The sequence below is a fragment of the Methylosinus sp. sav-2 genome (assembly GCF_004366495.1).
In the GTDB taxonomy this organism is placed as follows: domain Bacteria; phylum Pseudomonadota; class Alphaproteobacteria; order Rhizobiales; family Beijerinckiaceae; genus Methylosinus.
The window spans coordinates 1-56,224 of the sequence record NZ_SOEJ01000009.1 but is presented as its reverse complement, the minus strand read 5'-3'; the positions used below and the strand labels follow the sequence as shown (position 1 = coordinate 56,224).

Sequence of the window (56,224 nt, the reverse complement as noted above, 5' to 3'; positions counted from 1 at the left end):
GATGCGGACGGCGCGCTGGTGAAGGGCGGCGCGCGTCACCCGATCATAGAGGACGATGTGGTGATCTACGCCGGCGCCACAGTGCTCGGCCGCATCACCATCGGCCGCGGCTCGGTGATCGGCGGCAATGTCTGGCTGACGCATGGCGTGCCGGCGGGCAGCAATGTCACGCAGGCGAAGCCGCTGAGCGAATCCTTCACCTTCGGCGCCGGCATCTGATCGTCACGGTCGAGCGTCACGGCGCCAGCTCGGGGGCGCTCGCCGCCGGCTCCTCCTTCGCTTCTATGTCGCCCGTCGGCGCGCTATGCGCGGACAGCGCCGAGCACAGCGCCGCCGCATTGTCCCATGTGCAGGTGGTCGCGCCGATTCCGCGCGTGCATGTGCATCGGTAGAGCACGCCCGCCACGCATCGCGTGGCGCCGGAGTCGTTCGTCGATCGACAATCCTGGGCGGCGGCGGCGCTCGCGGCGATCACAATGGCGGCCGTGAGGCTTCGCATCGGATAAATCATGACGGATGCTCCGAAGATGTCTGCGGATCGACCCCGGGCTATCTATCGCGTCGTCGAAGGGGTTCAATACGCGTCGACTCGTCGCGCCCGCGACCGCGCGAATCGCGTTCCCCGGCCGCGAGAGAGGAGACGCCATGATTCGCGATTATGTCAGCCACGCCGCCAATGAGCGGACGTTTCTCGCATGGGTTCGCACCGGCATTGCGATCATGGCGCTCGGCTTCGTGATCGAAAAATTCGACCTTTTCGTGCATACGATCAGCATCACGCTACCGGAGGTAGAGCGCGGTCCGATCTTGCAGCGTTTCGAAAAATTGTCGGGACCATTGACGAGCGGTGGAGGCGGCGGCCTGCTGGTGCTCGGAGGAGTCGCGCTGATCGTCGTCGCAACCGTGCGTTTCATCCGCACGCGGCGTCTCATCGCCGACGAGGCGCAGCATGGTTTCGACGCTGGCGTGTTCGAGCTTGTCGTTCTCGCCGCTCTGCTGCTGCTCGGCTCGGGATTCGTCGTCTATCTCGCGATCGGCTGACGCGGCGCGACGATCGCGCTTGTCGCGACCGCTTCACCGACCATGCGTGCCCGTCGCGGGGAGGTCTTCCTCGAGCGGCTCGATCGGCGCCGGCGCCTCGTGCTGCGGCGCGCGCCGCGGCCCGCCTTCCTGTTCGGCGCGGCGGAATTCCTCATATCCCTCGTAGATCGGCGCGAGCAGGCCGTTGCATTCCGAGCGCGACAATTTCGTCTTGTGCATGAGAATCTCGACGGTGCGCTCCAGCTCCTTTTGCAAATGCCGCAGCCGCATCGCTGTGACCGATTGCAGCTCCTCGAAGATGGAGAAGCTCAGCCGCTGCTTCTCCTCTTCTGAGAGCGAGGCGGTGTAATGCGTCTTGTGCATGAAGGACTGCGCCAGACGAAAGGCGGTGTTCATATTGCGGTCATCGACGCCGTCCTGCGGCGGCGCGCCGAGGAAAATGTGCTCGGCGATTCGCGGCGCGAGCGCGCGCATCGCATGCAGCGCATCCTTGTCGGCCGGCGTCGCGAGATCATTGATGAAATGGGCGACGCCTTTCTCCTGCTCGAATTGCACATCGGCGAGCCAGAGATCGGAGCCGGCGCGTCCAGAGCCGCGAAACAGCGAGACGCTGTGTGTGCGCAAGCCGCCGGTCGCCGAGATCAGCATGATGCCGGCGGCGCGCGTCGCCGTGCGGCGCCGTCCCGATGTGTCTGGATCGGTGGGGGCCATGCGCTTGCTCACGGCGCGGCGCATAGCGCGCGCGGCCTTCTCGGCGCGCAGGCGCTCGGCCTCTATGCGCTGCTGCTCGCGCAGCGCGGCGAGCGCCTGCTCGCGCGCCGCCATCGCCTCCGCATCGATCGTCGACGTCTCCGCCTTGCTCGGCTTCGTCTTGCGTCGCGTATGCGCGATATAGGTGCCCACGCCGCTCCTCCGCAGAGCGCTCGGCTCATCGATCGCGATCTCATGAAATGTCGCGAGCGTCCGAGGCGCAGGAGAAACGCTAGCGCCGAAGACGACGGCTTCGCGATTGTGGAGATTCCCCCTGTGGCGAACACGCAAGCCTGCGTGGGGAGGGGGCGGCCGGCGCGGCGGCGCTCGGCGTCCATCGCCCTGCGAAGGCGGGGAAAAGCGGATATATTCCTATTTACCTAGTCGTGTTTATCAATTAAATTTCGCGGCGATTTTTTCCTGATTTCGCCGTGGGCGGAACCGCCGCCGCGGCCATTCAGCGCGAGGCGGAGCGTCACGAATGTCGATCTTGCTCTTTCTGCACCGATGGGTGGGCGTCGTATTGGCGCTGTTCATGCTCGTCTGGTTCTCGACCGGATTTTCCATCGCCTTCATCGGCTCGCCGACAATCGATCGCGCGCAGCGGCTGGCGCATGCGCCGGCGCTTCTTCCGCAGGACGGCTGGCTCTCGCTGGGCGAGGCGCTGAGCGCCAGCGCTGCGGCCCGCGCGCAGGCCGTCAAGGCCGGTGGCGAGGCTGCCGGCGGCGGAATGGGGCATGGCGGTGGAACGGGAGGCGGAGGCCGTCACGCGCATGGCGGCGGCGCCAAGGCCGAGAGTGGCCTCGCCGACGCGCGGCTGCTGCGGCTGGGCGAGGAGCCGATCTGGCTCATCGAGGACGGCGCCGGCCGGCGCTTCGCCCTGTCGGCGACGAATGGCGCGCTGGTCGAGGTCGACCTGCAGGCGGCGGAACGAATCGCCCGCGACTGGCTCGGCGCGCCCTCGCTGCTCTATCTCGACACGGTGGATGCGGCCGTCGGCGTGCGCAACGCCGAGTCGCTGAAGCCGTTGCATCGATTCGCGACGGGCGACGCCGCGGGCACGCAGATCATCGTCTCGGCGCGCACGGGCGAGGTCGCGCAAGTATCGACGCGAGTCGAGCGCGCTTTCATCTACGCCGGCAATTGGCTGCATCTCTTCCGCTGGCTGGATGTGCTCGGCGCCGGCGATTATCGCCGCGACGCGCTCACCTATGTCGGATTTTTCGCCGCCATCGGCGCCTTCAGCGGCATCGTCATCGGCTGGATCAAATGGAAGCCGGGATTTTTCGGCCGTCCGACCTATGCGCGTGGACGCACGCAGCCCTATCGCGAGACTTGGCTGAAATATCATTTCTGGGCCGGACTCATCGGCGGGACTTTCGCTTTCTTCTGGGCGGCGAGCGGCTTTCTCTCCACCAATCCCGGGCAGATCTTCTCGCAGGCGACCGCGAGCCGCGAGGAGCTGGCGCGCTATCGCGGCGCCGCGCTTCCGCCGGCTTTCGTCGATTGGCGGCCTACAGCCGCGCTCGGTCTCGCCGCCGATATCGTCGAGCTGTCCTGGAGCCGCCTCGGCGAGGAGGCGCTGCTGCTCGCGCAATCGCGTGACGGCGCGCGCCGCGCCGTCGCTGTTCCGGGCGCCGTCGCCGGCCTCGGCGAGCAATCGCTTCTCGCCGCCGCGACTCGGCTGAAGGAGGGCGTCGCCATTGCCGGCGCCGAGACGCTCGCTGATTACGATTCCTATTATTTCGCCAATCATCGGCAGACGGCGCTCGACAAGCCCTTGCCCGTGCTGCGCGTCGATTTCGCCGACGCCGAGCATACGTCTCTCTATGTCGATCCGACAGACGGCCGCCTGCTCGCGAAATTCGACACGAGCCGGCGCGTCTATCGCTGGGTCTATTCGGCCGTGCATCATTGGGATTTCGGCTGGTTCCGCAATCATTGGCTCTGGTGGGGCTGGATGGGCGTCTGGGTCTCCTTCGGCGTCGCGCTGAGCGCCAGCGCCGTGGTGCTGGCATGGCGGCGCCTGCGGCGCTCCATTCCCGTCCTCCAGGCGGCGAGCGGCGAAAGGCGCGCCAGACGCGCTACGCAAACCGCCTGACAGGCGTCCGCTCCGGCCGGAACTCTCTATTTTCATCATAGGGTTGAGAGAAAAATACCCCGTCTCCGTGAGGAGGCGGGGCATTTTTTTTGCGCGCGCGCAATCTCCCTGTTGCAGTGGCGCCACAGGCGATGCGCGAAAGGCCGCCGCTCGCCGGGAAGGGTGAGCGAAGCTGTTGACGTCCCCTACGAAATCTACGTAGTCTATAGATATTATACGTAAGCGCGCCATGGGGGAGCGCTGCGTAGACCGTCGCCGCGGCTCCGCAAGGGGCCGCGTGCGACGGGACATGGGGAAACTGTGGTGATGTCGAGAGCGAGTGGAGCAAAGAGAGAGTCGCGTGCGAATTTGTTGCGCAGCGTCGGTTTCGCCTCATTGGCCGCGGCGGGCGTTCTGGCCTACGGAGTGGTTTTGGCCGGCCCTGCGGCCGCGCAATCGGCGCCTGCGCCGGCCGCCGACGCTGCGGTCGCCCAGGCCGACGCCGCCGCAGCCGCCAATGCGCAGGTCGACGATGTGACCGTCACCGCGCGACTGCGCGAGGAGAAAGCCCAGGACGTGCCGCTGCCGGTCAGCGTCGTCGGCAGAAAGACCGCCGAGCGCGAGCATATCGAGCGTCTGGGCGATTTCGCGCAGAAGGTGCCGAATTTCGTTCCTTATGTCACCAATCCGCGCACCTCCGCCATGGCGATCCGCGGCATTTCGGGCATTTCCGGCGGCGCCGACGGCTCGGAATCGGCGGTCGGCCTCATCGTCGACAATGTGTTCTACACGCATGTCGGCTTCCAATGGGCCGATTTCGTCGATCTGCAGAGCCTCGAGGTGGCGCGCGGCCCGCAGGGCACGCTGCTCGGCAAGAACACGACGGTCGGCGCCGTCGTCATTCACACACAGCTGCCGTCCTTCACGCCGGAGGCGAGCTTCGAGACCTCCTTCGCCAATCGCAGCCGCATCATCGAGAAGACGAATATCAGCGGGCCGATCATCGACGATAAGCTCGCCTATCGCGTCACCTTCTTCCTGGACAAGGGCGACGGCGCGATCAATGACGCGCTCACCGGCGCCGATCTGCTCAACAATAATCGTTGGGGCGTGCGCGGCCAGCTCTATTATGTCGGCGATAATTTCACCGATCGCCTGATCTTCGATCGCCTGCGCTCGGACGAGTACAACAATTACAGCGGCGTCATCGGCAATAGTTTCCCCGTATGGGCCAATGGCGCGGTCAACACGACCTATGCGCAAAATCTCGCGTCGCGTCTGCATTATCCGATGCTCGTCAATAGCCCTTATTCGCCGGTCATGTCGCGCCTAGGCAATCTCGACCAGCGCACGACGGGCGTCTCCAACGAGATCAATGTGCAGCTCGGCGAGCACACGCTCACGGCGATCTCCGCCTGGCGCGAGTTCATCCTGCATCCGCGCAACTCGCTCGGCAATAATTACACCCAGATCAGCGGCAACGCCTATGACGTGAAGGTCGATCAATATTCGCAGGAGGTTCGCCTCGCCTCGCCCAAGGATCAGACGCTCGAATGGCAAGTGGGCGTCTATAGTCTATACGAGACGGTGTCGTCCTATCAGCACACCGACTATGGCTATCAAGCGTCGCAATGGCTGCTCAATAATTTCAACGCGAATCCGGCGCTGCTCAACGGCACGTCGGAGCATACGGACGGCAAGGCGCGCACCTTCAGCCTCGCGGAATTCGGTCAGGCGACCTGGCACATAGATGAGCAATGGTCGCTGACCGCGGGTCTGCGCGACACGTTCGAGATCAGGGGCGGCTCGGATTTCGGCTGGGCGAGCGGCGTCTACACGGCGGCGCAGGCGGCGGCGATGCAGACCGCTTATGGCGCGACCTTCTTCGACACCGGCGGACAGAAGGCGACGCGCAACTCGCTTTCGGGCCTCATCAATCCGTCCTACAAATATAGCGAGAACATTCTCGTCTACGGCTCCGCCGCGCGTGGCGAGAAGTCGGGCGCCATCAATACCGGCGCGCTGCCGATCACCGACAGCAAGGGTAATTTCAAGGAATGGCAGCCGGTCGTCACCAAGCCGGAGGTGTCATGGGACTATGAGCTCGGAATCAAGACCAATTGGTTCGACAACAAGCTCACCTTGAACGGCAATCTCTATTGGAACGACATCTACGACTTCCAGTCGATCCTGGTGAACACCAGCATCGTCGATGTGACCGGCGTCCCGCTGCGCAAGACCTATCTCGGCAATATCGGCCATGTGCGTCTGCGCGGCTTCGAGTTCGACGGCCGTTGGAGTCCGGTCGAGCGGCTGTCGATCACTCTGTCCGGCGCGCTGACGGAAGCTCGCTATATCAACTATAAGAACGCCGCTCCGGCGCCGGATTGGACTTGGCCGACATCCGCCAACGTCAATGGCGTGTCAGCGCCGCTCTCCGTCGATCTCTCCGGACAGCGCATCACCGGCGGCGTCTCCGGCAACAGCCCCGTCGCGCCTTATTCGTTCAACATAGGCGCGAATTACGAACATCCGCTCGGCCGGATCTTCGAAGGGCTCGGCGGCGTCGCGGATGTCCCCGTCACCGCATTCGTCTATGGAAACCTCGCCTGGAAATACAAGACGCAGCTCTCGCAGCCGGGCTCGCTCTATTCGGTGTTCCAGCCTTCCTATTCCGTCGTCAATTTCGGCATCGGCCTGCGGACCGACGACGATCGCTACAGCCTGCATTTCTGGGCGAAGAATCTCTTCGACCAGCGATATGTCGTCGCGCAGACCATCGGCACGAGCACGGCGGCGCAGACGGTGACGTTCGGCGACAACGCCTTCCGCGCTTACGGGGCGACTTTGAAAGTCAAGCTCTACTGACAAGCAGAACGTATGAGGAGTTGGATTATGTCGAATTGGACGAAAAGCTTCCGCGCGATCGTCGCCCTCGCGGCGGCGATCACGGCGGGCGGGGCCGCTGCGGCGGACCTCCCGTCGACCAAGGCCGCGCCGGCCCCGCCGCCGGCGCCGGTCTTCAGCTGGCAGGGCGCCTATATCGGCGCCTATGCCGGCGCCCTTCTGGGCGAGGGGACCTTCACCTATTTCCGCGACACGCCTCAGCGCGGCTCGGGCTTCGTCGGCGGCGGCACGCTCGGCTATAATTGGCAATGGTCGCCGACCATCGTCCTCGGCCTCGAGGCCGATTTCGGCTATCGCGGCGCGATCAACGCCGAGACGGGCGGCTGGAACACGCCGAGCCCGACCGATACGGGCGTGTTCGGCACATTCCGCGGCCGCGTCGGCTACGCCTTCACGCCGAAATGGCTCGTTTATGGAACGGCGGGCTTCGCCTACGGGACGGATTTCGCGCCGACCGGCTTCACCTCTATCCTTCCGCTGACCGTCGGCCAGCTGAGCACGGGAACGACGGTGCGCGCCGGCTGGACCGCGGGCGCCGGCTTCGAATACGCTTGGTCGGACAAGATCTCGGTGAAGGGCGAATATCTCTACACGGAACTCGCCGATTCGGGCGTCAGCTATTCCACCAATTTCGGCGCCGTGCCGATCAATGTGAAGAGCGCCGGCCATATCGTGCGCGGCGGCCTCAATTATCACTTCACGACGCCGGCCGCTCCCACGGCCGCGCCGATCGTGACCAAATAAGTCCGCTCTCGCCGAGCCCGCGGCCTTTCTGGCCGTGGGCGCGTCAGCGAGAGGCTGCGGCGCCGCTCCATTCGGCGCCGAGCATGGCCAGCACAGACATGAGCAGCAGAACGCCGGCGAGACGCGAGAGATTGCGGCTCGCCGACGGCTCTGGCGTCCAGCGCCGGGCGCCAGAGCTCGCTGCATGGGCGAGCGCGGAATAGAGCGTCAGGCACAGAAAGCTCGTCGTCCAGCCATAGACGAGCGCATGCCGCCAGAACGGCCCGTCGGCGGCGTCGAAAAACTGCGGCAGGATCGCGAAATAGAACAAGAGCCCCTTGGGATTGAGCAGGCTGGTGCCGACGCCGGCCGAGAAGGCCGCCCAATCCGTGCGTCCGGGGCCGCGGCTCAGCGCCTCGAAGCCGCCGTCCGAGCGGATGAGCCGAAAGGCCAGCCAGGAGAGATAGGCGACGCCGATATATTTGAGGGCGAGAAACAGCGCCGGAAAGGCCGCGAAGACGAGCTGAAAGCCGGCCGCCACCAATAGAGTGAGCAGCGCATAGCCGAAGGCTATGCCGGCGGCGGAGAAGCGTCCCGCTCGCGCTCCCGAGGCCAGGGCGCGGCCGAGCACATAGAGCATGTCCGGCCCCGGAACTGCGATGAGGCTGACCACCGTCGCCACGAAAACCAGATAACGGCCGCTCACGTCCTCACGCGCCTCCTCAGAGTTCCCTGCATGAGCCCCGCCGCTGGCGCTCGCGTCAAGGGACGACGCCGGCGCGACGCTTCCGGCGGTTGACAAAATTTCCTAAGGGCCGTTTGTGGACAAGAGCGGCGTGCTGGGTCACTGATCCTCGAGGCGGCGGCAAGCGCGCAATTTGTCGCAGCGACGCGAAGGCCGCTTGCGGTCTCACGCCAAACTGCTCAAAACAAGCGCGCCCTTTGCGGATGGATTTGTTTCTATTCGCGTTGCCGAGGCAGGGGTCAGGGTCGAACTCGCGAGAGAGGTTCCAGAAAGTGAGCAATGCGACAAAGGCGGAGCCGAGCCGCCGGGATATTTTGTTCCTCGCCACAGGAGCGGCGGCGACGGTCGCAGCGGGCGCCGCCGTATGGCCGTTGATCGCGCAGATGAATCCGGATGCTTCGACGCTGGCGTTGGCCTCGACGGAGCTCGACATCTCGGCCATTCCCGAGGGGCAGATCGTCACCGTCAAATGGCGCGGCAAGCCGGTCTTCGTGCGGCACCGCACCAAGCAGGAGATCGAGGCCGCGCAGAACGTCCCGCTCGCCGAGCTCCCCGATCCGCAGGCCGATTCGGCGCGCGTGCAGAAGGCGGAGTGGCTGGTCGTCGTCGGCGTCTGCACCCATTTGGGCTGCATCCCCACCGGCCATGAGGGCGAGTTCCACGGATGGTTCTGCCCCTGCCACGGCTCCACCTACGACACCTCCGGCCGCATTCGCAGCGGTCCGGCTCCGAGCAATCTCGAAGTGCCCGATTACGCCTTCCTGAGCGACACCAAGATCAAGATCGGCTGATCGCGGCCCCGTCGCCGTCCCAACCTCCGAGACGACATTCATGACCGGACATTCGACTTACACGCCGAAGAGCGGCTTTGCGCGCTGGCTCGAGCGGCGCCTGCCGATCCTCGGCTTCATCCACGAATCCTTCGTCGCCTATCCCGTTCCGAAGAATCTCAACTATCTTTGGACCTTCGGCGCGATCCTTTCGTTCATGCTGGTCGCGCAGATCGTGACCGGCATCGTTCTGGCGATGCATTATACGCCGGAGACGACGCTCGCCTTCGATTCGATCGAGCACATCATGCGCGATGTGAATTGGGGCTGGGCGCTGCGCTATGCGCACGCCAATGGCGCCTCCATGTTCTTCCTCGCCGTCTATATCCACATCTTTCGCGGCATGTATTACGGCTCCTACAAGGAGCCGCGCGAGGTGCTGTGGATTCTCGGCGTCGTGATCTTCATGCTGATGATGGCGACCGGCTTCCTGGGCTATGTGCTGCCCTGGGGCCAGATGTCCTTCTGGGCGGCGACGGTGATCACCAATCTCTTCACCGCCATTCCCTATGTGGGCAATACCATCACCATCTGGCTGCTCGGCGGCTATTCGGTCGACAACGCCACGCTCAACCGCTTCTTCGCGCTGCATTATCTCCTGCCCTTCGTCATCGTGGCCATCGTCGGCCTGCATGTCTGGGCGCTGCATGTGACGGGGCAGAACAATCCGACCGGCGTCGAGGTGAAGGACATAAAGAAGGAGACCGTGCCCTTCACGCCCTATGCGACGCTGAAGGACGCCGTCGGCCTCGTGGTCTTCGTCGGGCTCTTCGCTTGGCTCACCTTCTTCGTGCCGAATTATACGGGCCATCCCGATAATTACATCGAGGCCAATCCGCTGGTGACGCCGCCGCATATCGTGCCGGAATGGTATTTCCTGCCCTTCTACGCGATCCTGCGCGCCATCCCCAACAAGCTCGTCGGCGTCATCGCGCTCTTCGCCTCTATCCTCATCGTGGCGGCGCTGCCCTGGCTCGACACTTCCAAAGTGCGCTCGGGCGTCTATCGTCCGGCCTTCAAGAAGTTCTACTGGGTCTTCGTCTTCGTGTCGGTCGGCCTCGGCTATCTCGGCGCGCAGCCGGCGGAGGGCGTCTATCTCATCGCCGCCCGCATATTGATGGCCTATTACTTCCTGCACTTCCTCGTCGTGCTGCCGCTGCTCGGCAAATATGAGCAGACCCTGCCGGAGCCGCGGTCGATCGCCGCCTCGCTCGGCGAGGCCGCTACGGAGGAGAAGCCCCATGCGTGACGCGCGACAGAGAGCATCGATCATGAAATCGATCATCATGGCGGCGGCCCTCGCCGGCGCGGCGAGCGCCGCTCTGGCCGAGGAGGGCGGCGCGCATTCGCAGCCCAAGCCGCCGCGGCAGGAATGGAGCTTCGCCGGCGCCTTCGGCCATTACGAAAATGCGCAGCTGCGCCGCGGCTACAAGGTCTATAAGGAGGTCTGCGCGAGCTGCCACTCGATCTCGCGGCTCGCCTTCCGCAATTTCGCCGAGAAGGGCGGGCCGGAGATCTCCGAGGCGGAGGCCAAGGCGCTGGCCGAGAGCTATAAGATCAAGGACGGCCCCAACGACGCCGGCGATTATTACGAGCGCCCCGGCCGGCTCAGCGACCGCGTCCCGCCGCCTTTCCCCAATGAGCAGGCGGCGCGGGCGGCGCTCAACGGCGCCTATCCGCCGGACATGTCGGTTCTCGCCAAGGCGCGCGGCTATTCGCGCGGCTTCCCGCTGTTCCTCGCCGACGCTTTGCCCGGCTTCTCCTATCAGGAGCATGGCGTCGATTATATCGTCGCTCTGCTCACCGGCTATGTGGATGCGCCGCAGGGCGTCGAGCTGGCGCCCGGCCAATATTACAACCTCTACATGCCCGGCCGCCGCACCGGCATGCCGCCGCCACTCTCGGACGGCGCCGTGACCTATGACGATGGAACGCCGCAGACGACGGCCCAATATGCGAAGGATGTCAGCGCTTTCCTGATGTGGGCCGCCGAGCCCCATCTCGAGGAGCGCAAGTCGATCGGCCTGAAGGTGGTCGGCTTCCTGATCGTCCTGTCCTTCCTGGTGTATTTCACCAAGCGCAAGATCTGGGCGAACGTCCACCATTGACGCGACACGGCGACGCGATCCCGAGAGATCGCGTCGCCGCTCACCCCTGCAGAAACGCCCGCGCGCCATCGGCGACGAATTGCACGGCGAGGGCGGCGAGCAGAACGCCCAGCAATCGCGTCAGCACGACATTGGCCGCCGTGCCGAAGAATTGCGCCACCTCTCCCGCGATCAGGCAGAAGACCAGACAAATCGCCATTATGGCGGCGATCACTGCGATCAGGCTCGCGATGAGCGTCACGCTGCCATGCGCGTCGCTGGCCAGCAGCACAGTCGCGGTGATGGCGCCGGGGCCGGCCATCAGCGGAATGGCCAGCGGATAGGCGGCGATATTGTGCACATGCTCGGCGAGCGCTTTTTCCGCCGCCTTGGAGTCGCGCTGTATGCGCACGCCGAAGACCATTTCGGAGGCGATCGAAAACAAAAGAAATCCGCCGGCGATGCGGAAGGCCGGAATGGAAATGCCCATGGCCCCGAGCAGCCGCTGGCCGATCAGCGCCGAGCCCGCCAGAATCGCGAGCGCATAAACACTGGCGCGAAAGGCGATTGCGCGTTTGGTCCGCGCTTCGAGGCCGGAGGTCGCGGCGACGAAGACGGGCGCGAGGCCGAGCGGCTCGACGACGACGAGCAGCGTCACAAAGGCCGAGACGAGATAGTCGAGATCCATCCCGGCCTCCGGTGGGCGAGCGTCGCGGAGGCAGATAGCGCCCCGCGGGCGAAGCGCCAGCCGCGCGTCACCGCTCGCGCCTGCCGAGGCCGCTCAGCCGATGCTCACCGCCATCTCCGCCGGCGGATCGAGAATGCTGCAGAGCTGGAGCAGCTGCTCTCTCGTCCAAGTCGTTTCGCCTTCGGTGCATCGGTAGAATTGGTTCACATGCGCGCCGCTGTAACCGAAGCAATAGCGCTCTTGATTTAAGTTTATGTAGCGTCGTCCGCCGGGCTGACTGCCGACATCGACGGTTCCGATGACGTTCTGCAACAGCAGGCCGACACTTTGTAGCGTGGCTCCCTCGTCGAAGAACCCAGTGCGCTCGGCGAGCGGCGCCTCCTTGTATTTTTTCGGGTCGAAACAAGCGTAGGTGTGGCGCGTCATAAAGTGGTGGAGGGCGTAGGTCCTGAAGCGCGGATGAAATCCATTGGGAAACTGCTTGCCATCATTGGCGGTCGATAGAGTCTCGAATTTGAACTTTTTCAGAAACGTCCAGGGCCAGCTCGTCTGATATTTGACGGCCCAAACGGCGAACTCGCTGTTGCGGGCGATGAATTTCGGAAGCTCGCTCTCGCTCCAATGATCCGCCATGAACTGAAAGACCTGCAGCGGCGCAACGCCCACGCCGTTCGATTGGCACCTCGAGACGATGCCGATGATTTTCTCGACCTTGAGCCGGTGCAGATTTTCCCAGAACGGCTCGCAGGCCGTCAATATCGTGGAAGCCGGAATAGTCGTCTGCTTGAACAGCACGTCCAAATGGGCGGAGGGAATCTTGACGAGCTTCGCCGCTTTGTCGGCCTCGCAGCACCAGAGCTTCGCATAGGCTTTGCGCTTGGCGGTGTCTTCCAACATCTTCCATTTCGGCAGCATAGCGAGCCAATGATCCGCATAGGCCCTGCAGGCGAGCGCATCGACGCCGGTCGTTCGATAGGAGAAGAAGCTGTCGACCGCGAGGAGGAAGCTCGATGCGTTGAACGGCTCCGCATGCGCGGCGTTGAAAAGAGCGATCTGATGGGTTTTCGTCTGCGGCAGCGCCGCCGGAAACAGGGCGACGGCGTTTTTCTCGAGGATGCGGCGCTGGACGCGCTGCTCGAGCGTTTTGAAATAGGTTTCGACGTCCTTTTCCGCTCTCACCGCCGCCTTCGCGGCGCGGCTTCTCTCGCCGATTTTCTTGTCGGCCGCATTTGTCACGGCCTCATTCGCCTCCTGATGCAGCTGCTGCAGCATTCCCACGAGCTGCTTCTCTAAGGCGGTCAGCTCGGCGATCGGGATCTGCCGCGCCGTGCAAGCCATGACCCCGCTGACGCCGAGGCTCTGCTGGCGCTGCGCGACCTGGTGGCTGCGGAAGGCGCGCTGTATCGTCACCGCCGCCTGTTCTCGCTTCGCCTTTTCCTGCTGCAGATCATTCAGCAGAGCGCTGTAGATCGTGCCGGAGGAATGCTTGGCGAATAGGGCGACCAGCCCTTCCGCGCCGTCCAATAGCTCGATCGCCGCATTCAGCTCCACGAGGCCGCCGGCAATGGCGCGCCGCAGGCGGCTCTGCATCTCGCGATCCTGCCGGTCGAGCAGCGTCTTATAATCTTCGGGTTCGTAGCCGGACTGCCACATTGCGAAGACGATGTGCATCATCGTCGCCAGACCCTTGTTGGTGAGCGAATGTTCTGAAACGACGTCGGCAATCCCCCGCGGCATGGTCCTCTCCTTCGAAATCCTCGGCCGATCTCGCCGAGCCGTTTCGATCCTAGGAGGAGGGGGCGCGACGCCGATGTGGCTTAAGTCACGAAGCGAGCGTGAGCTCGGCATTGGCGCGATGGATTGTTCGCGCCCCGCCACTCTGCTAAGACGCAGTCGTCATCGAGGGAAAGGGCCGCGGACGAGAGGATGCTCTTTTACGAACCGCTGTTCCTGTTTCTCTTCGCTCCCGCGGTCTATGGCCTCTATCTGCTCGTGGGCGGCAATCGCGGCGCGCGCCTCGCCATTCTGCTCGCGGCGAGCCTTTTCTTCTACGCCTGGAGCGAGCCGCTCTTCGTCTTCGTCGTGCTCGGCTCCGCTTTCGCCGATGTCTTCATCGCGCGCCGCATGGCGGCGCTTCCGCCCGAGCAAAAATCGCGCAAGCTCTGGCTCGCGCTCGGCGTCTCGGCCAATCTCGGCCTGCTCGTCTATTTCAAATATGCGGGCTTTCTCGTCGCCAATCTCGACGTGATCTTACGCGCGCTCACCATGCCGGGGCTCGCCTTCGCGTCGGTCGCTCTGCCGATCGGCGTCTCCTTCATCGTCTTCGAGAAGATCACCTTTCTCGTCGATGTGCATCGCGGCGTGACCGCGCCGGCGCAGAGCTTCTCGCTCTACGCTTTCTATGTGTTCTTCTTTCCCAAGCTCCTCGCCGGGCCGATCGTGAAATATCACGATATCGCCGAGCAATTGGCGCGATTCCGCCATGCGACGAGCGAGGATTTCACTGAGGGCTTCTCGCGCTTCATGCTCGGCGTCGGCAAGAAGCTGCTCATCGCCGACACGCTCGCCGGCGGCGCCGATCTCGTCTTCTCGCAAGACGCGTCGCGCATCGGCTTTCTCGACGCATGGGCTGGCGTGCTGTTCTTCACCTTCCAGATCTATTTCGATTTCTCCGGCTATTCCGACATGGCGATCGGCCTCGCGCGCATGTTCGGCTTTCGGCTGCAGGAGAATTTCGACATGCCCTATGTGGCGGCGAGCGTCAGCGAATTCTGGCGCCGATGGCACATGTCGCTCACCTCCTGGATTCGCGACTATCTCTACATTCCGCTCGGCGGCAATCGGCGCGGCGAAACGCGCACGCAGGTCAATCTCTGGCTCTGCTTCCTCGCCTCGGGCCTGTGGCACGGCGCGGCTTGGACCTATGTCGCCTGGGGCGCCTATAACGGTCTCTTCCTGGTGCTCGATCGGCTGTTCCTGCTCGATTGGCTGAAGCGCCGCCCGGTCTTCCTCGCCAATCTTCTGACTTTCGTCGTGGTGACGATCGGCTGGACCGTGTTTCGCGCTTCTTCCCTCGAGCAGGCGGGCGCCTTCTACCTCGCAATGGCGCGGCCTTTCGCGGGCGGCGCCGAGCCGATCGCTATTCCCGCCTATCATTTCGTCGTGCTCGCCATGGCGGCGGCGATCTGTGTTTCGCAGCGGCTCTATCTCTCCTTCGGCGACAGGCTCTCCTCGAGCCTGCTGGCGCAGCGTCACGCCTTTGCGCTCAACGCTTTTCTCGCGCTGCTCTTTGTCTGCGCCGTTGGCAAGGGGCTCGCCGATCCGTTCAAGCCCTTCATCTATTTCCGGTTCTGACGATGCGCCGCACGCTTCTGCATCGCTCGCCCATCTACGCCGCCGCCGGCGCCGTCCTATTCTTCTTTCTCGCGAGCCTTTGGAATTACGCGGTCGAGCGCGACTATCCGAAATTGCGGCTGCGCAGCGCAAATCCGCTCGCCGGCGTCGCCAAGCCGGCGCCGACGGAGGTTTCGCTCGCGAAAATCCTCTCCGGCGAGACGCAGAAGAGCTTCTCGGACAATCTCGCGCAATCGCTGCCGGTGTTTCCCTTCGCCGTGCGCGCGCGCAATCAGCTGCTCTATTCGCTGTTCGGCGCCTCGGGGGCGCCGGGCCTCGTCATCGGGCGCGACGCGCAATTGTTCGAGCGTTTCTATATCGACGAATTCTGCCGCCGCGGCGCGCCGCCGAGCGAGGCGACGCTGACGCGCTGGGCGCAGCGCGTCGCCGAGAACGAGGCCGCCGCCCATGCGCGCGGAAAAGGCTTCGCCTATGTGATCTCGCCGTCCAAGGCTTCGCAATATCCGCAATATTTTCCCGCCGGAATGAAATGTCCTGCGCAGGCGCGTGGAACCATCGACAAGCTCGCGCCCTATCGCGCGGCGCTAGAGGCGCGCGGGCTGCGCTTCGTCGATTCGTCGGCGCTGCTCGATGCGCGCAAAAAGGATTTCGACATCGACTTTTTCCCGCGTGGCGGCACGCATTGGAATCTGCTCGGCGCGGCGCTGGCGACGCGCGAGGCGACGCAACTCATCGGCGCGGACGCAGGCCTCGGCCGCTTCGATTTCGACTGGCGTCGCGACAATGTCGCTTTGGGAACGGATCGCGATCTGCTCGATCTGCTCAATCTTCTCTGGCCGGATCCGCATTATCCCGTCGCGACCATTCTGCGCGCGCCCGACGCGAAGGCGCAATGCGCGCGCGCGCCAAAGCTGCTCGCGCTCGGCGGCAGCTTCGTGCGCGAGATCATCGTCTCGCTCGCCGCGGCGCCTTGTCCGCCGCAGATCGATTATTGGTTCTCCATGCGGCTCGCCAATGATGACTTCGATCTCGTCCGCTATCACACCGCGCCCGGCGAGACCGGCAATGGCGAGCGGCGGCCGGCCGATCTCGCCGAGCTGCGCGCCAGCGCGGAAGAAGCCGACGCTATTTTGCTGGAGGAGAACGAGGCCAATATCGGCACGCTGAGCCAGGTGGAAAATCTCTGGCGCGCGCTGCATCCGGTCGAGGTGGCGAAGTAGCGAATAGCGAATAGCGAATAGTAAGAAGCTCTACTCGCTATTCGCTACTCGCCGATCAAGCGGACGCCGCGCGTCCGGCCATTCGCGCATATTCGCCGAAGACGATTTCGCGGCCATACGCGCGCTCCAATCGCCGCACGGTGAAATGGCCGCGCGCCAGTGATTGGAAATGCCGTGTGAAGGCGATATTGACCGCCGCGCCGCCGAGAGCGCCGAGTATGGGCGCCGCTTGCGCCGCGGCCTTTTGCGAGACGACGACGCCGAAGCGCGTCGAAATTTGCGCGATGAGCCGCGCCAGCACCGGCGCCGTCTCGTCGGCGACCGCGGTCGCGGCGACATAATGCGCGGCGTCGCTCACCGTTTTGGCGAGCAGGCCGCGAATGGCGAGATAGCCGCCCTCTAGGATATTGCCTTCCTCCGCATGGCCGCCGAGCGCGAAGACCTGCAGGCAGGCGATCGTCGATTCTGGATCGGCGAGGTTCTCGCCCTCGCTGCGGGCGATGTCGGCGATCGAGCGCAGCATGATCACGGTGGAGACCGGCAGCTCGATCGGCAGGCTGGCGAGGCCGATGGCGCCGCCGATCGCGCCGCTCGCCGCGGCGAGGCGCAGATGCAGCCGCGAGGCGTCGCGCGTCGGGGCGGCGGGATCGAGGCTCGAGATCGCGACGCGCAGGGCCGATTTTATGCCGCGGCGGGTCGCGCTCGCGGCCACTTCCTGCAGCGCCGTCGGAATGATGCGGCCGGCGAAGCCGATCTGCCGTCCGGCGAGCGCGGTGAGCCGCTCGGCGAAGCTCTCGCGCTCCAGAATTTCGACCGCTGCTTGCAGAGCGGCGCGGTCGGCCTCCGTCATCGGCCGCTCGATCACGACTGGAAGTGCCTGCGACACGCTTGTTTTTCCTCTCCGATCGCTCCCGCCCCGGTCGCTAAGATCGGATGAAAAAGCCTGCGCTGCAAGGGCGAGCGCGGCCCTGTGCGGGGACGCACTTTCAGAGGGCCTTCTCTGTCCTTATGTGACGGCGAAGCACAAGACGGGCTTTCGAAAGCGCCGCGCATGTTTTCCCGCAGAGGGCGGGGGGCGCGGCGACAATGGGGAGGTGACTATGACGGCTTATCTCAAGTCTCTGTTTCGTTTGGCGGCCGCGCCGATCGGCGTCGCGGCTCTGTTGGCGACGCTCGCGCCGGTCTCCGCCTCGGCGCATGGCCGCGCCGGCGTGCTGGAGTGCAAGCTCTCCGGCGACAAGGTCGCCATCGTCGTCGAGGAGCGGACGGTCGATTGCGTTTTCGAGGACGATAGCGGCGCGCGGCCGGTCCATTATGTCGGCAGCGTCACCAATGTCGGCGCGGTGATCGGCGTCGGCGGTCCGGGCGAACTCGCCTGGGGCGTGGTGGCGGCGAGCGGCGCAACGGGTCCCGGCGCTCTCGCCGGCGATTATGTCGGCGCGCATGGCTCTTTCGCGCTCGGCGTCGGCGGCGGCGGCTCGGTGCTCATCGGCGGCTCCAATGACACTGTGACGCTGCAGCCGATTTCAGTCGAGGCAAATACGGGCCTCATTCTCTCGGCTGGCGTCGGTCATCTCAGCCTGCGCTACGCGCCGGAGCCGGCCGGTCGCCACGGCCGCCATCACGGCCGTTTCTGCCACCGCCATCACCACCACCACCACCACCACCACCACCATCATCACTACTGAAGGTGAGGCGGAGCGGCGTGGGCGCCTTTCGGGCGCTCACGCGAAATCGATGATGCTGTCGGTCGGAAAGTCGTAGAGCTTGCCTGTCTCGGTCCAATCCGGGCGGCACAGAGCGACGAGCTTGGGCGCCAATTCCTCGGGCGTGCGCAGCGTCATCGGATCTTCGCCCGGCATTGCGGCGGCGCGCATCTGCGTGCGCAGCGGGCCGGGGTTGGCCAGCATCACTTTCACTTGCGAGGTGTTCTGCGTCTCGGCGGCGTAAGTGCGGCCGAGCGCGTTCAGCGCCGCCTTGGTGACGGCGTAAGGCCCCCAATAGGGCTTGATGCGATGCGCCGCGCCGGAGGTGACGAACACCGCGCGTCCGGCGTCGGACGAGCGCAAAAGAACGTCCATCGCGCGAATGAGCCGCCAATTGGCGGTGACATTCACGTCGAAGAGACGGCTCCATTGCGGCGGATCGACATGCGGCAGCGGCGTCACCGGGCCGAGCAGGCCGGCGTTGCCGACCAGAATGTCGAGCTTCTTCCAGCGTTCGTGAATGCAGGCGCCGAGCCGGTCGAGATTGTCGAACTCGGTGACGTCGAGCGGGACGATCGTCGCCTGACCGCCGAAGCCGACGATCTCGTCATAGAGGAATTCGAGCGCGCCTTGCCCGCGCGCCAGCGCGACGACATGCGCGCCCTCGCGCGCGAGAGCGACGGCGAGCGCGCGGCCTATGCCGCGCGAGGCGCCGGTGACGAGGGCGACGCGGCCTTCCAGAGTCATGCGAAAATATCCTTCAGCGCGAGGTCGAGGCCCGGCGGGTCGAGCCGGATCGACCCTTCGGTCACGGTCTCTTCTCGCAACGCCGCCGCGCCGTCACGGCGGCAATGCGTCACGGCGCGGCGGGCGAGATCGACGATGAGATAATGGGCGAGGCTCGCCACACGAAAATAGCCCGTCCGTTTCACGCTCTCGGCGGCTGCGTCGGAGGAGGGGCCGAGAATCGTGACGACGACGATGGGGGCGGGGGCCAGCATGTCTTCCGTGGCGACGGGAGCGCCGCAATTCACCAGAATGTCGGGCTCATAGACATTATGCGCATCCACCGCGACGCCCAGGCCGCCGACATAGGCCTCGCACGGCGCGCCGGCGCGGGCCAGAGCCTCGGCGATGGCGCGCCAGATCTTGCCCTTGGCCGCCACTTGCTCCGACGGCTCGCGCGGCATGGGGACGATCTCGCCATCGACGAGCTCATAACGGCCTTCCTCATGCCGTTCCGACCAGGCGAGGAAGTCCGCTATCGTCATCGGCTCGCGGGCGGGCGCTGTCATGAGCGCCTATCTAGCACGGAGCAGGCGAAACACGAGGGTCAGATTATTGGCCGGCATCTCCACGATGCGCGGCTCGGAAAACCCGTTTTTCTGCGCGCAGGCGATCACCGTCTCTATGTCGCGCACGCCCCAGGCGGGATTGTTGGCGCGCAGGCTGGCGTCGAACTCCTCATTGCTCGGCGCGGTATGGGCGCCGCCGCGCTTATAGGGGCCGTAGAGGCAGACTGGCGCGCCCTCCGGCAGCATCGCCGCCGCCGTGGCGAAGAGGCTCTCCGTCGACGCCCAAGGCGAGATATGGATCATGTTGATGCAGACGATCGCATCCGCCTGCGTGACCGGCCAAGGCTGCTGCGTCGCATCCAGCGCGAGCGGCGCGCGGAGATTGGGAAGCCCCATCGCTGCGACCCAGGCGGCGACGCTCTCCCGCGCTCTTTCGTCGCGGTCCGTGGGCTGAAACACGAGGCCCGGCAGATGCGCCGCGAAATGCGCGGAATGCTCGCCCGTGCCACTGGCGATCTCCAGCACGAGCCCTTCCGCCGGCAGCTCCTCGCGCAGCACGTCGAGGATCGGTCCGCGATTGCGCGCGGCGGCGGGGGCGTAGAGGCGTTTGTCGTCTGCTTCGGGCGTCATCGAGGGCCTTTCCGATCGCGTGCGAAGCAAGAGCGGGGCCGCGTTGTCTCGGCCGCGATGTCATCAGGCATACACGAAGGAGCAATAGGGGCAAGCGAACAGCAAAGTTCCAGCTAAGTTCATGAGGAGAGCCGCAAAAATGAAACGACGTCTCTTGGCCTCGGCGGCCTTCGCCGGCGCCTTCGGCATTGCGCCTAATGCCGCCATGGCGCAATCGGCGACCAATATCGCCAATGCCAATCTGCTCTCCGGGTTCAGCCTTCTCGGCAACACGCCGGCGGGCGTCACTGTTCTGAATCAAAATCTCGCCACCGCGATCAGCATCAACAATAATTCCTCCGCGGCGGTGCGGGCGCAGGCGATTTCCGACAATACGATCGCGGCCCTCGTCGGCTCCATGCAGAATGGCATGTCGGTGGCGGACGGCCTCGGCTCCAAGCTTTTCGCTGTTTTCGCGACCAAGGACTCCGTCGCGGCCAATTTCACCGCGACGAGCCTGTCGACGAATTTCTCCAGCCTCTTCACCCAGATCAACACGCTGATCACGGCGGGCGACTCGGCCTTCACCAAGAATTATTTCGCCAATGGCAGCACGGATGGCAATCCGGCGCATCAGGCGGTCGGCGTCTCGCTGCCGGCCGGCGGCCAGTTCAATGTCTATGACAAGGCCTATAATCCGCTGCCCGCCAACGCCAACACCGTGGGCGACAGCCGTCCGGCGCAGGTGGCGCCGACGCAGATTCAGACCTTCGTCGCCAATGACTATTTCGGCGTCAGCACGGATACGGCCAAGGCCGTCATTCCGACGCTGAAGAGCAACGCCTCCTTCCCGAGCGGCCACTCCACCTATGGCTTCACGTCGAGCCTGCTGCTCGCGATCATGGTTCCCGAGCGCTATCAGCAGCTCATCACGCGCGGAGCCGAATTCGGCAACAGCCGCATCGTGCTCGGCGCGCATTATCCGCTGGACGTCATCGGCGCGCGCATCCAGACCTATTATGATCTGGTGCAGATATTGAACGGCAATTCCGATTACGCCAATCGGACCGTGCCGGGCCTGCTCGGCGGGACCATCACCACGACCAGCGATTTCCCCGCGCTCTTTTCCGCGGCGCAGAGCGATCTTCGCGCGCTGCTGAGCACATGCTCCGGCGGCGTCGCCGCTTGCGCGACGACATCGGCGACGGATCGCTTCAGCAGCATTGCGACCGACAAGGCCAATTACACCTATTGGCTGACCTATGGCCTCTCGCCGGTCGGCGCCACCAATCTCGCGCCGGTCGTTCCCGTCGGCGCGGAAGTGCTGATCGCCAGCCGCTTTCCCTATCTCACCACGGCGCAGCTGCGCGACGTGCTGGCGACGACGGAGCTCGCCTCCGGCCAGCCGCTCGACGACGGCTCGGGCTATGCGCGGCTCAATCTCTTCGCCGCCGCGGATGGCTATGGCTCCTTCGGCTCGCAGGTCTCCGTGACGATGAATGCGGCGCTCGGCGGCTTCAACGCCCGGGATTCGTGGAACAACGACATTTCCGGCGTGGGCGGCCTCACATTGAATGGAACCGGCCGTCTGACGCTCACCGGAGCGGACACTTACACGGGGCCGACCATCGTCAATGGCGGCACGCTGGAAGTCGCCGGCTCGATCGTCTCGGCGAGCACGGTGAATGCGGGCGGCACGCTGGCCGGCGCCGGCACGGTCGGCAATGTGACGGTGAATTCGGGCGGAACGCTCGCGCCCGGCGCTGTGGACACGATCGGGACGCTGACCGTCAAAGGCGCGCTCGCCTTCCAGCCGGGCTCGATCTATTCGGTGCGCGCGACGCCGCTGCTCGCGGATCGGACCAATGTCACGGGGACGGCCGCGCTCAACGGCTCGGTGAATGTTCTCGCCGGCTCCGGCCTCTATCTGCCGAGCACGTCCTACACCATCCTCAACGCCCAGGGCGGCGTTACGGGGAGCTTCGCCAGCGTTGGAACCAATCTCGCCTTTCTGACGCCGCGGCTCGGCTATGACGCGAATAATGTCTATCTGAGCTTGAACCGCAATGATCTCGCCTTCGGCGCGGTGGCGGCGAGCGCCAATCAGCGCGCCGTGGCCAATGCGCTGACGGCGGCGAGCATTGGCCCCTATGGCGCAGCGGGCGCGAGCCTGTTCAACACGCTCTATCTGCAGACGGCGCAGGGCGCGCAAGCGAGCTTCGACACGCTGAGCGGCGCCGGCCTCGCGGGCGCGCAATCGACGGCGATCCATGTCGGCGCGCTGGCGAGCTCGGCGATCGCCGATCAGGCCGCCTTCTGGCGCTCCGGCGAGATGAGCGATGTAACCGGAATCACCTCGCGCGAGAGCGTCGCCGGCGCGCTCAACTATACCAAGCTCGAATCGCGCAAAGGCCCCATCGTCGTGAAGAGCCCGCCGGCTTTCACCCGCACATGGCGCGCCTGGGGCTCCTTCTTCGGCGGCGCGGTGGACACCTCGGCGGACGCCGGCCTCGGCGCGCCTTCCGCCAAGGCCAATTATTATGGCGGAATCATCGGTCTCGATTATCAGATCGATCCCGATTGGCTCATCGGCGTCGCGGCGGGCGGCAGCTCATCGAACTTCTCCGTCGCGTCGCAGCAGAGCAGCGGCGAGATCACCGCTTTCCACGGCGGCGTCTATACGAGCCGTCTCTTCGGCCGTTCCTATGTCGAATTGAGCGAGACATTCAGCGTCTTCCAGAATTCGACGACGCGCACGGCCGGCGGCTTCGGCTTCCTGCCCTATGACAAGCTCACCGCGGATTTCTCCTCGCGCGAATATCGCACGCGTGGCGAGATCGGCCATGGCTATGACATCGGCCGCGTGAAGCTGACGCCCTTCGCCGCGGCGGAGGTCGCCTTCTACGAATCCGACGCCTTCACCGAGAAGGGCCTCAATCCGGCGAGCCCGCTGGCGCTGACGAATAGAGGTCAATCGACGACCTCGCTGCCGACCTTCCTCGGCCTGCGCTTCTCCGACAGCTTCCGCCTCGACAATGGCTGGCGCGTCACGCCCACGGGCAGCGTCGCTTGGGTGCATGAGTTCTTCCCGCAGCGACGCATGACCAATACGCTGGTCGCGCTGCCGGGGGCGAGCTTTTCCGTCTTCGGTCCGCGGGAGGCCTATAATCTCGCGCAGATCAAGGCCGGCGCGCAGCTCTATCTCGAAGATCGGCTCGCGCTCTTCGTGGATTTCCAGGGCGAGTTTTCGGATCTGACGCGCAGCTATGGCGGCAAGGGCGGGCTGAAATACAGCTGGTGAATAATCGGCTGCGCCGCCCCCGAATTTCGGGGGCGGCGATTTGCGCCGCCGCAGGCGCGCATTCGCTCCGAGGATTCGTCATCTCTGAGTCGAGATCCGCGAAATCGCGCGTGACGAGCCGCGCGCTCGTCGCCAGCGCAATTCCGGCAATCTATGCGCTCAGCTCGCCTCCGCCAGCAGCGACAGCTGCGTCCTCACGCGCTCCTCCGTCACATCGGTGAGCGTCGTCGGATAATCGCCCGTGAAGCAATGGTCGGTGAATTGCGGCCGCACGGGATCGCGCTTCTCCTCGCCCATGGCGCGGTAGATGCCATCGATCGACAGAAAGGCCAGGCTGTCCGAGCCGATATATTGCCGCATCTCCTCGAGCGTATGCGTCGCGGCGAGCAGCTTCTCCTTCTGCGGCGTGTCGATCCCGTAATAATCGGGATTGGTGATCGGCGGCGAGGAGATGAGGAAATGCACCTCGCGCGCGCCGGCGTCGCGCATCATCTGCACGATCTTCACCGAGGTGGTGCCGCGCACGATCGAATCGTCGATCAGGATCACGCGCTTGCCGGAGACGACGGAGCGATTGGCGCTGTGCTTCAGGCGCACGCCGATCTCGCGCACGGTCTGCGTCGGCTGAATGAAGGTGCGGCCGACATAATGATTGCGGATGATGCCGAGCTCGAAGGGAATGCCCGACTCGCGCGCATAGCCGAGCGCCGCCGGCACGCCGGAATCCGGCACGGGCACGACGACATCCGCCTCGATCCTCCGCTCGCGGGCGAGCTCCGCGCCCATAGCTTTGCGCACCTCATAGACGGGCCGGCCGTGGACGATGGAATCGGGACGCGCGAAATAAATGTATTCGAAGATGCAGGGACGCATCGCCTGCGGCGGGAAAGGCTTGACGCTCTCCAGTCCTTCCTCGGAGATGATGACGACCTCGCCATTCTCGACGTCGCGGACGAAGCGGGCGCCGATGATGTCCAGCGCGCAGGTCTCCGAGGCGAGGATGTATTTGCCGTCCAGCTCGCCGATCACGAGCGGGCGAATGCCGAGCGGATCGCGCGCGCCGATTAGCTTTTTATTGGAGAGCACCACCAGCGCATAGGCGCCCTCTATGGAGCGCAACGCCTCGATGAAGCGCTCGACCAGCCGCGTCTTGCGGCTACGCGCCACGAGATGAAGAATCACCTCCGTGTCGGAGGTCGATTGGAAGATCGCGCCTTCCTCGATCAGATCGCGGCGCAGCGTATGGGCGTTTGTGAGATTGCCATTGTGGCCGATGGCGAAGCCGCCCGTGTTGAGCTCGGCGAACAGCGGTTGCACATTGCGCAGGATCGTCTCGCCGGTCGTGGCGTAGCGGACATGGCCGATCGCCGAATTGCCGGGCAGGCGCTTGATCGTGCTCTCATGCGAGAAATGATCGCCGACGAGGCCGAGGCGGCGCTCCGAGTTGAAGCGCTTGCCGTCGAAGGCGACGATGCCCGCCGCCTCCTGTCCGCGATGCTGCAGCGCATGCAGTCCGAGCGCGGTCAGAACCGTCGCCTCGGGATGATCGAATATGCCGAAGACCCCGCAATATTCGCGGAGCCGGTCGCCGTCGAGATCATCGTCCGACATGGAAGGACGCCCGCCGCCGCCGTCCAAGTCCGAACCGCTCATTCGCTTCTCTCCTCGGGCGTCTCGCCCACTCGCCCACGCTCAGCGCGCTTTTCGCCCGGAGACGAGGGCGTCCAGTTTCTGTTGCTCGTTCGCGCCATATGTGGCGACGGACGGATGATTTGTAAGATCGCCGCGCTTTTCGGGCGCGGTCTCGGCGTCGCTCTTGCCGGCGTCGCCGTCGGACTCGGCCGGCGGCTCTTCCGCGCCGACGCCCTTCTTCGTCTTGATCTTGGCGACCAACCCCTCGATGTCGTCGGGCAGATATTCCCGCAGCTTGTCGCCGGAGGCCTGCAGCACCGGCTTGGTGCGGGCGTTCTTGATCCACTCCGGCTGGCTCGCGTCCGGCACCAGCCAAGCATAGAACAGGAAGGCCACCACGGCGAGCAGCAAGCCGCGCGCCGCGCCGAAGAGGAAGCCCAGCGTGCGGTCCAGCGCGCCGATCTTGGAGTCGAGAATGACGTCCGAGAGCTTCACGGTGAACAAGGACACGACCACCAGCGTTGCGAAGAACACGACCGCCGCCGCCGCCAGCAGGGCGATATTATCCTTCGGCACATAGGGTTTCACATAAGGCACGAGCAACGGATGCAAGTAGTAGGCCGCCGCTGCGGCCGCCACCCAGGACAAAATGGCCAGCACCTCGCGCGTGAAGCCGCGCAGCAGCGCGAGCAGGCCCGAGACCAGCACCACTATGGTGACGGCGAGATCGAGATAGGACGGCATGTGCAAGGCCTCTCGTGTTTCGTCTGCTCTAGAGCGCGGTCGGGCGCTCTAACGTGAATCCCTTGGGTCGCGCTCGGCGCTCGGGCCGCGCTCCGAAAGGCGCAGCTGAAGCTCGAGGCCGGCGCGTTCGTCATCGCCGTCGGAATCTCGGCGCAGAGTATAAGGGAGCGGCCCAAATTCGTCACGTCCCGGCGCGGGCGGCGCTGTTTGTCCACAAGCGCGCGCGAACAGGCGCTACAAACCCCGCGATTGCGGCATTTGCGAGAAGCGCGCGCGGGCGGCATGGCCGCGAGAGGCGCGGCGAAGGCGGCGCGCGGAGGAAGCGGGGCGGCCGCATGGGCGCTCAGGCGGCGCGGCGAATCTCTCCCAGGGTGGAGGCGGCGATCATCAGCGCCATGCCGTGCAGGCGGGCCTCGTCGCGGCCCTGCCAGCGGCGCAAGATAACGCGGAAGAGCTCGTCCATCACCGTCTCGTCTATGGCCTCGAGCGAGCGCTCTTCTATATTGGCGCGGCGCGCGAGCAGAACGAGATCGTTGCGGGCGTCGCGCGCCATGAGCGGCTCGCCCTCGAGCAGGCTGCGCCACATGCGGCAATGCTGCCGTCCCAGAGCGTCCCACATCTGTCGACGTCCTCGAAACCAGGCCTCGTAGACACTGAATATTCGATCCGCGACTAATGGTTCACTCCAGCGGGCGATTTCTCTGCTCGTCTCCGCAAATTCCCGAGATTGCATTGGTCGGCCTCGTGGAAACTTGAAAAACGCGTGATTCGCTGAATGAAATCATTATTGCGCGTGGTTAATTTTCTGCAACCATCCCCGCCGGGCGCTGCACCGATTATTCTGCGTCTACGTCGTCATTCCTGTGATGTTTGTTGAGGTGAACAAGTAAAAACACCTATTTGTCAGGGCCGTGACTACGTATTCTGAGCGGAGGGGAAAGAGGTTCGCGCAGCCGCGCCGGTCGTTCAGGCGCGCGAAAAAGCCTTCCGGCGGCGTCAGCTCTGCCGCTGCGGACGTCCACGCTCGCGCGCGCCGACCGAATCTTTCGCAATGTCGGCGACCAGCGCGGCGACATGGCCGCAATGCGACAAAGCGACTCCCGACGCTTTGTCGTCTTCGCTCGTCTGCTGCGCCTGCGGCAGCACGGCGCGGCGAAAGCCGAGCTTGCCGGCCTCCTTCAGCCGTGCGCCGGCGTGAATGACCGGCCGCACCGCGCCGGAGAGCGCGATCTCGCCGAAAAACAGCAGCTCGGCGGGCAGAGTGGCGCCGGTCAGCGAGGAGACGAGCGCCGCTGCGGCGGCGAGATCGGCGGCCGGCTCATCGGCGCGCAGGCCGCCAGCGACATTGAGATAGACATCATGCATGCCGAGCTTCAGCCCGGCATGGGCTTCCAGCACGGCGAGTATCATCGAAAGCCGATTCGAATCGAAGCCGACGACGGCGCGGCGCGGCGTGCCGAGCGAGGTGGGCGCGACCAGGGCCTGAATCTCCACCAGCATGGGGCGCTGGCCCTCCATGCCGGCGAGCACGGCGGCGCCCGGCGCAGCGGCGTCGCGGCCGGCGAGAAACAGGGCGGAGGGGTTGGCGACCTCGGCGAGGCCGGCGCCGGTCATCTCGAAGACGCCGATCTCACCGGTCGCGCCGAATCGGTTCTTGGAGGCGCGCAGCATGCGGAAGTGATGCGCGCTGTCGCCCTCGAAGGAGAGCACAGCGTCGACCATATGCTCGACGACGCGCGGGCCGGCGACCTGGCCGTCCTTGGTGACATGGCCGACGAGAATCACGGTGGAGCCGCTGAGCTTGGCGTGGCGCAGCAGCGCCTGGGCGCTGGCGCGCACTTGCGTCACCGTGCCGGGCGCCGAATCGGCCGCCTCCGTATGCATGGTCTGAATCGAATCGATGACGATCAGCGCCGCGCGCTTGCCGGCGGAACAGGTGGCGAGAATATCCTCGACCTGCGTGGCGCCGGCGAGCTCGACCGGGGCGTCGGAAAGGCCGAGCCGCTCGGCGCGCAGCCGCACCTGCGCCGCGGCCTCTTCGCCGGAAATATAGATGACGCGCTCGCCCCGCCGCGCGAGGGCCGCGCAGGCCTGGATCAGCAGCGTCGATTTGCCGATGCCCGGCTCGCCGCCGAGCAGCGCCACCGAGCCGGGCACGAAGCCGCCGCCGGTCACACGGTCGAATTCTTCAATTCCGGTGGCGATGCGCGGGGCAGGGCTTGCGTCGCCGGCCAGCGCCTCGAGCGCGAAAGGCCGGCCGCGCCCGACGCGCGCCGTCGGACCGAAGCCGCCGCCGGCGCCGCCATTCTCCTCGACGATCGTGTTCCACTCGTTGCAGGATTCGCAGCGGCCCTGCCAGCGGTTCGTCACCGCCCCGCAGCTCTGGCAGACGAAGCTCTGGCGTGCTTTAGCCATGGCGCGCTTCGTCCTCTCCCGACATGGCCGGCAGAAGCGCCAGCGGCGCCAGCGCGGCGATGGCGGCGCAGCCATAGGCGAAGCCTTGGCCGCTCGCCTCGGCCAGCACGCCGAAGGCGACATTGCCGGCGATCACCGCCACGGCGTTGGCGAGGCCAAAAACGCCGAAGCCGGTGGCGCGCAAATGCGCCGGCGCGGCGCGGGCGACCAGAGCCGAGAAGGCCACTTGCGCCAGCGCTATATGTAGGCCCCAGAGCGCGATCCCGACAAAGATGAAAGCGAGGTCCTGCGACGCCGCGAGCGCGGCCTCGGAGATCGCCAGCGTCACGCTCGCGGCGATGAGCAGCCGGCGCTCGCTCCAGCGATCGACGAGCTTGCCGGCCGGATAGGCGGCTAGCATGGCGACGAAGGACATTGCGACAAGCGTCAGCGGCGCGAAGGCGATGCGCAAGCCGGCGCCCGTCGCCCGCAGCACGAGAAACGCTTCGCCCACTCGCGCCGCGGCGAGCAGGGCGCCGAAGGAGAGCAGGAGCCAAAAGGCGCGCGGCAAATCAGAAAATCCGGCGAGCAGCGCCTTGCGGCCCGTAGCGGGCGGGCGTGTCTCCTCCGGCTCGTGAACGAAGACTGCGAGAACCAGCACGCAGATCAGCGCCGGCAGGCAGGCGATCCAAAAGACGAAGCGCGTGTCGTCATGCGTCGCCAGCATCAGGCCGATCGCCGCCAGCGGGCCGATGACCGCGCCAACCGTATCGAGCGTCTGGCGCAGGCCATAGGCGGCCCCGCGCTGCTCTGGCGTTGTGACGTCGGCGATCAGCGCATCGCGCGGCGCGCCGCGCAATCCTTTGCCCACACGGTCGAGCACGCGCGCGGCGATCACCTCCGTCGCGCCGCCGGCGAGCGGAAAGATCGGCTTGGTCGCCGCGGCGAGGCCGTAGCCGAACAGCGCCAGCCCTTTGCGCCGGCCGATCATGTCCGAGATGCGGCCCGAGACCACCTTCACGGCGAGCGCCGTCGCTTCCGCCGCGCCTTCGATCCAGCCGATTTCGGCGATGGCGACGCCGAGCGTTCCGGCGAGATAGACCGGCAGCAGCGCATGGATCATCTCGGAGGAGAAATCCATGAACAGCGAGGTAACGCCCAGCGCCCAGACGGCGGTGGGCATGGACGCTCGTCCGAACGTCTGCGCAGAGTCTCTGGCTCGCTCGCTCATGGCGCGCTTCTACGTCGCGGATCGAGGCTTCGGCAAGCGAAACGATCCGGGGACGCAAATTCCGATCGAACGGCGCCGCTCGATCGGAAAGCGCTAATCCTCTGTCTCGTGATGTCCGTTGATGCGTCCTCGCAGCACATTGGACGCTTTGAACATCACGACGCGGCGCGCGGTGATCGGCGCCGAGGCGCCTGTCTTGGGATTGCGTCCGACGCGCTCGCCTTTGGAGCGAATATGAAAGGAGCCGAAGGAGGAGAGCTTCACATCATCGCCGGAGACGATGGCGTTGAAAATCTCGGACAGCACAGCTTCGACGAACTCGCCGGACTCGGCGCGCGAGAGACCGATGCGGCGATGCACGGCGTCTGCGAGATCGGCGCGCGTCACCGTGTGATGTCCCTGTGAGGTTGGCGTCTCGGAAATGACGTTTTCGTCCCGGGAAAGGTCTTCGACTGCCGGCGGGGCTTTTTCTGAAACATTTTGCGACATGATCGGCCTTATCGATTCAAAACGAAACTAGCATCGTCGAGCTCGACTTTTTTTTCTGCCTTGTGACAACTCTCGCGCGAGAAGGGTTCGTCGCGGACGATCGCAACAGGCCGCCGCAGACCCCGATCGCGAGGAGCGAAAAACTCAATTTGATTATTTTTCAGAAACTACGGAGGAAATCAAGCACAGGTTGCAGTTTCACGACCGGGATTTCGTGGCGCCTCACCAGCGGATGAGCGCCGAACCCCATGTAAAACCGCCGCCGACCGCCTCGAGCATCACGAGATCGTCACGCTTGATGCGTCCGTCGTCGCGCGCGACCGACAATGCGAGGGGAATGGAGGCGGCCGAGGTGTTGCCGTGCAAATGCACTGTGGCGACGACTTTTTCCGGCGCGATGCCGAGCTTCGTCGCCGACATGTCGATGATGCGGCGATTGGCCTGATGCGGCACGAACCAGGAGAGATCGGCCGCCGTGAAGCCAGTCGCTGCGAAGGCGTCCGTCACGACATCCGTCACCATGCCGACGGCGAAGCGGAACACTTCCTTCCCTTCCATGCGCAAATGGCCGACCGTTCCGGTCGAGGAGGGGCCGCCATCGACATGCAATTTCGCGCGATGGCGTCCGTCCGAGCGCAAATGCGTCGTCAATATGCCGCGCTCTGCGAGCGAGCCTTCGCTCTCGCGCGCCTCGAGCACTATGGCGCCGGCGCCATCGCCGAACAGCACGCAGGTCGTGCGGTCTTTCCAGTCGAGAATGCGAGAGAATGTCTCAGCGCCGATCACGAGCGCGCGCTTGTGCGAGCCGGAGCGAAGAAACTTCTCCGCCGTCGTCAGCGCGTAGACGAAACCCGAGCACACGGCCTGAAGATCGAAGGCGGCGCCGTGCGTCATGCCGAGCGCGGCCTGAATCTGCGTCGCCGTGGAGGGAAAAGTATAGTCGGGCGTCGATGTGCCGACGATGACGAGATCGATATCCTCCGGGCCGAGACCGGCGTCGGCCAGCGCGGCGCGCGCCGCTTTCTCGCCGAGCATAGAGGTGGTCTCGCCGGGCGCGGCGATGTGACGCTCCTTTATGCCGGTGCGCTGCGTGATCCATTCGTCGCTGGTGTCGACCGTGGCGGCGAGCTCCTCATTGGTGAGGATGCGGCTCGGCAGATAGCTGCCGAGGCCGACGACGACAGAGCGCAGAGGGCGCTGGATAAGAGTCACTGAGCGGCTTCCTGGTCGTCGCGGCGGCTCGAGGCCAGCATGTCGCGGATCTTGGAGAGCAGGCCTTGATGCGCCATCTCATAGCCGATCTCGACCGCGCGGGCGAAGGCCAGCGCATCGGCGCCGCCATGGCTCTTGATGACGATCCCCTCGAGGCCGAGAAACACGCCGCCATTGATGTTGCGAACGTCGATCTTGTCGCGCAGCTCGCGAAAGGCGCCGCGCGCCAGCAGATAGCCGAGCTTGGCGAGCCAGCTCCGCCCGATCGCCTCGCGCAGATAATTGGTGATCTGAGTCGCCGTGCCCTCGGCGGTCTTCAGCGCGATATTGCCGGAGAAGCCCTCGACCACGACGACATCGACGACGCCCTTGCCGATCTCGTCGCCCTCGACGAAGCCGTGATAGTCGAGATCGGGAAGCTCGGCCTCCTTCAGCAGACGCGAGGCGGTCTTGACCTCCTCGACGCCCTTGATCTCCTCGACGCCGACATTGAGCAGGCCGACGCTCGGCCGCTCGAGGTCGAAGAGCGAGCGCGCCATCGCCGCGCCCATGACGGCGAGATCGACGAGATGGCGCGCGTCCGCGCCGATGGAGGCGCCGACGTCGAGCACGATGGAGTAGCCGCGCGCCGTCGGGGCAGGCCATAGGCAGGCCAGCGCCGGACGCTCGATCTTGGCCATTGTGCGCAGGCAGACCTTCGCCATCGCCATCAGCGCGCCGGTGTTGCCGGCGGAGATGGCGACATCGGCCTCGCCTTTCTTCACCGCCTCGATCGCCTGCCACATGGAGGAGACGCGGCGGCCGGAGCGCAGCGCCTGGCTGGGCTTGTCGTCCATGCGCACGGCGACGTCGCAGTGACGGACGGTCGCGACATGGGCGAGGCGCGGATGCGCGGCCAGCTCGGCGCGAATCTGCCCTTCGTCGCCGAACAGCAGGAAGCTGCTGTCTGGATGACGATCGTGAGCGATGGCGGCGCCGGCTATGGTGACTTTCGGACCATGATCGCCGCCCATGGCGTCCAACGCTATGCGAATGGGCTGCGCCATTCTGCCTCGTCTCCCGAACTGAATACGAATTGCGAATGTCCGCGCGGCCCGCAACGCTCCGCCCCACGGGGCCGCCGGACGCGCGAAAGATGCGGCGAAGCGGAGCCGCTATGGCCCGCTTTTGCCCTCGGTTCCTCGCGATTTCTCGTCACGGACCGGGCTCGCCGCCGGCCCAAGGCGCCAGCGGCTGACGAATTGCCATTTGCGCGGCGCCAGCGCAAGAGCAATTCCTGCCGTCGCTCCAGCTTCCCACGAGCGAGCCGGTCTCGACGCATCGTCGCATGCCGCCGAATCTACAGGCTCTCCATCACGCTTTTGCAAAGCCGGGCTCAGTTTCTGCGCCCCTTGCCGAGCGCGTCGCGCAGGCCGGCGAAGGGCGAGACTTTCGCCGGCGGCTTCTCTTCCTCCACCTTCTCTTCAGGCGGAGCAAAGAGCGCCCCGGGCTTGCGAGGATAGGGATCGAGCGCCAGCGCCAGAAATTCCGCGACGATGGCGCCGAGATCGATTCGCCCATCGACGAGCGGATCGGGCGCATCCTCGTCGAGATCGGCGATGTGCCGGCTCGCTCTCGGCTCTTTCGGCTCCTCGGGCTCCGCTTCGCGCCGGCGCCGGGACATACGTTCCGTCGCGGGCGGGGCGGCGGGGGCGGCCTCCGGCGCAAAGGACACGTCGATGGGCTCGACGACGCGGGAGTCGAACTCCTCGAGCGTCACCACGCAGGTCTGGCGAACATCGGCGATGAGCTCGCCGGCGACGCGCAAGCCGCCGCGGCCCGCGCGCGTCACTTTCAGCTTCGCCTCGAGGCGGCCCAGCGCGACGAGATCATCCGCCTCGGCGAGGGCCGCGCGCTCGGAGGCGTCGGCGGAAATGGTCAGCTCCAGCCCATCCTCGGGAATGTCGACGGCGGCGAGAGGGCGCGAGAACGGGGTTTCGGGCAATTGCAGATCGTCGCTCATTCGCCGCTCCTTCTCCTCGGACGTCGCCGCCTCGGCCGACAATATGAAATATAGATGGGCGCCGCGCCCATTGGTCGAAGCTTCGCCATTTTCCGGCCATTGATACGGTCGAAGAGGCGCGGACGCCAGCCCGAGGGTTGCGCCGGAGGCGTCGCTGCTTGCTTTCGCGCAGAGCGAGAGTTAGGCAAGCTCGAACATTGTCGCGATAGAGGTCGGCCTCGGGAGAGGCGTAGCGCGGAGAGAAAAATGCGGTCTCGGGTTTCGCTCGTCGTCGTCTCGCGGCAGGCCCGCCGCCTCGCCGCGCTCGCTTTGGTCGCCGCGCCGCTCGCCGGGTGCCTCGGCTATGACGGCGTCATCAATCGCGGCGCCATCATCGAGGAGCGCAAGGCCGCGCAGGTGAAGGTCGGCATGGCGGCTCCGCAAGTGCTGGCTCTGCTCGGCACGCCCTCGACGACATCGACGATCGGCGGCGACGCCTGGTACTATGTCAGCCAGCGCATCGAGCGCGAGCTCGCCTTCCTGCCGCCCGAGGTCGCCGACCAGCACATTCTCTCCGTCTATTTCGACAAGACGAAAAAGGTCCAGCGCATCGCGGACTATGGGCTGAAGGACGGCAAGGTCGTCGATTTCATCAGCCGCACGACGCCCACGGCCGGGGCCGAGTTCAATTTCATCCGCAATATGCTGTCGAAGCTGACCAGCTTCTGACGATTCGAAAAAATCCCAGCTTTTTCAATCGCAAGCGTGGCTGTGTCGATTCGGCGCAAATGTGGCGGGCGAATCGGCCGGCCGGCTCCGTACGTAGACGATCGCTTCATTTTTAAGGGTTTGTGGGAACTACGGAGCCCCGCCCGAATGTGACGCGCGCGTGACGCGCGCAGTCGATTTTTCGCCCCTCGCGGTTGCTAGCCTCTGTCTCGTCCAAACAACAGCGAGGAATGAAACAGAGTGTCTTTCGAAGCGATAGCTCCTGCCGTTCGCGGCGAAGCGTCGGCGCCGAAATGGTCGCGCTTTCTGCCCGTGTTCGACCGCGCAGACGCGGACCGCCCCCTCGCGGGGGCCGACGGATCCGTTCACATGCTCCTTCGCGCTTTCGCCATAGCGACGGCTCTCGCCTTCGCCCTGGTGGCCGCGCTGCTGTCTATGCCAGACGGCTGGGGCCGGTTCAGACTGTCGGAGGCGTCGCGAGGCGGCGCGCAGAGCCGCCGCGCGCCGCCGCCCTTGTTCTTTCTGACCAATCGCGGCCTCACCGATCAGCCGCTCGACGCCGATGCGGCCGAAGCGATGGGCGAGGCGGTGAAGGCCTGGTCCGGCGCCGCCGACGTCGCCAATGAGGCGCAGGCGAGCCTCTCCGGCGCCGCCCCGGCGGTGCTGCAATTCGGCCCGGTGCGCGTCGCCCGCGCCATTGTCGAGCATGTGGTGCAGGCGGCCAAGACCACCGGCTCCGATCCGGTCATGCTGATGGCGATCGCCGACAAGGAGTCGAGCTTCGCGCCCAAGGCAAAGGCCAGCACCTCCTCGGCGAGCGGCCTGTTCCAGTTCATCGATTCGACCTGGCTGAAGGCCGTGCGCATGTTCGGCCGTAGCTATGGCCAGGAGGCCGCGGCCGAGGCGATCGACGGCGCCTATCGCGTCGCGCCGCAGAAGCGCTCCGAGATTCTGGCCATGCGCAACGACCCCTATCTCTCCGCGGTCTTCGCCGCCGAGATGCTGAAGCACGACGGCGAGCGCATCGCCGAGCGAATCGGCCGTCCGCTGACCGTGGGCGAGACCTATCTCATCCACTTCCTGGGGCCGGACGACGCCGCCCGCTTCATGGCGAAGGTGGAGGAGGCGCCGAACACGCCGGCCGCCAAGCTGCTGCCGCGGCCCGCCCGCGCCAATAAGCCGATCTTCTTCGCCCGTCAGGGCAAGAAGATGAAGCCGAAGTCGGTGAGCGAGGTTCACGAGGCGTTCGAGACGATGATGGGACAGCGCTCCAACCGCTACAAGGGCGTGGAGCAGCAGCTGCCGGGCGGGGCGCTCGCCTTTACGGAATGAGCTTCTTTCGCAGAAAATGAGAAAGGCGGCCCCAGCGGCCGCCTTTTTCGTCTCACGCCTATCGATCCGCCGTTCTCGCCAATTCGCGCCAGCGGCTGGGCGCGAGGCCGCTCCACTGCTCGAAGGCGCGGGTAAAATGCGCCGGATCGCTATAGCCGAGCCGGGCGGCGATCTCGGTGATCGATAGGTCCGATCGGCGCAGCAGACGAATTGCGCGGCGCTGCAGCGTGTCGCGCAGGAGATCGGCGTAGCTGAGCCCGAGATCGCCGAGCCGTCGCTGGAGTGTGCGCTTCGACAGCCCGGCCCGCCGCACGACGGTTTCGAGCGTAGGACGGCCGCCGAGCAGCTCCAGCTCGATGAGCACGCCGATCTTGCCGGGAAGATCGTCCGGCGCCGGAATGTCGAAGATGCGGGCGATCTCCTCGGCGTCTAGTCCATCGCCTTCGCCCAGTCGCGGATTGACCGTCATCAGCAGCCGCTGATCAAAGACGATCGAGCCCGGGCCGTCGCAGAGCACGATGTCCGCGCCCATCTGCTCGCCGATCGATCGTCGCGCGCTCGCCGGCAGTCCGCCGAACATCACGCGGCGCGGCAGCCAGCGCGCGCCGGCGAAATGCCGCACGAGGGCGATCATATACCAGACGGCCAGCATCTCATTCTGCGGCCGGCCCTCCGTCGCAGGGTCGTCCAGCTCATAGGACCAGACGACCTCCTCGCTTTGTCGTCGCAGGACCAGCCGCGTCGCGCTCTGCAGCATATGCGGCAGGCTCGTTCCGGCGCGATGGATGGCTTCGAGCAGCGTCGGCGCCAGCGTCACCCATTTGCCATAGACGCCGAGGCCGGCGATCGACGTCCTGCGGCCGAGACGGGCGGCGAAGGCCTCGTCGGCCAGCTCTCGGGAGGAGGCGGCGAGCAGGCGGAAATGATCGCGCAGCGGCAGCAGCGTGTCCGGCGATTCGAGCAGGCCGAGCGGGAGCTCAGCGCGGCGAAACACGCGCTCGATCGAGCCGCCGGTGGCGCCGACGACCTCGGCGATCGGCCCCAGCGTGCTCGCGCGTGTGTAGCCGGTTTGTCGCATCTGCCCTCGCGCGCCATCGAACGGCGTTTTCGGCATGTCCTGGCAAGCGTCGCCAGCGGCCGGACGATAGCATTCCCTATCGGCTCACAAAGGCCGATCCATCGGGGGATTTGCCCGAGTTCGGGGAGGATTTTTGGATATGTGCCTCTATTGTCTCGGACGCGCGTCGGCCGGATTGTCTCGGCGCGAGATGTTGCAGATGGGCGCGCTGGGCGCGGCTCTGCCTTTCATCGCTCCGGCCGCAATGGCCGAGAGCGCCGATCTCGAGCGCGACGCTTTCAAACGCGACATGGAGGGGCTGATCGCGCGCGCCCATTCAGGCGAGCTCGTTTCCTATCGTGTGTTCGAGATCGATGGCGATGATCTGCCGTGGATCGACCTCGGCCTCACGGCGGCCAAGGGTCAGCAGGTCAGCTTTCTCGTCACCGGCCGCATGTGGATTGCGCGGCCCTATGACCTCTGGTTCTCACCGGGCCTCGTCTTTCATGCCCGCACGCGCGGCAAAAGGCCGATCTACAGCCCCGGCGTCGATACGGGCACAATGACCGCCGCCCATGACGGCCCGCTGGAGATCGCCCGCTCCGCCGCGCAATTCGCCGACGCGGACGGCAGGCTGTGGACGCCCGAAGCGGAGTATCGCAAGCAGGAGGTGAAGATCGTCGGCGTCGCGCTGGTCTGGAAGGGCGAGGCGCTCGCCGGACTAGAGAGCCTCGCCGCATCGGGCGATGTGGACGGCCGCATAGCGGCGGAGATCGCCAGGCTGAAACGCGGCCGCAAATTGCCGCAAGGCTGGAACGATCTCTTCAGTCTCGGCGGCGGCGCCGAAGTGTTCGGCCGCGAGGCGAATGGCGAGATCGTCTGCGAGAGCGCTGGGAGCGCCTCCATCATAGAGCGTCCGCTGCCGCTCGCCTTCGGCACGCGGCCCAAGCTCGGCTGGCGCTGGAAGATCGACCAGCTTCCTTCTGCGAAGCCGGAGGATGCGCCGCCCTTTCACGACTATCTGTCGATCGGCGTGAAATTCGAGGACGGGCAGGACCTCACCTATTTCTGGAGCGCTGGCCTGCCGACCGGAAAAGTCTTCCGCTGCCCGCTCGCCGGCTGGAGCGCGGTCGAGACTCATATGGTCGTCGATTCGGGCGCAGCGGGGCTCGGCGAGTGGCGGGCGCTGGAGCGCGACGTCGCCGCCGATTACGCCGCCCATATCGGCGGGCCGGCCAAGGCGATCAGCCATATTTGGCTGCTGGCGGTCACGCCCTTCCAGCGCCGTCGCGGCGCCTGCCGTTATGCCGACATTCGCGTCACGACGGCGGATGGGGCGGTGACGAGGCTCTAGCTACTTGTTCCAGCGTTCGGCGGCGGCGTCGTCCTTGGCCTTGGCCTCGACCCAGTCGCCGACGCTGCCGTCGGCGCGATGCTCCTTCTTCCAGAAGGGGGCGCGCGTCTTCAGATAATCCATCAGAAATTCCGCCGCGGCGAAGGCATCGCCGCGATGGCGCGCGGCCGTGATGACGAGCACGATTCTCTCGCCCGGCAGAATGCGCCCGTGGCGATGGATGACAGTGAGCGCCGATAGCGGCCAGCGGGCGAGCGCCTCCTCGGCGACGCGGGCGATCTCCGCCTCGGCCATGCCGGGATAATGCTCGAGCTCCAGCGCCGCGAGCGTCCCATCCTCGTCGCGGCAGAGGCCGGTGAAGGAGACGATCGCGCCAATGTCGCGGCGGCCGTCCTCGATCAGCGCGGCCTCATGGCCGGGATCGAAGGGGGCGGATTGGATGCGGATGGTGGGGGTCATGAGCGAGTAGCGAGTAGCGAGTAGCGAGTAGCGAGTAGCGAGTAGCGAGTAGCGAGTAGCGAGTAGAACTATTCGCTACTCGCTACTCGCTACTCGCCCCCTATCCTCCGGTCATCGGCGGGAAAAAGGCGATCTCGCGCGCTCCGGCGATCGGCGTCTCATGGCGCACATGGGCCTTGTCGATCGCCGTGCGAATGACGGCGGCGTTCTCGAAAGCCAGAGCATAGGCCTCGTCGCGCGACTTCAGCCAGGCGATCAGCTCGCCGACGGTCGCCACCTCCGGGGGAGGGGAGAGCTCCTCCTCGGCGCGGCCGATTCGCTCGCGCACCCAGGCGAAATAGAGAGCCTTCATTGCGCCTCGTCCGATCCGAAATGCGCCCAGCCGGCTCTCATATAGTCATAGCCGGTGTAGAGCGTCAGCAGCGCGGCGATCCACAGCAGCACGCTGCCGATGTTCACCGTGCCCGGCAGCACCAGCTCGCCGGCCGGGCCGGCGATGAAGAAGCCGAGCGCGAAGAGCTGCAGCGTCGTCTTCCATTTGGCGATGGCGCTCACCGGAAGCGGCACTTTCAGCTCGGCGAGATATTCGCGCAGGCCGGAGACGAGAATCTCGCGGCAGAGGATGATGAGCGCCGCCCAGATCGTCGGGCCGGAGATCGTCTGATCGGCGACCACCATCAGCAGAGTGGCGGCGACGAGCAGCTTGTCGGCTATGGGGTCGAGCATGGCGCCGAGCGTCGACTGCTGCGCCCAGGCGCGGGCGAGATAGCCGTCGAAGAAGTCGGTGATGGCGGCGGCGGTGAAGACGCCGAGCGCCGTCCAGCGCATCCAATGCTCGTCCGGCCATTGCAGCAGGCCCGCGACCACGGGCACGGCGACGAGCCGGCCATAGGTCAGAATATTGGGCAGGGAGAGCGCGCGCCCGCGGCGCGGCGGAATGGCCGTCGATGTCATGCCGCGAAGGAACATGGCGAGCGCCTCCCTTGTCAATAGAAGAGACGGACTCTTCGCCGGCGCCGCGCTCCTCCGCCGCCGGTCCGGTCTCCCGCGCAGCGGCGGGAAGCTTCGGCAAAACCGGCATTTTGCCGCTCGGCGCGCGCCGGCGAGACCGTCGCCGGGCCGCGCACAAATTTTAGCCGTTCGCCGTTTCAGCCGCGCTGGAAATGGTCGAAGACGAGCCGCGCCGTCGCCTTGTTCACGCCCGGCACATTCTCGAGGTCGCAGAGCGCGGCGCCGGCCACCGCCTTGGCGGTGCCGAAGGCGAGCAGCAGCGCCCTTTTGCGGGCCGGTCCGACGCCCGCGATCTCGTCCAGCGGGTTCTTGGCGAATTCCTTCTTGCGCCGCGCCCGATGCGTGCCGATGGCGAATCGATGCGCCTCGTCGCGCAGGCGCTGGACGAAATAGAGCGCCGGATCATGCGGCGGCAGGCGGAAGGGCTCGCGCCCCTCGACGAAAAACATCTCGCGGCCGGCGTTGCGATCGGCGCCCTTGGCGATGGAGGCGATGGTCACGCCCTCGAGGCCGATCTCCGCCGCGACGGAGCGCGCTGCGTCGAATTGCCCGCGGCCGCCGTCGATGATCACGAGATCGGGCTTGGACGGAAAAGCGTCCGGCGCCTCATCCTCCGGCTTTTCTGCGTCTTTCGCGATACGGGCGAAGCGGCGCGTCAGCACTTCCCGCATCATGGCGTAATCGTCGCCGGGCGTGATCTCGGCGCTCTTTATGTTGAAGGTGCGATAATGCGTCTTCATGAAGCCGGTCGGCCCGGCGACGATCATCGCGCCTATGGCCTGTTGGCCGCCCGTATGGGAATTGTCATAGACCTCGACGCGGCGCGGGGGCTTCTCCATGCCGAACATCTCGCCGAGGGCGATGAGCAGCTTCTCCTGGCTGGCGTCCTCGGTGAGCTTGCGCGTCAGCGTCTGCTTGGCGTTGGTCTGCGCATGCTCGACCAGCTCGCGCTTCTCGCCGCGCTGCGGCGTCGCGATCTCCACCTTGCGGCCGAGCTTGTCCGACAGCGCTTCCGTCAACAGCTCGCGATCTTCGATCACATGGGAGAGCAGCACCAAAGGCGCCGGCGGATGCTCGCCGTAGAATTGCGCGAGGAAGGAGCCGAGCACTTCCTCTTCGGAGAGGCTCTGGTCGGCGCGCGGGAAATAGGCGCGATCACCCCAATTCTGATAGGCGCGAAAGAAAAACGCCTCGATGCAGAAGCGCCCGGCCTCCTTGGCGATGGCGAAGACGTCGGCCTCCTCGACGCTGTGCGGATTGACGCCCTGCGTTCCCTGGATCAGCGACAGCGCCGATATGCGGTCGCGCAGCCGCGCGGCGCGCTCGAATTCCAGCCGCTCCGCCGCCGCGGTCATCTCCGTGGCGAGCTGCTCGCGCACGGAGCGGCTCTTGCCGGTGAGGAAGTCATGCGCCTCCTGCACCAGCACGGAATAATCCGCGATGGATATCTCGCCCGTGCAGGGGCCGGCGCAGCGCTTGATCTGATAGAGCAGGCAGGGCCGCGTGCGATTCTCGTAGAAAGAATCGGTGCAGGAGCGCAGCAGAAACGCCCGCTGCAACGCATTGAGCGCGCGCCCCACCGCGCCGGCGTTGGCGAAGGGGCCGAAATAATCGCCCTTGCGTGAGCGCGCGCCGCGATGCTTGGCGATCTGCGGCGCATCATGGTCGCGCGCGATGAGAATATAGGGAAAGCTCTTGTCGTCGCGCATCAGCACGTTGAAGCGCGGCTTCATCTGCTTGATGAGATTGGTCTCGAGCAGTAGCGCCTCGGTCTCGGTCTCGACCGAGATGAACATCATCGAGGCGGTCGCCGAGATCATCCGCGCGATGCGATTCACATGGCCGGCGAGGCGCGTGTAGCTGGCTATGCGCTTGCGGACATTCTTGGCCTTGCCGACATAGAGAACCTCGCCATTCTCGGCGATCATGCGATAGACGCCCGGCCCATTGGGCGCGTTCTTCCAATAGGATTTGATGACCGAGACGCCGCGCTTGACGCTTTCCGGCGTATCGGCCGCGAGCTCTGGCGGAGCGGCGCCCTCGGCCTCTTCCGTGAGGTCTTCTTCCTCATCGAGGGTTGCGGGAAGGTCGGGCGTATCGCTCATGCGGCGAGATTTATGCCCGGCGCGCGCGAATGGGAAGAGCGCATGACAAGGCCGTGGGCTCTGGCGCGCGGCGGCCTATTTCTCCTCGCATAGGGAGGAGGCCCCATGCCCAAAGGCCATGCGCCGCGCCTGATCTTCTGGGTTGCAGTTCTGCTGTTCGCTCTCGCGGCGGCGCTGTCGCTCTTTTATTACCTGTCGCCGCGGGCGACCTTGCGCATCACCACCGGCCCGGCGATGTCGCCGGCCCAGCGCACCATCTCGACCTTCATTCATGTCGTCTCCGGGACGCATCCTTTCCTCCGCGTGGAGGAGGTCCCGGTCGCCGATCTTTCGGCCAGCTCCAAGGCTCTCGAGGACCGCAAGGTCAATCTCGCCATCGTGCGCACCGATGTCGCGCCGCCCTCCAATGGCCAGACCATCGCCATTCTGCGCCGCGACGTGGTGGCGATCGTGCTGCCGCATGGCTCGCCGATCAAGGACGCCGCCGGCCTCGCCCGCAAGACCATCGCCATTCCCGCCGGCCCGCTGCAGGCGGAAAATCAGCACGCGCTCGATGATATTCTCGCCTATTTCGACGTCCCCGCGGCGAGCGTGAGGCGCCTTGTCCTGCCGCTCGGCGAGATCGGCTCGGCCATGCGTGCGGGCCGCGCGGCGGCGGCGTTGGCGGTCGGGCCGATCGGGCCGGGGCAGGCGGTCGATGTCGTCGCCTCCATCGCCAAGGCGATGAAGAGCCCGCCCCAACTTCTGCCGATGGATCAGGCCGACGCGCTGGTGAAGCGCTTTCCGGGCTTCGAATCTGTGGATATCCCCGAAGGCGCCTTCAAGGCGCATCCGCCCGTGCCCGACGATACGGTGAAGGGCCTCGCCGTCACCTATCGGCTGGTGGCGCCTTTTTCGATGCTCAATGTGGTGGCCGGGGCGATCGGCCGCTCCATTTTCAAGACCAAGGCCAAGCTCGCCGCCCTCTCGCCGGGCGGCGCGCAGATCGAGGCGCCCGATCTCGACGCGCAGAACCCGCTGCTCCCCGTCCACCCTGGCGTCGCCGCCTATCTCGCGAGCGGCGATCAGAGCTTTTTCGATTCGTTCCAGCAATATTTCTACATTGTCGGCATTCCGCTCAGCCTTTTGGGGTCGCTGATCGCCGTGCTGCTCGGCCTTTGGAACAATCGCCGGCTCGTCGAGGATCAGAACCGCGTCTTCCGGCTGCTGACCCTCGCGGACGAGGCGCTGACGGCCGATAGCGCCGGCCTCGAGCGGATCGAGACGGAGTTTCGCGGGCTCGTCGCCGAATGCGTCAACAAGCTCGCGGATGGCGAGACCGCGGCGGATCAGTATCCTGTGTCCTCGCTCGCCATCGACCATGCGCGGCGGTCGATCGAGCGCAGGAAGGACGGTTTGCGCGCCGCATGACGCTCGCGCCGGGGTCGCTATAATGTCGTCCGTTTCGAGCAGAGGATTTCCGACATGGCTTCGCTCATCCGAGATTTCACCTGCGCCTGCGGGCGCGTGCGCTGCGAGGCGGTCGGCGCGCCGATCATCAGCGCCGTCTGCTATTGCTCCGATTGCCAGGAGGGCGGCCGCAGGATCGAGGCTCTGCCCCATGCCCATCTCCTGCGCGATCCCGACGGAGGCACGCCTTATCTTACCTTTCGCGACGACCGTTTTCGTTGCGTCGCGGGTGAGGAGCTGCTCGAGGATCACCGGCTGAAGCCCGAATCGCATACGCGCCGGGTGGTCGCCTCCTGCTGCAGCACGGGCATGTTCCTGAAATTCGACCCCGGCTTTTGGGTCTCCACCTATCGGCTTCGCTACGCTGGCGATCTGCCGCCCATAGAGATGCGGACAAAGGTCGCGCGCCGCCGCTCGCGATTGCCGCTGCCGCAGGACGCGCCGAGCTTTCGAGGCTTTCCGCTGCGACTCATCGGCCGGCTGATCGCGGCGCGGCTCGCCATGGCGCTCGGGCGATAGGCGGAAACGCAGCCGCGGGCGTGAAACCATTGCCGATCCGCGCTATGTTGTCCGGGGGAAGGCGCGCCGCAGCGGCGGGGCGCGAAAAAAATTGGGGATAGCTCGGTGATCGAGGACCAGCGCGAAGCGTCCGGCCGGCGGCGGCTGAACGCGACACTCATCGACTTGATCATCCGGCTCGGCGCGCTCGGCGCGCTCGCCTATTGGTCTTTCCTGCTGGTGCGGCCCTTCGTCACCATCGTGACCTGGAGCGCCATTCTCGCTGTGGCGCTCTATCCCATCTTCGAATGGATGACCGTCCGGCTCGGCGGACGCCGGCGGCTGGCGGCGACGATCATCACCTTTCTCGGCCTGCTCTTCGTCATCGGGCCGGCGACCTGGCTCGGCCTCGGCGTCGTCGATGGGCTGCGCTCCCTCGCCGATCGAATCGACGCCGGCGGCGTCTGGGTGCCGCCGCCGCCCGAGACCTTGCGCACTTGGCCCTTCGTCGGCGAATCGGCCTATGAATTCTGGGAGCTCGCCTCCACCAATCTGCGCAGCGCGCTCGCCCAGGCGTTGCCGCAGCTCAAGCCCTATGGCGAGATCGCGCTGGACGCGACCAAGAACGCCGGCGCCGGCGTGTTCAAATTCCTGATCTCGGTCATCATCGCCGGCTTTCTATTCGCGCCCGGACCGGCGCTGGTGCGCGCGATCAAGACCGCGGTGACGCGCATCGATTCGAAACGCGCCGAGCATTTTGTCGAGCTCGCCGGCTCGACGATCCGCACCGTCTCGCGCGGCGTCATCGGCGTGTCGCTGCTGCAGGCGGCGATCGGCGGCCTCGGCCTGCAGCTCGCCGGCGCGCCCGGCGCCAGCCTGCTGACCCTGTGCATATTGGTGCTCGCCATCGTCCAGATCGGGCCGCTGATGGTGGTGGTGCCCACCATCATCTGGGCGTGGACGGAGATGCGGACCTTGCCGGCTCTACTCTTCTCCTGCTGCATGTTGACGGTGACGCTGGTCGACAATGTGCTGAAGCCCATCGTCATCGCGCGCGGGCTCACGACGCCGCTGCTGGTCATTATCGTCGGCGTCATCGGCGGCGTGCTGGTGCATGGAATCATTGGCCTTTTCGTCGGCCCGGTGGTACTCGCGGTCGCCTGGGAGCTGCTCAGCGCCTGGGCGGGGGACGGCAAGGGCGGCGCCCTCGTCGCGACGCCGGCGGAGGCCGCTCCCGAGCCGCGCGTGATCGAGCCGCCCGCCGCCGGCTCGATCGTCCACGCCCCGGAGCGCTGAAGCGCGCGACGGAGCGAAAGGCAAGGTTCACAAATCAGCCGTACTCGATTAGGGTCCGGCGCGGATTTGCGCGTCCCGGCTTCGATCCCATATTGATGAGCGCCCGCTTCGCAAGCGGGCCTTTCGCTATCCGAGGTCCGCCGCGGCCTCTGAAGAAGGAACCACATGGCCAAGGAAGAACTGTTGGAGTTTCCCGGAGTCGTCACCGAGCTGCTGCCCAGCGCGATGTTTCGGGTCAAGCTCGAGAACGAGCACGAGATCATCGCCCATACGGCCGGAAAGATGCGTAAAAACCGCATCCGCGTGCTCACCGGGGACAAGGTTCTCGTGGAGATGACGCCCTATGACCTCACCAAAGGGCGGATTACCTATCGTTTCAAATAATTTCGATTTATGGCGGAGCCGATCGTCTTGACGTCCCACCCGACCGATACGCGGCCCAAGCTGGTGCTGGCCTCGGCCTCGCCCCGCAGGCTCGAGCTGCTCCAGCAGATCGGCCTCGACGCCGACGCGCTGTTGCCGACCGACATAGACGAGACTCCGCAGCGCAACGAGCTGCCGCGCAGCCTCGCCCAGCGTCTCGCCGGCGAGAAGGCTGCGGCTGCCATAAAGATAAGGGCCTATCAGCCCCAGCTCGAGGGCAGCTATGTGCTCGCGGCCGACACTGTGGTGGCGGTCGGCCGGCGAATCCTGCCCAAATGCGAGGACATAGAGCAGGCCGAGGATTGCCTGCGCCTGCTCTCGGGCCGCCAGCACCGGGTTTTTACCGGCGTCACGCTGATCACCCCGCGCGGGGCCGAGCGCCGCCGCCTCGTCGAATCGCGTCTGCGCTTCAAGCGCCTCTCCTCGACCGAGATCGACGCCTATCTCGCTTCCGGCGAATGGCGCGGCAAGGCGGGCGGCTATGCGATTCAGGGACTCGCGGGCGCTTTCGCGGTGCGGCTCATCGGCTCTTATTCGGCCGTCGTCGGCCTGCCGCTCTATGAGACCGCCGCGTTGCTGGCCGGCGAGGGCTATCCTGTGCTGACGCCCTGGTTCGAGCGGGCGTGAGCGCTCACCCGCCGATATAGACCCTCTCATAGCGTCGGCCGAGCCGGGTCAAAATCTCATAGCCGATGGTCCCGCAGCGCAGCGCCAGCTCGTCGACGCCGATCGTCTCGCCCAAAAGCTCCGCCGTCTGGCCGCGATAGACGGCGCCTTCGGGGACGTCGGTCACATCCAGCATGACGAAATCCATCGACACGCGGCCGACGATCGGGCAGCGCCGCCCGGCGACGATCGCCTCCGGAACGGGCCGGCCCGCCCCGCCGATTGCGGCCGGAAAGCCGTCGCCATAGCCGAGGCCGAGCGTCGCCAGCCGCGTCGGCCGCGACGCCGTCCACACGCCGTCATAGCCGACGCTCTCGCCGGCCTCGATCCAGCGCGTCGCCAGAATCGGCGCCTCGAGCCGGGCGACGGCTCGCATCGGATTGGGCGCCGCCGGAGTCGGATTGCCGCCGTAGAGCGCATAGCCGGGGCGCAGCAGATCGTAATGGGGCTTCTGCTCCAGGAAGATTCCCGAGGAATTGCTGAGCGAGGCCGGCACGCCGGGGAAGGCGCGCCGCGCCGTCTCGAAAGCGGCGATCTGCCCCGCGTTGCGCGGGTCCTCGGCCCATTGCGCGCAGACGAAATGGCTCATCGTCAGAGTGAGGTCGATATCCTGCGTCGCCACGGCCGCGGCTTCGGCGTCGCGCAGCGAGAGTCCCAGCCGATTCATGCCGGTGTCGAATTGCAGCGCGGCCGGCAGGCGGCGGCCGATGGAGCGGCCGAATGCCGCCCAATCACGGATTTCCTCGAGCGAGGCCAGAACCGGGCGCAGCCGCCCGGCGGCGAGCGCGCGGGCGCCGCCGGGCGGCAGTCCCTCGAGCACATAGACGATGGCCCGCGGGGCGACGGAGCGAATGCGCTCGCCTTCTCCGGCGGTGGCGACGAAAAAAGTGCGGCAGCCGGAGGCGGCGAGCGCCCGCACGGCGGGCTCGGCGCCGAGGCCATAGGCGTCGGCCTTGACCACGGCCGCGCATTCGCTCTCGCTCGCGCAAGCGGCGAGCCGACGCCAATTGGCGACGAGGGCGGCAAGGTCGATGGTGAGCGTCGCCCCCGCGCGCGCCTCGGCGGGGGCGGTCTCATTCAGGGGCGCTCGGGCCGAACGGTCGAATCTCATGAGGCAATATTCTAGCGCCGGAGCATGGCGTTCGCATGGCCAATAGCATGCGCCATGCCCCGGCGTCGTTAATTTTGGCGATTTGCCGCGTCGATCGCGTCAGCGACGGGGCAAAACCGCGCTCGAATCGACCATCGGCCGCGGCGCCGGCGTCCCGAGGCGGGCTGTCGGATCGGCCGAGGACCGCGGCGCGCCGAGGCGGACGGCCGGATCGGGCCGGGGCGCCCCCAGCGAGATTCGCACGAGATCGGCGACGCTCTTGACGCGCATCTTGGTCATTATGTGCGAGCGATGCGTCTCCACCGTGCGGGCGCTGATGCCGAGCTCATGGGCGATGACCTTGTTGAGCTTGCCCTCGACCAAGCCGGCGAGCACGTCGTTCTCGCGGTTGGTGAGCGTGGCGAGCCGGCCGGGCGTGGTCCGCGCACGGCCGCGATAGGCGCGGTGGTCGATCCGGCGGGTCAGCGCCTGCTGCACGGAGGTGAGCAGCTTCGCCTCATTGACAGGCAATTCGAGCAGATCGAAAGCGCCTTCCTTCATCACTTGGATCGCGCCGCGAACATTGGCTTGCGCGGTGATGACGATGATCGGCAATTCGATCCGCCGCGCCTTGGCGTCTCTCAATAGTTCGATCCCGATCATATCGGGCATATCCACATAGATGATGACGCAGCCGCGGCTGTCGGTCTCGACGGCTTCGAAGAAGCGTCCCGCGTCCTCATGGAGGCGAATGTGGAAATCCGCCTTGTCCAAGGCGCTCGTCAGAGACGAGCGGATGATCGGATCGACGTTCAAGATATGGATGGTTTCACTGTAATTCATGAATCGCTCGCGAGATGAGTTGACGAAAAAGTCATTCGACGAGACCAGCGAACTCAAGCCGCCGACAAAATAGTCGGCAGTCCGACGTCACGGCAACACGACGCTTACTCGGGGCGCCGACGCAACATTACGAACTCTCGAGCACGCAGACCAACCATGACGCTCAACGCTACTCGACACGTCCGCAGCCGGTGGAGAAAAAAGCCGGCTCCGAACGACGATGCGCCGGCTGGTCCCGGGCAACGTCGGCGGGCGCATGTTAACAGATCGTAACGCACGCGCCACGTTTTTCGACTCGAATCCTACGCATCGGCGCATCGATTGCGTCGGGCGTCGCGACGCGTTACGTAAGTCATGCGTCCTTTCGCCGCTATGCACGAGTCGCGAAATGCTCAGAACCTTATGTCGGGTACGTGTGTTGCAGCAGCGACGCGATTGAATTATCAGTCCTAGCCGAGCCTCGAGCGGAGAGAAACCTAAAATGGCCGACGCCGATCCCGTGAGCGAGAGCCTCGCCGCCGCGCGGCCGCTCTCTCCACATCTGACGATCTACAAGCCGATCCTCACAATGGCGATGTCGATCGCGCATCGCATCACCGGCGCATCGCTTTATGTCGGCGTGCTTCTGCTCGCGCTCTATCTCTTCGGATTGGCGCTCGGGCCGTCGGCCTTCGACGCCGTGTCCTGGATCGTCAATTCCCTCGTCGGGCGAGTCTTCGTGCTGCTGTTCAGCTGGGCGCTGTTTCATCATCTGCTCGGCGGCGTGCGTCATGCGATATGGGACCGCGGCCTCTATCTCGATCGCGATGGCCGCGAGCTGCTGACCAAGGCGAGCTTGGGCGGCGGCGTGGCGCTGACGGCGCTCTTGTGGATCGCATCCTCGCTCTTCGGCTGAGCCTGCGGCCGCTCGTCCTGTCACGACGGCTCGCCGATATCGAACTCGATTGATGGAGAAACGGATATGTCGAGATTTGAGAGCGGCCGCAGCGGCAAGGGAGACGCTTTCGTCTCCGATCGCTCCGGTTCGCTGCATGCGCTCGCCATGCGTCACAGCGCGCGCGCGCTGGCGCCGCTCGCTGTGCTCTCGATCTGGTATCTCGTCGGCCTCGTCGGCAAGCCCTATGAGGCCGCGCGCGCCGAAATCGGAAAGCCGCTGCCGGCGATAGCGCTCATCGCCTTCATCGTCGTCGTCGCCTATCACGCGCGGCTCGGCGTGGAGAACATCATCGAGGATTATGTTCACGACGAAGCGCTGAAGGCGAAGGCGCTCATCGTCAACAAATGGCTGGTGATCGCGATCGCGGCGATCTGGACGCTCGCCATAATGATCATCGCCGCGCCGCGCTGACGCGCGTTCGCGCTCGGGCGCTCTTTATCGACGAGGATTGGGAATGGCTGCGAACGGCAAGACGACGGTGAATATCGGGGGCAGGGCCTATCCGATCGTCGATCATACATTCGACGTCGTCGTCGTCGGCGCAGGCGGCGCGGGACTGCGCGCCGTCGTCGGCTGCGCCAAGGCGGGGCTGAAGGCCGCTTGCATCACCAAAGTGTTTCCGACGCGTTCGCATACGGTCGCAGCGCAGGGCGGCGTCGCCGCGGCGCTGGCCAATATGGGGCCGGACGATTGGAAATGGCACATGTACGACACCGTCAAGGGCTCCGACTGGCTCGGAGACCAGGACGCGATCGAATATCTCTGCCGCAACGCTCCGCAAGCCGTCTATGAGCTCGAGCATTGGGGCGTGCCTTTCTCGCGCACAGACGATGGACGCATCTATCAGCGGCCCTTCGGCGGCATGACCACGGATTACGGCAGAGGCCCGCCTGCACAGCGCACTTGCGCGGCCGCCGACCGCACCGGCCATGCGATGCTGCATACGCTCTACGGCCAGGCGCTGCGTCACGACACAGAGTTCTTCGTCGAATATTTCGCCATCGACCTCATCGTCGATGCGGAAGGCGCCGTGCGCGGGGTCGTGTGCCTCAAGCTCGATGACGGAACGATCCATCGGTTCCGCGCCGCGCTGACCGTGCTGGCGACGGGCGGTTATGGCCGCACTTATCTCTCCGCGACGTCTGCGCACACATGCACGGGCGATGGCGGCGGCATGGCGCTGCGCGCCGGCCTGCCGTTGCAGGATATGGAATTCGTGCAATTCCATCCGACCGGCATTTATGGCGCGGGCTGCTTGATTACCGAGGGCGCGCGCGGCGAGGGCGGATATCTCACCAATAGCGAAGGCGAGCGCTTCATGGAGCGCTATGCTCCTTCGGTGAAAGATCTCGCGCCGCGCGACATGGTCTCGCGCGCGATGACGGTGGAGATTCGCGAGGGCCGCGGCGTCGGCAAATTGAAGGATCACATTCATCTGCATCTCGAGCATTTGGACCCTGCGATCCTGCACGAGCGCCTGCCTGGCATTTCCGAGAGCGCGAAAATTTTCGCCGGCGTCGATGTGACGCGCGAGCCCATTCCGGTGCTGCCGACCGTGCATTACAACATGGGCGGCATACCGACGAATTTTCACGGCGAGGCGCTTCGCCGCGTCGGCGATAATCCCGATGTGGTGGTGCCGGGCCTGATGGCGATCGGCGAGGCGGCTTGCGTCTCCGTGCATGGCGCCAATCGCCTCGGCTCCAATTCGCTGGTCGATCTCGTCGTCTTCGGCCGCGCCGCCGGCCAGCGCGCCGCCGAGTTGGTGAAGCCAGGCCAGACGCAGCCGGAACTGCCCGCCGATTCCGCCGAGCTCGCTTTGTCGCGTCTCGACGCGCGTCGCTTCGCCTCCGGCTCGATCGCGACCGCCGATCTGCGGCTCGAGATGCAGCGCGTGATGCAATCGCATTGCGCCGTCTATCGCGCCGGCGAGGTGCTGGAGGAGGGATCGCAAGCGATCCATGCGGTGTGGAAGAAGAGCGACGACGTCAAGGTTTCGGACCGCTCGCTGATCTGGAACTCCGATCTCGTCGAGACGCTGGAATATGACAATCTCATCGTGCAGGCGGTGGTGACGATGGATTCGGCGAAGAACCGCACCGAATCCCGCGGCGCTCACGCCCGCGAGGATTTTCCGAACCGCGACGACGCCGATTGGATGAAGCACACGCTCTCCACGGTCGACGAGGCGGGCAAGAGCGTCGCGATCGATTATCGCCCGGTGCACAGCTACACGCTGTCCAATGAGGTGGCTTATATAGAGCCGAAGGCGCGGGTTTATTGAGGGGCGGCGCGGGCGTCGGCTTCGAAGCGGCATAGAACGCGAGTGGACAAATCATGGTCGAATTCGTCCTTCCCAAATCCTCCCGCCCCGTCGAGGGCAAGGTCTGGCCTCGGCCCGATGGCGCGAGCCGGCTCAAGGAGTTCCGCATCTATCGCTTCGATCCGGACGAGGCGTCGAACCCGCGCGTGGACACTTATTACGTCGATCTCGACGATTGCGGGCCGATGGTTCTGGACGCGATCATCTGGATCAAGAACAAGATCGATCCGACGCTGACCTTCCGCCGCTCCTGCCGCGAGGGCATTTGCGGCTCCTGCGCGATGAATATCGACGGGCTCAACACGCTCGCCTGCACCAAGGGCATGGATGAGATCGAGGGAGCGATAAAGCTCTATCCGCTGCCGCATATGCCGGTGGTGAAGGATCTCGTGCCCGATCTCAGCGATTTCTACGCCCAGCACGCCGCCATCGAGCCCTGGCTGCAGACGGTGACGCCGGAGCCGGAAAAGGAATGGCTGCAGGCGCCGGACGATCGCCGCAAGCTCGACGGGCTCTATGAGTGCATCCTCTGCGCCTGCTGCTCCACTTCCTGCCCCAGCTATTGGTGGAATTCCGATCGGTTTCTGGGCCCGGCCGCGCTGCTGCAGGCCTATCGCTGGGTGGTGGACAGCCGCGACGAGTCGACAGCCGAGCGCGTCGCCTATGTCGATGACGCTTTCCGCCTCTATCGCTGCCACACGATTCTGAACTGCTCCAACGCCTGTCCGAAGAGCCTGCTGCCGGGGACGGCGATCGCCGAGCTGAAAAATCTGGCGATCGCGCAGACGACCGGCGAATGACGAAAGTCGTGGGAAGCGGAGCCGGCGCCGTAATGGCGCCTGCTTCTGTGCGCAATCTTCGCCACGGGATCGCCGGAACTTGTCTTTTTTCCGGCCTGGGAGCATTTTGGAGCCCGATGCTCGAGGAGTAGCCGCCATGCGATCGCGCCCACTTCTTTTGGTCGCCGCTATTTTCGCCTTTTCGTCCGCGTTGCCGCTGTCCGCGGGAGCGGAGGATGCGCTCGACCCCAGCCGGCTGGACACGTCCGCCGCCGGGGCCGTCAAGGCGAAGCCGAAGAAAAACAAACAGCAGCAGCAGACGACGGCTGGTCAGCCAGCCGCGCCCGGCAAGCCGCCGGCCAAGGTCGAGAACCGCCAATTCGGCGAGCTCGAGGGCTGGTCGCCGGGCAAATCCCCGCCCAAGAAAAAAGACAAAGAGGACGAAGGCTCGCGTTTCGGCAAGGCGCCGGTGAGCATGGGCAATAATGGCAATATGTCGGTCGGCATGCCCTTCTGAGCCCGTCGGCCTCGGCGTGATCGCCGTGGCCATGCTGTGAGATCGATGCGAAGCCGCTCCGTGGCCCAGACGGCCTACGGGGTCGCTTCGCTATTCTCGTCCATACCCTCGACAAAAGGCGCGCCCGTCGCCATAAGCGGGCAAAAGGAGTGCGCATCCATGGGTTACAAGGTCGCCGTCGCGGGCGCCACGGGCAATGTGGGCCGCGAGATGCTCGACATTCTGGCGGAGCGCCGCTTTCCGGTCTCGGAAGTGGTCGCGCTGGCTTCGTCCCGCTCCATTGGGACGGAAGTGTCGTTCGGCGACAAGATTCTCAAATGCCGCCATCTCGACACTTATGATTTCTCCGACACCGACATCTGCCTCATGTCGGCGGGCGGAGACGTCGCGCGCGAATGGGCGCCGCGTATCGGCGCCAAGGGCTGCGTCGTCATCGACAATAGCTCCGCCTGGCGCATGGACCCGGATGTTCCGCTGGTGGTGCCGGAGGTCAACGCCGACGCCGCGGCGGGCTTCACGAAAAAGCACATCATCGCCAATCCCAATTGCTCCACCGCGCAGCTCGTCGTGGCGCTGAAGCCGCTGCATGACGCCGCCAAGATCAAGCGCGTCGTCGTCTCGACCTATCAATCCGTGTCGGGCGCGGGCAAGGAGGGCATGGACGAGCTGTTCTCGCAGACGCGCTCCGTCTTCGTCTCCGATCCGATGGAATCGAAGAAATTCCCCAAGCGCATCGCCTTCAACCTCATTCCGCAGATCGACGTCTTCATGGAGGACGGCTTCACCAAGGAAGAGTGGAAGATGGTGGTGGAGACGAAGAAGATCTTGGATCCCAAGATCAAGCTCGTCGCCACTTGCGTGCGCGTGCCGGTGTTCATCGGCCATAGCGAGGCGATCAATATCGAGTTCGAGAATCCGCTGTCGCCGGACGAGGCGCGCGACATTCTGCGCGAGGCGCCCGGCGTGCTGGTCATCGATAAGCACGAGCCCGGCGGCTACATCACGCCGCACGAGGCGGCGGGCGAAGACGCGACCTTTGTCTCGCGCATTCGCGACGATCCGACCGTCGAAAACGGCCTCGTTCTGTGGTGCGTCTCCGACAATCTGCGCAAGGGCGCGGCGCTGAATGCGGTGCAGATCGCCGAAGTGCTGGTGAACCGCAAGCTCATCACGCCGAAGCAGAAGGCGGCCTGACGAAGGCCAGGCAATTTGAGTTGCAATGTCGAATTCTGAGGTGCAGCCCCGAACTGGGACAACGAGTGAACATGCTAATTTCCCACGTTAAGCTCCAAAATTGGAAAAATTTCCAGCACGCGGAAGCAAGTCTTCTGGACGTGACTTATGTGCTAGGAGCCAATGCGACTGGAAAATCCAACTTGCTCGATGTGTTCCGTTTCTTAAGGGATATCGCAAAGCCTCAAGGTGGAGGCATACAGAAAGCGGTTGCTGATCGAGGGGGGCTGAAGAAGCTACGTTGCCTGCATGCGCGAAGCAAACCTGAAATCGTGATAGAGGTTCATCTCTCGGATAACTTCGATGATCCGGTACCAATTTGGAGGTATGTTCTCGCGCTCAAGGCAGAAAGCAGCGGAATCAAGAGGCCAATTATAGCTGCTGAAGAAGTATATAAGCTGGTTGACGGCAAGGAAAGATGTTTTCTCCGTCGACCGGACAAGGATGATGTATTAGATAGAGAACGACTTACGCAAACGTCATTGGAGCAAATTCAGACTAATTCTGACTTTCGAGAGTTGGCGGATCAGTTCAGTGAGATTACATATCTACACCTTGTGCCACAGTTGGTCAAATTTGGGAGCTCAATCGGCGGGCAGACTGTCGAAAGTGATCCTTTTGGACAAGCATTTCTTGAGCGAGTCGCGAAAGCGAATGGAAAAGTCAGAACCTCTCGTTTGGGGCGGATACAGAAGGCGTTGTCGATAGCTGTGCCTCAATTTGAAGAACTAAAATTTGTGCGAGATGAGATTACTGGACGACCGCATTTGGAAGCCAGATATGCGCATCATCGCCCCGCCGCCGGTTGGCAGCGTGAAGATCAGTTTTCGGATGGCACTCTACGACTAATCGCGCTTTTTTGGCTGCTGATGGAGGGGGATAGCCTATTACTATTAGAAGAGCCCGAGCTTTCTCTCGACGAGGAAATCGTTCGAAATCTTCCACGTCTGATCGAACAGGTTCGGCGTTCTACGAAGAAGCGGCAACGCCAGATCATCATCAGCACTCACAGTCAGGCGCTGCTCGACAACAAGAGCGTCGATGGACGTGGAGTTCTTTGGCTCGACCGTGTTCAGGAGGGAACCGTCGTTCGTTCGCCGTCGGATGAACAACTCGAGCTGATGCGGGAAGGCTATTCACCGGCAGAGATTCTTCTGTCCAAGGCGCATCCAAAAGATTTGCATAAGATGGTTTTGAATTGATGTTGCTAGTTGCGACGGAAGATGAGCTGAGCGAAGCAGTCGTTTATCGACTCGTCATCGAAGCCCGAGGGAGCGTAGAAGCTCTCCAGCCTGTTCGTAAGGAAGGCAACGGCTATCTTCGACGAAGCATCGACAAATTCTGTGAAACCGCGAGGAGAGTCCCGGTCATCGTGCTCACAGATCTCGATGCGGCGTCCTGTCCTCCGACGCTCATTCGTGAGTGGTTTGGGACGAAATTTCCTCCCTCGAAGCTTGTCTTTCGAGTTGCTGTTCGTGAAGTCGAAGCTTGGCTGCTGGCGGATCGGGAGGGGATTGGGGAGTTCCTACATATTTCTCCGCATAAAATTGATCCGAATCCGGAAGCCCTGCCGGACCCGAAGCGATATCTTTTAAATCTTGCTCGCTTGGCGCCGAGAGAGCTTCGCAATGATCTTCTACCGATTAAAGGCGCCGCTGCGTCGCAGGGGTTTGGATATAATGCGCGGCTTCGCGAGTTCGTCGAATCGGGCTGGTCGGCAGAACGTGCGTCGGATCGAAGTCAGAGCCTCTGGAAGGCGAGTTGCAGGATTCGAGAATCCTTGAATGCCAAATTATAGAATGCATCGACTTCAGTCCTCATCAGAGCGGCGCTGACGCGCGCGCCACCTTCTCCAACGAGCGGGAGTGGGGGCTTGAATCTCGCTTGCAACCGCATTGGGCCTGAGCGTCCGCGTCGCCTCGTCGACGCTGCGAAACAATCGTCCTTCGCCGAGCGTTTTCATCACGCCAAAGCGCTCGAGCGCTTCATGCGCGCGCACCGATTCGAGCCGAGCTATGGCGAAATCCGCGCCCGCCGCGCGGCAATCCTCGATCGCCTGCCGCAATATGCGCGCCGCCGTATAATCGATCTCGACGATATTGCTCGCCTCCAGCACGACGAGCTTCGGCTTTTCCTCTATCGCCTCGCGCAAATCGCTCTGGAAACCATAGGCGTTGAGAAAAGACAGCGGCGCCTGAAAGGCCGTGACCAGCACGCCCTCGAGGCGCTCGCCATAAGGCTCAGCTCCGCTGGATGCGCAAGGCCACCACACCGAGCTTCCCGGCAGGCGCGCGAAAGTGATGAGGCGCGAGCGCGTCGTCGTCCAGACGCCATGCAGCAGCGAGGCGAGAATGGAGAGCGACACGCCATTCTGCACCGGCAGCGCGACGACGGCCGCCATGGTCAGCGCGACGAGCGCGAATTCGCCGCGCGTCTTCGCAAAAATGTCGCGCATCACATGCAGCCGGAAAATGCGCGCCGCGATGAACATCAATACGCCGGCGAGCGCGGCGTTGGGCACATGCTCGAGTAGCGAGGCGCCGAACAGCAGCAGAGCCGAGATGACCAGCGCCGCGACGATCGACGAGAGCTGCGAGCGCCCGCCCGTCGCCGTAACGATCGCCGTGCGCGGCGGCGAGGCGTCGACGGCGAAAGCGCCGACGAGGCCTGCCATTACACAGCCGGCGCCGACGCCGAGATAGTCGCGATCGACATCCGGCGCGCGGCCTTCCTCATTTGGAAATGAGCGCGAGGTCGCCGCCGTCTGCACCATGATCACCATGGCGATGATGATGGCGAGACCGGCGATTTGCGGAATATCTGCGGGTGCGATCTCGGGAAAGCGCGGATGCGGAAATTCCGTCGAGACCTTGCCGAGCACAGCGACGCCGCGCTCCTCGAGATGAAAATAGCGCACCGCGAAAGCGGCGCCCGCCAGAGCGATCAGCGCGGCCGGCAGCTTGGGGCTGATCTTCTCGCCGATGATAATGGTCGCGAGCGAGCCGAGACTGACGTGCCCCTGAAAAATCCCACCAGCATCGATTAGAGTCCGGCCGATTGCAGGACGGACACGATGAAGAAGAAACGGTTCACAGAAGAGCAGA

The 56,224-nt window shown here is 65.0% G+C and carries 54 protein-coding genes (1 of these 54 cut by a window edge); 28 read left to right on the top strand and 26 right to left on the bottom strand.

Annotated elements, in window-relative coordinates; translation table 11 throughout:
* Positions 1-219 carry the 3' end of a serine O-acetyltransferase EpsC gene (gene epsC / locus EDE12_RS15035; RefSeq protein ID WP_051592666.1) on the top strand. It extends 672 nt beyond the left edge of the window, so 219 of the gene's 891 nt are visible here — the last part of the coding sequence; its start codon lies beyond the left edge, outside the window; it ends in the stop codon at positions 217-219.
* 16 nt (positions 220-235) lie between these two features.
* On the opposite strand, the gene EDE12_RS15030 is transcribed toward epsC, so the two are convergent.
* Complete coding sequence (locus EDE12_RS15030; protein WP_026599077.1) at positions 236-511, bottom strand: hypothetical protein; 276 nt, start codon at positions 509-511, stop codon at positions 236-238.
* 134 nt (positions 512-645) lie between these two features.
* Here EDE12_RS15030 and EDE12_RS15025 point away from each other — a divergent pair, with 134 nt between their 5' ends.
* Positions 646-1,041: a DUF202 domain-containing protein gene (locus EDE12_RS15025; RefSeq protein WP_024880647.1), complete on the top strand. Its 396-nt coding sequence runs from the start codon at positions 646-648 to the stop codon at positions 1,039-1,041.
* Between the two features lie 33 nt (positions 1,042-1,074).
* On the opposite strand, the gene EDE12_RS15020 is transcribed toward EDE12_RS15025, so the two are convergent.
* A complete protein-coding gene (locus EDE12_RS15020; RefSeq protein WP_026599076.1) occupies positions 1,075-1,944 on the bottom strand; it encodes a hypothetical protein in 870 nt (289 codons plus the stop codon).
* Between the two features lie 328 nt (positions 1,945-2,272).
* On the opposite strand from EDE12_RS15020, the gene EDE12_RS15015 reads away from it, so the two are divergent.
* From EDE12_RS15015 to EDE12_RS15005, 3 genes are all read left to right on the top strand, one after another.
* Positions 2,273-3,892: a PepSY domain-containing protein gene (locus EDE12_RS15015; RefSeq protein WP_084768551.1), complete on the top strand. Its 1,620-nt coding sequence runs from the start codon at positions 2,273-2,275 to the stop codon at positions 3,890-3,892.
* A gap of 405 nt (positions 3,893-4,297) precedes the next feature.
* A complete protein-coding gene (locus EDE12_RS15010) occupies positions 4,298-6,739 on the top strand; it encodes a TonB-dependent receptor (protein WP_245275860.1) in 2,442 nt (813 codons plus the stop codon).
* A gap of 27 nt (positions 6,740-6,766) precedes the next feature.
* Positions 6,767-7,522: an outer membrane beta-barrel protein gene (locus tag EDE12_RS15005; RefSeq protein ID WP_134188147.1), complete on the top strand. Its 756-nt coding sequence runs from the start codon at positions 6,767-6,769 to the stop codon at positions 7,520-7,522.
* Positions 7,523-7,565: 43 nt separating this feature from the next.
* On the opposite strand, the gene EDE12_RS15000 is transcribed toward EDE12_RS15005, so the two are convergent.
* Positions 7,566-8,207, bottom strand: a complete 642-nt coding sequence (locus tag EDE12_RS15000) for a LysE family translocator (RefSeq protein ID WP_026599073.1) — start codon at positions 8,205-8,207, stop codon at positions 7,566-7,568.
* 311 nt (positions 8,208-8,518) lie between these two features.
* Here EDE12_RS15000 and petA point away from each other — a divergent pair, with 311 nt between their 5' ends.
* Genes petA through EDE12_RS14985 form a run of 3 tightly spaced genes read left to right on the top strand, consistent with a single transcriptional unit; the run spans position 8,519 to position 11,184 of the window.
* Positions 8,519-9,037, top strand: a complete 519-nt coding sequence (petA, locus tag EDE12_RS14995) for a ubiquinol-cytochrome c reductase iron-sulfur subunit (RefSeq protein WP_026599072.1) — start codon at positions 8,519-8,521, stop codon at positions 9,035-9,037.
* A gap of 40 nt (positions 9,038-9,077) precedes the next feature.
* Positions 9,078-10,325: a cytochrome b/b6 gene (locus tag EDE12_RS14990; protein ID WP_026599071.1), complete on the top strand. Its 1,248-nt coding sequence runs from the start codon at positions 9,078-9,080 to the stop codon at positions 10,323-10,325.
* Positions 10,326-10,347: 22 nt separating this feature from the next.
* Positions 10,348-11,184 (top strand): cytochrome c1, encoded by an 837-nt coding sequence (locus EDE12_RS14985; RefSeq protein WP_245275785.1) that lies wholly within the window; start codon positions 10,348-10,350, stop codon positions 11,182-11,184.
* Positions 11,185-11,224: 40 nt separating this feature from the next.
* Here EDE12_RS14985 and EDE12_RS14980 read toward each other — a convergent pair whose 3' ends face one another.
* Positions 11,225-11,851, bottom strand: a complete 627-nt coding sequence (locus tag EDE12_RS14980) for a MarC family protein (RefSeq protein WP_026599069.1) — start codon at positions 11,849-11,851, stop codon at positions 11,225-11,227.
* A gap of 93 nt (positions 11,852-11,944) precedes the next feature.
* Positions 11,945-13,588, bottom strand: a complete 1,644-nt coding sequence (locus EDE12_RS14975) for a hypothetical protein (RefSeq protein WP_026599068.1) — start codon at positions 13,586-13,588, stop codon at positions 11,945-11,947.
* 189 nt (positions 13,589-13,777) lie between these two features.
* Between EDE12_RS14975 and EDE12_RS14970 the strand changes: the two genes are divergently transcribed.
* Positions 13,778-15,205: an MBOAT family O-acyltransferase gene (locus tag EDE12_RS14970; protein ID WP_026599067.1), complete on the top strand. Its 1,428-nt coding sequence runs from the start codon at positions 13,778-13,780 to the stop codon at positions 15,203-15,205.
* 2 nt (positions 15,206-15,207) lie between these two features.
* Positions 15,208-16,425 carry an alginate O-acetyltransferase gene (locus tag EDE12_RS14965; RefSeq protein ID WP_024880635.1) on the top strand — a complete coding sequence of 406 codons (1,218 nt, stop codon included), beginning with the start codon at positions 15,208-15,210 and terminating at the stop codon, positions 16,423-16,425.
* Positions 16,426-16,480: 55 nt separating this feature from the next.
* Here EDE12_RS14965 and EDE12_RS14960 read toward each other — a convergent pair whose 3' ends face one another.
* A complete protein-coding gene (locus EDE12_RS14960; RefSeq protein WP_051592665.1) occupies positions 16,481-17,275 on the bottom strand; it encodes an EcsC family protein in 795 nt (264 codons plus the stop codon).
* A 250-nt stretch (positions 17,276-17,525) separates the two neighbouring features.
* Here EDE12_RS14960 and EDE12_RS14955 point away from each other — a divergent pair, with 250 nt between their 5' ends.
* A complete protein-coding gene (locus EDE12_RS14955) occupies positions 17,526-18,113 on the top strand; it encodes a DUF992 domain-containing protein (RefSeq protein WP_026599065.1) in 588 nt (195 codons plus the stop codon).
* A gap of 36 nt (positions 18,114-18,149) precedes the next feature.
* Here EDE12_RS14955 and EDE12_RS14950 read toward each other — a convergent pair whose 3' ends face one another.
* The 3 genes from EDE12_RS14950 to EDE12_RS14940 are packed head-to-tail and all read right to left on the bottom strand — an operon-like array spanning position 18,150 to position 20,056.
* Positions 18,150-18,878 carry an SDR family NAD(P)-dependent oxidoreductase gene (locus EDE12_RS14950; protein WP_024880632.1) on the bottom strand — a complete coding sequence of 243 codons (729 nt, stop codon included), beginning with the start codon at positions 18,876-18,878 and terminating at the stop codon, positions 18,150-18,152.
* A complete protein-coding gene (locus EDE12_RS14945) occupies positions 18,875-19,426 on the bottom strand; it encodes a Uma2 family endonuclease (RefSeq protein WP_026599064.1) in 552 nt (183 codons plus the stop codon). Before EDE12_RS14945 ends, EDE12_RS14950 begins: the two co-directional genes overlap by 4 nt.
* A 6-nt stretch (positions 19,427-19,432) precedes the next feature.
* Positions 19,433-20,056 (bottom strand): DUF938 domain-containing protein, encoded by a 624-nt coding sequence (locus EDE12_RS14940; protein WP_024880630.1) that lies wholly within the window; start codon positions 20,054-20,056, stop codon positions 19,433-19,435.
* A gap of 139 nt (positions 20,057-20,195) precedes the next feature.
* On the opposite strand from EDE12_RS14940, the gene EDE12_RS14935 reads away from it, so the two are divergent.
* Positions 20,196-23,336: an autotransporter domain-containing protein gene (locus EDE12_RS14935; RefSeq protein WP_026599063.1), complete on the top strand. Its 3,141-nt coding sequence runs from the start codon at positions 20,196-20,198 to the stop codon at positions 23,334-23,336.
* A gap of 159 nt (positions 23,337-23,495) precedes the next feature.
* Here EDE12_RS14935 and purF read toward each other — a convergent pair whose 3' ends face one another.
* The 9 genes from purF to EDE12_RS14890 form a co-directional block, all read right to left on the bottom strand.
* Positions 23,496-24,989 (bottom strand): amidophosphoribosyltransferase, encoded by a 1,494-nt coding sequence (gene purF / locus EDE12_RS14930; RefSeq protein WP_051592512.1) that lies wholly within the window; start codon positions 24,987-24,989, stop codon positions 23,496-23,498.
* A gap of 39 nt (positions 24,990-25,028) precedes the next feature.
* Positions 25,029-25,712: a CvpA family protein gene (locus EDE12_RS14925; protein ID WP_024880627.1), complete on the bottom strand. Its 684-nt coding sequence runs from the start codon at positions 25,710-25,712 to the stop codon at positions 25,029-25,031.
* A 343-nt stretch (positions 25,713-26,055) separates the two neighbouring features.
* Positions 26,056-26,331 carry a hypothetical protein gene (locus tag EDE12_RS14920; protein ID WP_024880626.1) on the bottom strand — a complete coding sequence of 92 codons (276 nt, stop codon included), beginning with the start codon at positions 26,329-26,331 and terminating at the stop codon, positions 26,056-26,058.
* 377 nt (positions 26,332-26,708) lie between these two features.
* Complete coding sequence (radA, locus tag EDE12_RS14915; RefSeq protein ID WP_024880625.1) at positions 26,709-28,127, bottom strand: DNA repair protein RadA; 1,419 nt, start codon at positions 28,125-28,127, stop codon at positions 26,709-26,711.
* On the bottom strand, positions 28,120-29,289 hold the full coding sequence (locus tag EDE12_RS14910; RefSeq protein WP_036291048.1) for an MFS transporter: 1,170 nt from the start codon (positions 29,287-29,289) through the stop codon (positions 28,120-28,122). Before EDE12_RS14910 ends, radA begins: the two co-directional genes overlap by 8 nt.
* 141 nt (positions 29,290-29,430) lie before the next feature.
* Positions 29,431-29,826, bottom strand: a complete 396-nt coding sequence (locus EDE12_RS14905; RefSeq protein ID WP_024880623.1) for an integration host factor subunit alpha — start codon at positions 29,824-29,826, stop codon at positions 29,431-29,433.
* A gap of 222 nt (positions 29,827-30,048) precedes the next feature.
* The gene (locus EDE12_RS14900; protein ID WP_024880622.1) at positions 30,049-31,038 is read right to left on the bottom strand and encodes a beta-ketoacyl-ACP synthase III; all 990 of its coding nucleotides are present in this window, start codon (positions 31,036-31,038) and stop codon (positions 30,049-30,051) included.
* Positions 31,035-32,084: a phosphate acyltransferase PlsX gene (gene plsX / locus EDE12_RS14895; RefSeq protein WP_024880621.1), complete on the bottom strand. Its 1,050-nt coding sequence runs from the start codon at positions 32,082-32,084 to the stop codon at positions 31,035-31,037. Before plsX ends, EDE12_RS14900 begins: the two co-directional genes overlap by 4 nt.
* A gap of 329 nt (positions 32,085-32,413) precedes the next feature.
* Positions 32,414-33,040, bottom strand: a complete 627-nt coding sequence (locus EDE12_RS14890) for a YceD family protein (RefSeq protein WP_036291694.1) — start codon at positions 33,038-33,040, stop codon at positions 32,414-32,416.
* 246 nt (positions 33,041-33,286) lie between these two features.
* Between EDE12_RS14890 and EDE12_RS14885 the strand changes: the two genes are divergently transcribed.
* Both EDE12_RS14885 and EDE12_RS14880 read left to right on the top strand, forming a co-directional pair.
* Positions 33,287-33,748, top strand: coding sequence for an outer membrane protein assembly factor BamE (locus tag EDE12_RS14885; RefSeq protein WP_036291045.1), 462 nt, complete (start codon positions 33,287-33,289; stop codon positions 33,746-33,748).
* Between the two features lie 369 nt (positions 33,749-34,117).
* Complete coding sequence (locus EDE12_RS14880) at positions 34,118-35,080, top strand: transglycosylase SLT domain-containing protein (RefSeq protein WP_245275784.1); 963 nt, start codon at positions 34,118-34,120, stop codon at positions 35,078-35,080.
* 58 nt (positions 35,081-35,138) lie between these two features.
* Here the strand turns inward: EDE12_RS14880 and EDE12_RS14875 are convergent, their stop codons facing one another.
* Positions 35,139-36,158: an AraC family transcriptional regulator gene (locus EDE12_RS14875; RefSeq protein WP_026599055.1), complete on the bottom strand. Its 1,020-nt coding sequence runs from the start codon at positions 36,156-36,158 to the stop codon at positions 35,139-35,141.
* A gap of 139 nt (positions 36,159-36,297) precedes the next feature.
* On the opposite strand from EDE12_RS14875, the gene EDE12_RS14870 reads away from it, so the two are divergent.
* Positions 36,298-37,491 carry a DUF3047 domain-containing protein gene (locus EDE12_RS14870; protein WP_026599054.1) on the top strand — a complete coding sequence of 398 codons (1,194 nt, stop codon included), beginning with the start codon at positions 36,298-36,300 and terminating at the stop codon, positions 37,489-37,491.
* Here EDE12_RS14870 and EDE12_RS14865 read toward each other — a convergent pair whose 3' ends face one another.
* The 4 genes from EDE12_RS14865 to uvrC all read right to left on the bottom strand — a co-directional run bounded on the left by EDE12_RS14865 (position 37,492) and on the right by uvrC (position 41,066).
* Positions 37,492-37,950 carry a molybdenum cofactor biosynthesis protein MoaE gene (locus tag EDE12_RS14865; RefSeq protein WP_024880615.1) on the bottom strand — a complete coding sequence of 153 codons (459 nt, stop codon included), beginning with the start codon at positions 37,948-37,950 and terminating at the stop codon, positions 37,492-37,494.
* 100 nt (positions 37,951-38,050) lie between these two features.
* Entirely contained in the window at positions 38,051-38,302 is a 252-nt protein-coding gene (moaD, locus tag EDE12_RS14860) for a molybdopterin converting factor subunit 1 (RefSeq protein WP_024880614.1), read from the bottom strand.
* Positions 38,299-38,919, bottom strand: coding sequence for a CDP-diacylglycerol--glycerol-3-phosphate 3-phosphatidyltransferase (pgsA, locus tag EDE12_RS14855; RefSeq protein WP_245267348.1), 621 nt, complete (start codon positions 38,917-38,919; stop codon positions 38,299-38,301). The genes moaD and pgsA overlap by 4 nt, the downstream gene beginning before the upstream one ends.
* A 179-nt stretch (positions 38,920-39,098) precedes the next feature.
* Complete coding sequence (gene uvrC / locus EDE12_RS14850; protein WP_026599053.1) at positions 39,099-41,066, bottom strand: excinuclease ABC subunit UvrC; 1,968 nt, start codon at positions 41,064-41,066, stop codon at positions 39,099-39,101.
* Between the two features lie 105 nt (positions 41,067-41,171).
* Between uvrC and EDE12_RS14845 the strand changes: the two genes are divergently transcribed.
* From EDE12_RS14845 to EDE12_RS14825, 5 genes are all read left to right on the top strand, one after another.
* Complete coding sequence (locus EDE12_RS14845; protein WP_026599052.1) at positions 41,172-42,476, top strand: TAXI family TRAP transporter solute-binding subunit; 1,305 nt, start codon at positions 41,172-41,174, stop codon at positions 42,474-42,476.
* A 54-nt stretch (positions 42,477-42,530) separates the two neighbouring features.
* Positions 42,531-43,034, top strand: coding sequence for a hypothetical protein (locus EDE12_RS14840; RefSeq protein ID WP_036291042.1), 504 nt, complete (start codon positions 42,531-42,533; stop codon positions 43,032-43,034).
* Positions 43,035-43,139: 105 nt separating this feature from the next.
* Positions 43,140-44,309 carry an AI-2E family transporter gene (locus EDE12_RS14835; RefSeq protein ID WP_026599050.1) on the top strand — a complete coding sequence of 390 codons (1,170 nt, stop codon included), beginning with the start codon at positions 43,140-43,142 and terminating at the stop codon, positions 44,307-44,309.
* 165 nt (positions 44,310-44,474) lie between these two features.
* A complete protein-coding gene (gene infA / locus EDE12_RS14830; RefSeq protein WP_018266249.1) occupies positions 44,475-44,693 on the top strand; it encodes a translation initiation factor IF-1 in 219 nt (72 codons plus the stop codon).
* A gap of 9 nt (positions 44,694-44,702) precedes the next feature.
* The gene (locus EDE12_RS14825; protein ID WP_026599049.1) at positions 44,703-45,359 is read left to right on the top strand and encodes a Maf-like protein; all 657 of its coding nucleotides are present in this window, start codon (positions 44,703-44,705) and stop codon (positions 45,357-45,359) included.
* A 4-nt stretch (positions 45,360-45,363) separates the two neighbouring features.
* Here EDE12_RS14825 and alr read toward each other — a convergent pair whose 3' ends face one another.
* Positions 45,364-46,509 carry an alanine racemase gene (alr, locus tag EDE12_RS14820; RefSeq protein ID WP_208326067.1) on the bottom strand — a complete coding sequence of 382 codons (1,146 nt, stop codon included), beginning with the start codon at positions 46,507-46,509 and terminating at the stop codon, positions 45,364-45,366.
* Between the two features lie 99 nt (positions 46,510-46,608).
* Positions 46,609-47,331 (bottom strand): LuxR C-terminal-related transcriptional regulator, encoded by a 723-nt coding sequence (locus EDE12_RS14815; protein WP_024880605.1) that lies wholly within the window; start codon positions 47,329-47,331, stop codon positions 46,609-46,611.
* 481 nt (positions 47,332-47,812) lie between these two features.
* On the opposite strand from EDE12_RS14815, the gene sdhC reads away from it, so the two are divergent.
* The 8 genes from sdhC (at position 47,813) to EDE12_RS14775 (ending at position 54,918) form a co-directional block, all read left to right on the top strand.
* On the top strand, positions 47,813-48,226 hold the full coding sequence (gene sdhC, locus EDE12_RS14810; protein ID WP_024880604.1) for a succinate dehydrogenase, cytochrome b556 subunit: 414 nt from the start codon (positions 47,813-47,815) through the stop codon (positions 48,224-48,226).
* A 66-nt stretch (positions 48,227-48,292) separates the two neighbouring features.
* The gene (gene sdhD / locus EDE12_RS14805; protein ID WP_024880603.1) at positions 48,293-48,679 is read left to right on the top strand and encodes a succinate dehydrogenase, hydrophobic membrane anchor protein; all 387 of its coding nucleotides are present in this window, start codon (positions 48,293-48,295) and stop codon (positions 48,677-48,679) included.
* A gap of 43 nt (positions 48,680-48,722) precedes the next feature.
* Positions 48,723-50,552 carry a succinate dehydrogenase flavoprotein subunit gene (gene sdhA, locus EDE12_RS14800; RefSeq protein WP_024880602.1) on the top strand — a complete coding sequence of 610 codons (1,830 nt, stop codon included), beginning with the start codon at positions 48,723-48,725 and terminating at the stop codon, positions 50,550-50,552.
* 53 nt (positions 50,553-50,605) lie between these two features.
* A complete protein-coding gene (locus EDE12_RS14795) occupies positions 50,606-51,391 on the top strand; it encodes a succinate dehydrogenase iron-sulfur subunit (RefSeq protein ID WP_026599048.1) in 786 nt (261 codons plus the stop codon).
* 136 nt (positions 51,392-51,527) lie between these two features.
* Positions 51,528-51,887 (top strand): hypothetical protein, encoded by a 360-nt coding sequence (locus EDE12_RS14790; RefSeq protein ID WP_024880598.1) that lies wholly within the window; start codon positions 51,528-51,530, stop codon positions 51,885-51,887.
* 159 nt (positions 51,888-52,046) lie between these two features.
* On the top strand, positions 52,047-53,081 hold the full coding sequence (locus tag EDE12_RS14785; protein WP_026599047.1) for an aspartate-semialdehyde dehydrogenase: 1,035 nt from the start codon (positions 52,047-52,049) through the stop codon (positions 53,079-53,081).
* A 71-nt stretch (positions 53,082-53,152) separates the two neighbouring features.
* Entirely contained in the window at positions 53,153-54,322 is a 1,170-nt protein-coding gene (locus EDE12_RS14780) for an ATP-binding protein (RefSeq protein ID WP_084768637.1), read from the top strand.
* Positions 54,319-54,918 carry a DUF4276 family protein gene (locus EDE12_RS14775; RefSeq protein WP_134188146.1) on the top strand — a complete coding sequence of 200 codons (600 nt, stop codon included), beginning with the start codon at positions 54,319-54,321 and terminating at the stop codon, positions 54,916-54,918. The genes EDE12_RS14780 and EDE12_RS14775 overlap by 4 nt, the downstream gene beginning before the upstream one ends.
* A gap of 12 nt (positions 54,919-54,930) precedes the next feature.
* Here EDE12_RS14775 and EDE12_RS14770 read toward each other — a convergent pair.
* The coding region (locus EDE12_RS14770; RefSeq protein WP_245511935.1) for a SulP family inorganic anion transporter at positions 54,931-56,224 on the bottom strand (1,294 nt) is incomplete at its 5' end.

Coding starts and splice junctions, on each gene's coding strand:
- EDE12_RS14845 (WP_026599052.1), top strand. CDS start 41,172: ATGCCCAAAGGCCATGCGCCGCGCCTGATCTTCTGGGTTGCAGTTCTG.
- sdhD (WP_024880603.1), top strand. CDS start 48,293: ATGTCGAGATTTGAGAGCGGCCGCAGCGGCAAGGGAGACGCTTTCGTC.
- moaD (WP_024880614.1), bottom strand. CDS start 38,302: ATGAAGGCTCTCTATTTCGCCTGGGTGCGCGAGCGAATCGGCCGCGCC.
- infA (WP_018266249.1), top strand. CDS start 44,475: ATGGCCAAGGAAGAACTGTTGGAGTTTCCCGGAGTCGTCACCGAGCTG.
- EDE12_RS14955 (WP_026599065.1), top strand. CDS start 17,526: ATGACGGCTTATCTCAAGTCTCTGTTTCGTTTGGCGGCCGCGCCGATC.
- EDE12_RS14935 (WP_026599063.1), top strand. CDS start 20,196: ATGAAACGACGTCTCTTGGCCTCGGCGGCCTTCGCCGGCGCCTTCGGC.
- EDE12_RS14875 (WP_026599055.1), bottom strand. CDS start 36,158: ATGCGACAAACCGGCTACACACGCGCGAGCACGCTGGGGCCGATCGCC.
- pgsA (WP_245267348.1), bottom strand. CDS start 38,919: ATGTTCCTTCGCGGCATGACATCGACGGCCATTCCGCCGCGCCGCGGG.
- EDE12_RS14990 (WP_026599071.1), top strand. CDS start 9,078: ATGACCGGACATTCGACTTACACGCCGAAGAGCGGCTTTGCGCGCTGG.
- EDE12_RS14815 (WP_024880605.1), bottom strand. CDS start 47,331: ATGAATTACAGTGAAACCATCCATATCTTGAACGTCGATCCGATCATC.
- EDE12_RS14980 (WP_026599069.1), bottom strand. CDS start 11,851: ATGGATCTCGACTATCTCGTCTCGGCCTTTGTGACGCTGCTCGTCGTC.
- EDE12_RS14920 (WP_024880626.1), bottom strand. CDS start 26,331: ATGTGGGACGCTCTGGGACGGCAGCATTGCCGCATGTGGCGCAGCCTG.
- EDE12_RS14925 (WP_024880627.1), bottom strand. CDS start 25,712: ATGCCGTCCTATCTCGATCTCGCCGTCACCATAGTGGTGCTGGTCTCG.
- EDE12_RS15030 (WP_026599077.1), bottom strand. CDS start 511: ATGATTTATCCGATGCGAAGCCTCACGGCCGCCATTGTGATCGCCGCG.
- purF (WP_051592512.1), bottom strand. CDS start 24,989: ATGAGCGGTTCGGACTTGGACGGCGGCGGCGGGCGTCCTTCCATGTCG.
- EDE12_RS14870 (WP_026599054.1), top strand. CDS start 36,298: ATGTGCCTCTATTGTCTCGGACGCGCGTCGGCCGGATTGTCTCGGCGC.
- uvrC (WP_026599053.1), bottom strand. CDS start 41,066: ATGAGCGATACGCCCGACCTTCCCGCAACCCTCGATGAGGAAGAAGAC.
- EDE12_RS14940 (WP_024880630.1), bottom strand. CDS start 20,056: ATGACGCCCGAAGCAGACGACAAACGCCTCTACGCCCCCGCCGCCGCG.
- EDE12_RS14785 (WP_026599047.1), top strand. CDS start 52,047: ATGGGTTACAAGGTCGCCGTCGCGGGCGCCACGGGCAATGTGGGCCGC.
- EDE12_RS14825 (WP_026599049.1), top strand. CDS start 44,703: ATGGCGGAGCCGATCGTCTTGACGTCCCACCCGACCGATACGCGGCCC.
- EDE12_RS14880 (WP_245275784.1), top strand. CDS start 34,118: ATGCTCCTTCGCGCTTTCGCCATAGCGACGGCTCTCGCCTTCGCCCTG.
- EDE12_RS14945 (WP_026599064.1), bottom strand. CDS start 19,426: ATGACAGCGCCCGCCCGCGAGCCGATGACGATAGCGGACTTCCTCGCC.
- EDE12_RS15015 (WP_084768551.1), top strand. CDS start 2,273: ATGTCGATCTTGCTCTTTCTGCACCGATGGGTGGGCGTCGTATTGGCG.
- EDE12_RS14910 (WP_036291048.1), bottom strand. CDS start 29,289: ATGCCCACCGCCGTCTGGGCGCTGGGCGTTACCTCGCTGTTCATGGAT.
- radA (WP_024880625.1), bottom strand. CDS start 28,127: ATGGCTAAAGCACGCCAGAGCTTCGTCTGCCAGAGCTGCGGGGCGGTG.
- sdhC (WP_024880604.1), top strand. CDS start 47,813: ATGGCCGACGCCGATCCCGTGAGCGAGAGCCTCGCCGCCGCGCGGCCG.
- EDE12_RS14780 (WP_084768637.1), top strand. CDS start 53,153: ATGCTAATTTCCCACGTTAAGCTCCAAAATTGGAAAAATTTCCAGCAC.
- alr (WP_208326067.1), bottom strand. CDS start 46,509: ATGAGATTCGACCGTTCGGCCCGAGCGCCCCTGAATGAGACCGCCCCC.
- EDE12_RS14885 (WP_036291045.1), top strand. CDS start 33,287: ATGCGGTCTCGGGTTTCGCTCGTCGTCGTCTCGCGGCAGGCCCGCCGC.
- sdhA (WP_024880602.1), top strand. CDS start 48,723: ATGGCTGCGAACGGCAAGACGACGGTGAATATCGGGGGCAGGGCCTAT.
- plsX (WP_024880621.1), bottom strand. CDS start 32,084: ATGGCGCAGCCCATTCGCATAGCGTTGGACGCCATGGGCGGCGATCAT.
- EDE12_RS14865 (WP_024880615.1), bottom strand. CDS start 37,950: ATGACCCCCACCATCCGCATCCAATCCGCCCCCTTCGATCCCGGCCAT.
- EDE12_RS14795 (WP_026599048.1), top strand. CDS start 50,606: ATGGTCGAATTCGTCCTTCCCAAATCCTCCCGCCCCGTCGAGGGCAAG.
- EDE12_RS14975 (WP_026599068.1), bottom strand. CDS start 13,588: ATGCCGCGGGGGATTGCCGACGTCGTTTCAGAACATTCGCTCACCAAC.
- EDE12_RS14985 (WP_245275785.1), top strand. CDS start 10,348: ATGAAATCGATCATCATGGCGGCGGCCCTCGCCGGCGCGGCGAGCGCC.
- EDE12_RS14905 (WP_024880623.1), bottom strand. CDS start 29,826: ATGTCGCAAAATGTTTCAGAAAAAGCCCCGCCGGCAGTCGAAGACCTT.
- EDE12_RS15005 (WP_134188147.1), top strand. CDS start 6,767: ATGTCGAATTGGACGAAAAGCTTCCGCGCGATCGTCGCCCTCGCGGCG.
- EDE12_RS14965 (WP_024880635.1), top strand. CDS start 15,208: ATGCGCCGCACGCTTCTGCATCGCTCGCCCATCTACGCCGCCGCCGGC.
- EDE12_RS14840 (WP_036291042.1), top strand. CDS start 42,531: ATGGCTTCGCTCATCCGAGATTTCACCTGCGCCTGCGGGCGCGTGCGC.
- EDE12_RS15025 (WP_024880647.1), top strand. CDS start 646: ATGATTCGCGATTATGTCAGCCACGCCGCCAATGAGCGGACGTTTCTC.
- EDE12_RS14890 (WP_036291694.1), bottom strand. CDS start 33,040: ATGAGCGACGATCTGCAATTGCCCGAAACCCCGTTCTCGCGCCCTCTC.
- EDE12_RS14950 (WP_024880632.1), bottom strand. CDS start 18,878: ATGACTCTGGAAGGCCGCGTCGCCCTCGTCACCGGCGCCTCGCGCGGC.
- EDE12_RS14790 (WP_024880598.1), top strand. CDS start 51,528: ATGCGATCGCGCCCACTTCTTTTGGTCGCCGCTATTTTCGCCTTTTCG.
- EDE12_RS14970 (WP_026599067.1), top strand. CDS start 13,778: ATGCTCTTTTACGAACCGCTGTTCCTGTTTCTCTTCGCTCCCGCGGTC.
- EDE12_RS14960 (WP_051592665.1), bottom strand. CDS start 17,275: ATGACGGAGGCCGACCGCGCCGCTCTGCAAGCAGCGGTCGAAATTCTG.